At 71.0% G+C, this 55,635-nt stretch carries 55 protein-coding genes and 1 rRNA gene (1 of these 56 only partly in view); 29 read left to right on the top strand and 27 right to left on the bottom strand.

From position 1 onward, the window contains the following. Nucleotides 1-92, top strand: a 5S ribosomal RNA gene (gene rrf, locus ACZ7D7_RS13455); the annotation flags it as partial. A gap of 49 nt (nt 93-141) precedes the next feature. Here rrf and ACZ7D7_RS13460 read toward each other — a convergent pair. From ACZ7D7_RS13460 to ACZ7D7_RS13475, 4 genes are read right to left on the bottom strand one after another with little or no spacing between them, the layout of a single operon-like run. Beyond that, nucleotides 142-816 carry a response regulator gene (locus ACZ7D7_RS13460; RefSeq protein WP_470824268.1) on the bottom strand — a complete coding sequence of 225 codons (675 nt, stop codon included), beginning with the start codon at nt 814-816 and terminating at the stop codon, nt 142-144. Then, nucleotides 813-2,054 (bottom strand): sensor histidine kinase, encoded by a 1,242-nt coding sequence (locus tag ACZ7D7_RS13465; protein ID WP_470824819.1) that lies wholly within the window; start codon nt 2,052-2,054, stop codon nt 813-815. Before ACZ7D7_RS13465 ends, ACZ7D7_RS13460 begins: the two co-directional genes overlap by 4 nt. A gap of 29 nt (nt 2,055-2,083) precedes the next feature. Next, on the bottom strand, nt 2,084-2,869 hold the full coding sequence (locus ACZ7D7_RS13470) for an ABC transporter permease (protein WP_470824269.1): 786 nt from the start codon (nt 2,867-2,869) through the stop codon (nt 2,084-2,086). After that, the gene (locus ACZ7D7_RS13475; RefSeq protein WP_470824270.1) at nt 2,866-3,786 is read right to left on the bottom strand and encodes an ATP-binding cassette domain-containing protein; all 921 of its coding nucleotides are present in this window, start codon (nt 3,784-3,786) and stop codon (nt 2,866-2,868) included. The genes ACZ7D7_RS13470 and ACZ7D7_RS13475 overlap by 4 nt, the downstream gene beginning before the upstream one ends. Before the next feature lie 93 nt (nt 3,787-3,879). Here ACZ7D7_RS13475 and ACZ7D7_RS13480 point away from each other — a divergent pair, with 93 nt between their 5' ends. Further along, a complete protein-coding gene (locus tag ACZ7D7_RS13480) occupies nt 3,880-4,440 on the top strand; it encodes a GNAT family N-acetyltransferase (protein WP_470824271.1) in 561 nt (186 codons plus the stop codon). A gap of 36 nt (nt 4,441-4,476) precedes the next feature. On the opposite strand, the gene ACZ7D7_RS13485 is transcribed toward ACZ7D7_RS13480, so the two are convergent. From ACZ7D7_RS13485 to ACZ7D7_RS13510, 6 genes are all read right to left on the bottom strand, one after another. Beyond that, nucleotides 4,477-6,093 carry a P-loop NTPase family protein gene (locus ACZ7D7_RS13485; RefSeq protein WP_470824272.1) on the bottom strand — a complete coding sequence of 539 codons (1,617 nt, stop codon included), beginning with the start codon at nt 6,091-6,093 and terminating at the stop codon, nt 4,477-4,479. A gap of 82 nt (nt 6,094-6,175) precedes the next feature. Further along, a complete protein-coding gene (locus ACZ7D7_RS13490) occupies nt 6,176-7,588 on the bottom strand; it encodes an ATP-binding protein (protein ID WP_470824273.1) in 1,413 nt (470 codons plus the stop codon). Nucleotides 7,589-7,602: 14 nt separating this feature from the next. After that, on the bottom strand, nt 7,603-9,144 hold the full coding sequence (locus ACZ7D7_RS13495) for an SCO6880 family protein (protein ID WP_470824820.1): 1,542 nt from the start codon (nt 9,142-9,144) through the stop codon (nt 7,603-7,605). Between the two features lie 17 nt (nt 9,145-9,161). Further along, a complete protein-coding gene (locus ACZ7D7_RS13500) occupies nt 9,162-10,469 on the bottom strand; it encodes a hypothetical protein (RefSeq protein WP_470824274.1) in 1,308 nt (435 codons plus the stop codon). Continuing rightward, nucleotides 10,459-11,292, bottom strand: a complete 834-nt coding sequence (locus tag ACZ7D7_RS13505) for a hypothetical protein (protein WP_470824275.1) — start codon at nt 11,290-11,292, stop codon at nt 10,459-10,461. The genes ACZ7D7_RS13500 and ACZ7D7_RS13505 overlap by 11 nt, the downstream gene beginning before the upstream one ends. A 210-nt stretch (nt 11,293-11,502) precedes the next feature. Further along, the gene (locus ACZ7D7_RS13510) at nt 11,503-11,811 is read right to left on the bottom strand and encodes a hypothetical protein (RefSeq protein WP_006136301.1); all 309 of its coding nucleotides are present in this window, start codon (nt 11,809-11,811) and stop codon (nt 11,503-11,505) included. A 370-nt stretch (nt 11,812-12,181) separates the two neighbouring features. Here ACZ7D7_RS13510 and ACZ7D7_RS13515 point away from each other — a divergent pair, with 370 nt between their 5' ends. Both ACZ7D7_RS13515 and ACZ7D7_RS13520 read left to right on the top strand, forming a co-directional pair. Next, nucleotides 12,182-13,189: a C40 family peptidase gene (locus ACZ7D7_RS13515; RefSeq protein WP_470824276.1), complete on the top strand. Its 1,008-nt coding sequence runs from the start codon at nt 12,182-12,184 to the stop codon at nt 13,187-13,189. Nucleotides 13,190-13,421: 232 nt separating this feature from the next. Continuing rightward, a complete protein-coding gene (locus ACZ7D7_RS13520) occupies nt 13,422-14,129 on the top strand; it encodes a phosphatase PAP2 family protein (protein WP_470824277.1) in 708 nt (235 codons plus the stop codon). A 97-nt stretch (nt 14,130-14,226) separates the two neighbouring features. On the opposite strand, the gene ACZ7D7_RS13525 is transcribed toward ACZ7D7_RS13520, so the two are convergent. Next, the gene (locus tag ACZ7D7_RS13525; RefSeq protein ID WP_470824278.1) at nt 14,227-14,397 is read right to left on the bottom strand and encodes a hypothetical protein; all 171 of its coding nucleotides are present in this window, start codon (nt 14,395-14,397) and stop codon (nt 14,227-14,229) included. A 127-nt stretch (nt 14,398-14,524) separates the two neighbouring features. Here ACZ7D7_RS13525 and ACZ7D7_RS13530 point away from each other — a divergent pair, with 127 nt between their 5' ends. Next, complete coding sequence (locus ACZ7D7_RS13530) at nt 14,525-15,364, top strand: SCO4651 family lipoprotein (RefSeq protein WP_470824279.1); 840 nt, start codon at nt 14,525-14,527, stop codon at nt 15,362-15,364. A 110-nt stretch (nt 15,365-15,474) separates the two neighbouring features. Then, nucleotides 15,475-15,654, top strand: coding sequence for a hypothetical protein (locus tag ACZ7D7_RS13535; protein ID WP_470824280.1), 180 nt, complete (start codon nt 15,475-15,477; stop codon nt 15,652-15,654). A 46-nt stretch (nt 15,655-15,700) separates the two neighbouring features. Here the strand turns inward: ACZ7D7_RS13535 and ACZ7D7_RS13540 are convergent, their stop codons facing one another. Further along, a complete protein-coding gene (locus ACZ7D7_RS13540) occupies nt 15,701-16,069 on the bottom strand; it encodes a metal-sensitive transcriptional regulator (protein ID WP_470824281.1) in 369 nt (122 codons plus the stop codon). A 239-nt stretch (nt 16,070-16,308) separates the two neighbouring features. Here ACZ7D7_RS13540 and ACZ7D7_RS13545 point away from each other — a divergent pair, with 239 nt between their 5' ends. Further along, nucleotides 16,309-16,929, top strand: coding sequence for a DUF47 domain-containing protein (locus tag ACZ7D7_RS13545; RefSeq protein ID WP_365961710.1), 621 nt, complete (start codon nt 16,309-16,311; stop codon nt 16,927-16,929). 7 nt (nt 16,930-16,936) lie between these two features. Further along, nucleotides 16,937-17,935: an inorganic phosphate transporter gene (locus tag ACZ7D7_RS13550; RefSeq protein ID WP_470824283.1), complete on the top strand. Its 999-nt coding sequence runs from the start codon at nt 16,937-16,939 to the stop codon at nt 17,933-17,935. 271 nt (nt 17,936-18,206) lie between these two features. On the opposite strand, the gene pstB is transcribed toward ACZ7D7_RS13550, so the two are convergent. From pstB to mshD, 8 genes are all read right to left on the bottom strand, one after another. Next, nucleotides 18,207-18,983 (bottom strand): phosphate ABC transporter ATP-binding protein PstB, encoded by a 777-nt coding sequence (gene pstB, locus ACZ7D7_RS13555; protein WP_470824284.1) that lies wholly within the window; start codon nt 18,981-18,983, stop codon nt 18,207-18,209. A 55-nt stretch (nt 18,984-19,038) separates the two neighbouring features. Next, nucleotides 19,039-20,100 (bottom strand): phosphate ABC transporter permease PstA, encoded by a 1,062-nt coding sequence (gene pstA, locus ACZ7D7_RS13560; RefSeq protein ID WP_470824285.1) that lies wholly within the window; start codon nt 20,098-20,100, stop codon nt 19,039-19,041. Beyond that, nucleotides 20,097-21,101, bottom strand: coding sequence for a phosphate ABC transporter permease subunit PstC (gene pstC, locus ACZ7D7_RS13565; RefSeq protein ID WP_470824286.1), 1,005 nt, complete (start codon nt 21,099-21,101; stop codon nt 20,097-20,099). Before pstC ends, pstA begins: the two co-directional genes overlap by 4 nt. A gap of 98 nt (nt 21,102-21,199) precedes the next feature. Continuing rightward, nucleotides 21,200-22,330 (bottom strand): phosphate ABC transporter substrate-binding protein PstS, encoded by a 1,131-nt coding sequence (gene pstS, locus ACZ7D7_RS13570; RefSeq protein ID WP_470824287.1) that lies wholly within the window; start codon nt 22,328-22,330, stop codon nt 21,200-21,202. 253 nt (nt 22,331-22,583) lie between these two features. After that, complete coding sequence (locus tag ACZ7D7_RS13575; protein WP_470824288.1) at nt 22,584-23,006, bottom strand: NUDIX hydrolase; 423 nt, start codon at nt 23,004-23,006, stop codon at nt 22,584-22,586. 198 nt (nt 23,007-23,204) lie between these two features. Continuing rightward, on the bottom strand, nt 23,205-24,281 hold the full coding sequence (locus ACZ7D7_RS13580; RefSeq protein WP_470824290.1) for a CHAD domain-containing protein: 1,077 nt from the start codon (nt 24,279-24,281) through the stop codon (nt 23,205-23,207). Then, on the bottom strand, nt 24,262-26,628 hold the full coding sequence (locus ACZ7D7_RS13585) for an RNA degradosome polyphosphate kinase (RefSeq protein ID WP_470824291.1): 2,367 nt from the start codon (nt 26,626-26,628) through the stop codon (nt 24,262-24,264). Before ACZ7D7_RS13585 ends, ACZ7D7_RS13580 begins: the two co-directional genes overlap by 20 nt. A 220-nt stretch (nt 26,629-26,848) precedes the next feature. Next, nucleotides 26,849-27,775 (bottom strand): mycothiol synthase, encoded by a 927-nt coding sequence (gene mshD, locus ACZ7D7_RS13590; RefSeq protein WP_470824292.1) that lies wholly within the window; start codon nt 27,773-27,775, stop codon nt 26,849-26,851. Between the two features lie 146 nt (nt 27,776-27,921). Here mshD and ACZ7D7_RS13595 point away from each other — a divergent pair, with 146 nt between their 5' ends. After that, nucleotides 27,922-29,733 (top strand): bifunctional metallophosphatase/5'-nucleotidase, encoded by a 1,812-nt coding sequence (locus ACZ7D7_RS13595; protein WP_470824293.1) that lies wholly within the window; start codon nt 27,922-27,924, stop codon nt 29,731-29,733. Nucleotides 29,734-29,852: 119 nt separating this feature from the next. Then, entirely contained in the window at nt 29,853-31,022 is a 1,170-nt protein-coding gene (locus tag ACZ7D7_RS13600) for an LmeA family phospholipid-binding protein (RefSeq protein WP_470824295.1), read from the top strand. A gap of 62 nt (nt 31,023-31,084) precedes the next feature. Here ACZ7D7_RS13600 and ACZ7D7_RS13605 read toward each other — a convergent pair whose 3' ends face one another. Both ACZ7D7_RS13605 and ACZ7D7_RS13610 read right to left on the bottom strand, forming a co-directional pair. Then, entirely contained in the window at nt 31,085-32,029 is a 945-nt protein-coding gene (locus tag ACZ7D7_RS13605; protein ID WP_470824296.1) for a hypothetical protein, read from the bottom strand. A gap of 41 nt (nt 32,030-32,070) precedes the next feature. Continuing rightward, the gene (locus tag ACZ7D7_RS13610) at nt 32,071-32,352 is read right to left on the bottom strand and encodes a hypothetical protein (protein ID WP_470824297.1); all 282 of its coding nucleotides are present in this window, start codon (nt 32,350-32,352) and stop codon (nt 32,071-32,073) included. Between the two features lie 118 nt (nt 32,353-32,470). Between ACZ7D7_RS13610 and ACZ7D7_RS13615 the strand changes: the two genes are divergently transcribed. The 10 genes from ACZ7D7_RS13615 (at nt 32,471) to ACZ7D7_RS13660 (ending at nt 42,787) form a co-directional block, all read left to right on the top strand. Beyond that, nucleotides 32,471-33,298, top strand: a complete 828-nt coding sequence (locus ACZ7D7_RS13615) for a helix-turn-helix domain-containing protein (protein WP_470824298.1) — start codon at nt 32,471-32,473, stop codon at nt 33,296-33,298. Further along, nucleotides 33,295-33,513 carry a DUF397 domain-containing protein gene (locus ACZ7D7_RS13620; RefSeq protein WP_470824300.1) on the top strand — a complete coding sequence of 73 codons (219 nt, stop codon included), beginning with the start codon at nt 33,295-33,297 and terminating at the stop codon, nt 33,511-33,513. The genes ACZ7D7_RS13615 and ACZ7D7_RS13620 overlap by 4 nt, the downstream gene beginning before the upstream one ends. Further along, nucleotides 33,503-34,348: an immunity 49 family protein gene (locus ACZ7D7_RS13625; protein ID WP_470824301.1), complete on the top strand. Its 846-nt coding sequence runs from the start codon at nt 33,503-33,505 to the stop codon at nt 34,346-34,348. Before ACZ7D7_RS13620 ends, ACZ7D7_RS13625 begins: the two co-directional genes overlap by 11 nt. Nucleotides 34,349-34,593: 245 nt before the next feature. Next, nucleotides 34,594-34,998, top strand: a complete 405-nt coding sequence (locus tag ACZ7D7_RS13630) for a DUF6507 family protein (protein ID WP_470824302.1) — start codon at nt 34,594-34,596, stop codon at nt 34,996-34,998. Further along, entirely contained in the window at nt 34,995-37,466 is a 2,472-nt protein-coding gene (locus ACZ7D7_RS13635) for a hypothetical protein (RefSeq protein WP_470824303.1), read from the top strand. Before ACZ7D7_RS13630 ends, ACZ7D7_RS13635 begins: the two co-directional genes overlap by 4 nt. After that, on the top strand, nt 37,463-38,323 hold the full coding sequence (locus tag ACZ7D7_RS13640) for an immunity 49 family protein (RefSeq protein ID WP_470824305.1): 861 nt from the start codon (nt 37,463-37,465) through the stop codon (nt 38,321-38,323). The genes ACZ7D7_RS13635 and ACZ7D7_RS13640 overlap by 4 nt, the downstream gene beginning before the upstream one ends. Before the next feature lies 1 nt (nt 38,324). After that, on the top strand, nt 38,325-39,761 hold the full coding sequence (locus ACZ7D7_RS13645; protein WP_470824306.1) for a DUF6177 family protein: 1,437 nt from the start codon (nt 38,325-38,327) through the stop codon (nt 39,759-39,761). Nucleotides 39,762-39,840: 79 nt separating this feature from the next. Beyond that, complete coding sequence (locus ACZ7D7_RS13650; protein WP_470824308.1) at nt 39,841-40,128, top strand: hypothetical protein; 288 nt, start codon at nt 39,841-39,843, stop codon at nt 40,126-40,128. Then, nucleotides 40,125-40,523, top strand: coding sequence for a PIN domain-containing protein (locus ACZ7D7_RS13655; protein ID WP_470824309.1), 399 nt, complete (start codon nt 40,125-40,127; stop codon nt 40,521-40,523). Before ACZ7D7_RS13650 ends, ACZ7D7_RS13655 begins: the two co-directional genes overlap by 4 nt. Nucleotides 40,524-40,627: 104 nt before the next feature. After that, nucleotides 40,628-42,787 (top strand): pectinesterase family protein, encoded by a 2,160-nt coding sequence (locus ACZ7D7_RS13660; RefSeq protein WP_470824310.1) that lies wholly within the window; start codon nt 40,628-40,630, stop codon nt 42,785-42,787. Nucleotides 42,788-42,820: 33 nt separating this feature from the next. Here the strand turns inward: ACZ7D7_RS13660 and ACZ7D7_RS13665 are convergent, their stop codons facing one another. The 3 genes from ACZ7D7_RS13665 to ACZ7D7_RS13675 all read right to left on the bottom strand — a co-directional run bounded on the left by ACZ7D7_RS13665 (nt 42,821) and on the right by ACZ7D7_RS13675 (nt 46,049). Then, a complete protein-coding gene (locus ACZ7D7_RS13665; RefSeq protein ID WP_470824311.1) occupies nt 42,821-44,242 on the bottom strand; it encodes a sensor histidine kinase in 1,422 nt (473 codons plus the stop codon). Further along, nucleotides 44,239-44,970: a response regulator transcription factor gene (locus ACZ7D7_RS13670; protein WP_470824312.1), complete on the bottom strand. Its 732-nt coding sequence runs from the start codon at nt 44,968-44,970 to the stop codon at nt 44,239-44,241. Before ACZ7D7_RS13670 ends, ACZ7D7_RS13665 begins: the two co-directional genes overlap by 4 nt. A gap of 77 nt (nt 44,971-45,047) precedes the next feature. After that, entirely contained in the window at nt 45,048-46,049 is a 1,002-nt protein-coding gene (locus ACZ7D7_RS13675; RefSeq protein ID WP_470824314.1) for a S1C family serine protease, read from the bottom strand. A 330-nt stretch (nt 46,050-46,379) separates the two neighbouring features. On the opposite strand from ACZ7D7_RS13675, the gene ACZ7D7_RS13680 reads away from it, so the two are divergent. Then, on the top strand, nt 46,380-48,164 hold the full coding sequence (locus tag ACZ7D7_RS13680) for a trypsin-like serine protease (RefSeq protein ID WP_470824316.1): 1,785 nt from the start codon (nt 46,380-46,382) through the stop codon (nt 48,162-48,164). Between the two features lie 76 nt (nt 48,165-48,240). Here ACZ7D7_RS13680 and ACZ7D7_RS13685 read toward each other — a convergent pair whose 3' ends face one another. Then, on the bottom strand, nt 48,241-49,263 hold the full coding sequence (locus ACZ7D7_RS13685) for a LacI family DNA-binding transcriptional regulator (RefSeq protein WP_470824317.1): 1,023 nt from the start codon (nt 49,261-49,263) through the stop codon (nt 48,241-48,243). An 85-nt stretch (nt 49,264-49,348) separates the two neighbouring features. After that, nucleotides 49,349-50,128 (bottom strand): winged helix-turn-helix transcriptional regulator, encoded by a 780-nt coding sequence (locus ACZ7D7_RS13690; protein ID WP_470824318.1) that lies wholly within the window; start codon nt 50,126-50,128, stop codon nt 49,349-49,351. A 252-nt stretch (nt 50,129-50,380) separates the two neighbouring features. Here ACZ7D7_RS13690 and ACZ7D7_RS13695 point away from each other — a divergent pair, with 252 nt between their 5' ends. The 8 genes from ACZ7D7_RS13695 to ACZ7D7_RS13730 form a co-directional block, all read left to right on the top strand. Next, on the top strand, nt 50,381-51,265 hold the full coding sequence (locus tag ACZ7D7_RS13695) for an alpha/beta hydrolase (RefSeq protein ID WP_470824319.1): 885 nt from the start codon (nt 50,381-50,383) through the stop codon (nt 51,263-51,265). A 38-nt stretch (nt 51,266-51,303) separates the two neighbouring features. Then, nucleotides 51,304-51,558, top strand: a complete 255-nt coding sequence (locus tag ACZ7D7_RS13700; RefSeq protein WP_470824320.1) for a MoaD/ThiS family protein — start codon at nt 51,304-51,306, stop codon at nt 51,556-51,558. A 7-nt stretch (nt 51,559-51,565) separates the two neighbouring features. Continuing rightward, a complete protein-coding gene (locus ACZ7D7_RS13705; protein WP_470824321.1) occupies nt 51,566-52,777 on the top strand; it encodes a hypothetical protein in 1,212 nt (403 codons plus the stop codon). 230 nt (nt 52,778-53,007) lie between these two features. Next, a complete protein-coding gene (locus ACZ7D7_RS13710) occupies nt 53,008-53,745 on the top strand; it encodes an LmeA family phospholipid-binding protein (RefSeq protein WP_470824323.1) in 738 nt (245 codons plus the stop codon). Nucleotides 53,746-53,988: 243 nt separating this feature from the next. After that, the gene (locus tag ACZ7D7_RS13715; protein ID WP_350310325.1) at nt 53,989-54,069 is read left to right on the top strand and encodes a putative leader peptide; all 81 of its coding nucleotides are present in this window, start codon (nt 53,989-53,991) and stop codon (nt 54,067-54,069) included. Nucleotides 54,070-54,199: 130 nt separating this feature from the next. Next, nucleotides 54,200-55,045, top strand: a complete 846-nt coding sequence (locus ACZ7D7_RS13720) for a sulfurtransferase (RefSeq protein WP_470824324.1) — start codon at nt 54,200-54,202, stop codon at nt 55,043-55,045. Nucleotides 55,046-55,086: 41 nt separating this feature from the next. After that, nucleotides 55,087-55,374: a DUF1416 domain-containing protein gene (locus tag ACZ7D7_RS13725; protein WP_003991226.1), complete on the top strand. Its 288-nt coding sequence runs from the start codon at nt 55,087-55,089 to the stop codon at nt 55,372-55,374. Nucleotides 55,375-55,501: 127 nt separating this feature from the next. Beyond that, nucleotides 55,502-55,635, top strand: partial view of a DUF3099 domain-containing protein gene (locus ACZ7D7_RS13730; RefSeq protein ID WP_470824325.1) — the 5' portion only. Its footprint extends 124 nt past the window's final position; the window shows 134 of its 258 coding nt (coding positions 1-134); the start codon lies at nt 55,502-55,504; the stop codon falls past the right edge of the window.

Raw genomic sequence — 55,635 nt, forward strand, 5'->3', positions numbered from 1 at the left:
CGCCCGGTTACATTCCGAACCCGGAAGCTAAGCCTTACAGCGCCGATGGTACTGCAGGGGGGACCCTGTGGGAGAGTAGGACACCGCCGAACAATTATTGGGAAAGGGCCCACACCTCACGGTGTGGGCCCTTTCTGCATTTCAGGACGGGCGCACCAGTTTCGTGTCGTACGCGAGGATCACCGCCTGGATTCTGTCCCGCGAACCCGTCTTTGCCAAAATGCGGCCCACGTGGGTCTTCACGGTCGACTCGGCGAGATGGAGGCGGGCGGCGATCTCCAGGTTCGTCCAGCCCTTTCCGATGACCGTGAGGATTTCCCGTTCGCGTTCGGTCAGGGACGCGAGGCGCGGGTCCTCGGCCGGGGTGCCGGCGGAGTCCGCGGAGCCCGTCGGCAGGTGATGGGCGTAGGCGTCCAGGAGCCGTCGCGTGAGGCTCGGGGCCACCACGGCGTCGCCCGTCGCCACGGCACGTATGCCGGACAGCAGTTCCTCGGGCTGGGCGTCCTTCACGAGGAAGCCGGAGGCCCCGGCCCGCAGGCCCGCGTGGGCGTACTCGTCGAGGTCGAAGGTCGTGAGGATCAGGACGCGGGTGCGGTCGCCGGCCGCGGCGATGCGGCGGGTGGCCTCGATGCCGTCCAGGCCGGGCATGCGGACGTCCATGAGGACCACGTCGGGCCGCAGTTCCGCCGTCATGCGGACCGCTTCGCCGCCGTTGGTGGCCTCGCCGACGACCGTCATGTCGTCCTGGCTCTCCAGGAGCATCCGGAAGCCGAAGCGCTGGAGGGGCTGGTCGTCGGCGATCAGGACCGTGGTCACTGCGGGTGTTCCTCCGGGAGGTGAAGGTGGACGCGCCAGCCCTGTTCCGGGGCGGGGCGGGGGCCGGCCTCAAGTGTGCCGCCGTACAGGGCCGTGCGCTCGCGCATTCCGGGCAGTCCGCGGCCGTCGGTCGTGGTGAGGGACGGGCCGCCGCGGCCGGTGTCGGTGACCGTGACCGTGACGGCGGCGCCGGGGCCGTAGGAGAGGACGATGTCGGCCGTCGCGTCGGGGCCGCCGTGCTTGAGGGTGTTGGTGAGGGCTTCCTGGACGACGCGGTACACCGTGAGCTGCCGGCCCGGGGGGAGGGCGGGGGTGCCGTGGGTGGTGGTCGTGACGGAGAGGCCCGCCGAGCGTACGCCCGAGAGGAGCGCGGCGAGGTCCGTCAGGCCGGGCTGCGGCGACAGGTCTGCCGTGCCGTCCTCGTCCTCGCGCAGCACGTCCAGGAGGCGGCGCAGTTCGCCCATGGCCTGGCGGCTGGTGGTGCCGATGGCGGCGAGGGCCTCGGCGGCCCGCTCGGGGGCCTTCGTGGCCGCGTACTTGCCGCCGTCGGCGAGGCCCGTGATGACGGAGAGGTTGTGGCCGATGATGTCGTGCATCTCGCGGGCGATGCGGGCGCGTTCGGCGGCGGCGGCGAGCTGGGCCTGCTGATCGCGTTCGATCTCCAGGCGGCGGGCGCGGTCCTCCAGGGCCTCGGTGTAGTTCCGGCGGGTGCGGACCGTGATGCCGATCAGGACGGCCACGGCGATCGACATCAGCTGCGATCCGATCTGCTGGTCCCAGGAGCCCTCCCCGTGGCGGGCGACCGACACGACGACCGGCGCCAGCACCAGGGCCGACGCCCACCACAGCGAGCGCAGCCGCAGACTGAGGGCGACGTGGTAGACGACGCACAGTTGGAGCAGCGCGGCCTGGAGCGCGGCGCCCGTCCACGCGTTGACCAGGGCGAACGGCGCCATCGCGAGCAGGACGGCGGCGGGATGGCGGCGCCGCCACAGCAGCGGCACCGACAGGCCGAGGCTGAGGGTGAGCACGAGCCAGCTGGGCACGGTCAGGTCGTGCGCGTTGTGGCGCCAGCCGCCGCCGATGTCGTCGATCAGGGCGGCCGTCACCCAGAACCCGGCGAAGTGCGCGTCCCACAGCAGCGGGTGGCGCCTGTCGAAGGCGCGCACCCGCCGGCTGACGCGCTGTACGTACTCGGTGAGGGGCTCGGCCGCCCGTTCCTGCGTCACGGGCTCCATGGTGGAGTGCGCGGCCCGCCGGGAGAACCTCATACGTCCCGGCGCCTCAGCGTCACCGCGGCCAGGGCGAGGGCGGCCGCCGCCCACAGGGCCATCGCCAGCAGCGCCGCGCCCCACGGCACGGAGCCCGGCAGCGGTTCGGCGGTGGTGAGAGTCTGGAGGGCCGTGCCGGGGAAGTACCGCACCGCGTCGTCGACGATCTCGTACGGCAGCATCGCGAGGACCTCGGGGACGATCATCACCAGTCCGATGAAGGCGCCCGTGGCGATCGGCACGGAGCGGGCCAGCGCGCCGATGCCGAGGGCGAGGACGGTGAGGAGCGCGAGCCCGGCCGCGTTGCCGACGAGGGCGCGCAGGACGCCGGCGTCGCCGAGGGAGGCGGCCTTGTCGGTGCCGGAGAGGAAGGACTGGGCCAGTGGGAAGGTGAGGAGGTTGGTCCACAGGGTGAGCGGGAAGGCGACCGCTGCCAGCACCGCCGCCTTGGACCACAGCACGGGCAGGCGGCGCGGCACGGCCGTCATCGTCGCCCGTATCTGCCCCGTCGAGTACTCGCCGGCGGTCGCCAGGATGCCCAGCACGCCCAGGTTGACCTGCGCGAACTGCATGCCGAGCAGGACCTGGACGACCGTGTCGAGGCCTTCGCCGTCGCCGTCGTAGGCGGCGCTGACGCCCGTGCCCATGGCGACCGTCAGGACGCTCGTCGCGACGAGCGTGATCCACGTCGAGCGCAGGGTCCACAGCTTGTGCCACTCGGAGCGCAGGACACGCGCCCCCGTCACGCGGTACGGGCCTGCCGGGAGGGTCGTCGTGCTCATGCTGCGGCTCCTTCCGGGGTGGCGGTGAACTCCACCTCGTCGCGCGTGAGGTCCATGAAGGCCTCCTCCAGGGACGCGCGGCTGGGGGTGAGTTCGAAGAGGGGGATGCCGTGGTCGGCGGCGGTGCGGCCGATGCGCTCGGCGTCCGCGCCGGCGACCCGGAGCGTCCCGGGCGCCTCGGCGGTGATGTCGGCGCCGGACGCGGTGAGCAGCCGCGCCAGGTCGTCGGCCTCGGGGGTGACGACCCTGACCGTGCCCGCGCCGGACCGCCGTACGAAGTCGGCGACCGTCGTGTCGGCCAGCAGCCGGCCGCGGCCGATGATGACCAGGTGCTCGGCCGTCAGGGCCGTCTCGCTCATCAGGTGGGAGGAGACGAAGACGGTGCGGCCCTCCGCGGCGAGCGACTTCAGCAGCGTGCGGATCCACAGCACGCCCTCCGGGTCGAGGCCGTTGACCGGCTCGTCGAGGACGACGGTGGCCGGGTCGCCGAGCAGGGCCGCCGCGATGCCGAGCCGCTGGCCCATGCCGAGGGAGAAGCCCTTGACGCGGCGGTCGGCGACCTCGGTCAGGCCGGTGAGGCCGAGGACGTGGTCGACGCGGGCCCGCGGAATGCCGTGGGTGAGGGCGAGGGCGCGCAGGTGGTGGCGGGCCGTCCGGCCCGGGTGGACCGAGCGGGCCTCCAGCAGGGCGCCGACCTCGGTGAGGGGCGCGGCATGTCCGGCGCAGGCCCGGCCGCCGACGGTGGCGTGGCCGCGGGTGGGGGCGTCCAGGCCGAGGATCATGCGCATCGTCGTGGACTTGCCGGCGCCGTTCGGGCCGAGGAAGCCGGTGACGGTGCCGGGCCTGACGGTGAACGACAGGTCGGTGACGACGGTCTTGTCGCCGTAGCGCTTGGTGAGTTCGCGAGCCGTAATCATGCTTCGATGCTCGGCCGTGCGGGGCCGCCGGGCGTCGCGCCCGGGCCGTATTCCAGGTGAGCGGGGTGGTACCCCGGTACTACGGTGGCCGACATGAGTGCGACGACCCCCGGGGACTTCGAGATCCGCTCCATCAGGGCCGACGACTGGCGTGCCGTGAAGGAACTGCGGCTGGCCGCGCTGCGCGATCCGGTCGCGCACCTGGCGTTCCTGGAGACGTACGAGCAGGCCGCGGCCAAGGCCGACGCGTTCTGGCGGGACCGGGCGGCCGGGTCGGGCGAGGGCTCGACCGGTGTGCGGCAGTTCGTCGCGGAGCGCTCGGACGGGCACTGGGCCGGGTCGGTCACCGTGATGATGGAGGAAGCCGGGACGACGGACTGGGCCGGGCATCCCGTCGAGCGGCGGCAGGGGCACCTGGTGGGCGTGTTCGTACGGCCCGAGCACCGGGGCGGCGGGCTGACCAAGGCGCTGTTCGACGCGGCGGTGGAGTGGGCGTGGTCGCGCGGCGCCGAGCGGGTGCGGCTCATCGTCCACGAGGACAACGAACGCGCGCAGGGCTTCTACCGCAAGGCGGGCTTCGTGCCGAGCGGTGTCGTGGTGGAGCTGCCGCAGGCCGAGGGGGCCCGGGAGCTGGAGTTCGTCCTCGAGCGGTGAAGGGGCGTCCGCGAGTGGTGAACGGCCCTGCCCGTGCTACACGGGCAGCTCGTGGTGCGGCCAGCGGGCGCGGCCCTGTTCGCGGGAGCGCAGCAGCGCCAGCGTCGGCAGGCCGAGGTCCGCGCCGTCGGTCAGCAGCCGCGGGAGCTGGGGGAGGGGAGCGACGGCCGCCACGTCGTCCAGGACGAGGGTGAATGGTGGGTCGAGCCGACCGGAGGATGACCGTTCGGCCATGCGCCGGCCGTGCTCGACCACGCTTGCCACGAGCGCTGTCAGCAGCGGCATCGCGCCCGGGTTCGTCCTGGGGTCCTCGATGGATTCACCCACCACATAAAGCGTGCCCCCTTCGTGGGCGAAGGAATCCAGGGCGAGGGCATCACTTCGGTGAGGATTGCACGCCTCGCGGACGTTGACGGTGGACAGGGCGCCCAGTGCGCGGCTCGCCAGTTCCTGTGCGATGTCACGGCGTTCGGGATGCGCGGTGAGCGCGGCCTCCAGCTCGCCCGCGGAGCCGGCCGCCGCCTTGGGGCTGGTGCGGAGGACGCGTACGGCGTCCTGCACCTGCGTGCCCTGCGCCCAGCGGTGGACGTGCCGGACGGTGCGGCCGTCGACGGCGGCGGCGTGCAGATGGCAGCGCAGCAGCGTCTCGGCGGTGTCGCTCACGGCCTGGTCGATCTTGGCGGTGGGCCGGACCGGGGCGAGGAGCGCGGCGGCCCTCGCGGCGGCCGTCCGCATGTCCTCGCAGCCCGCCGTGGGCGACCAGTGGAGGCGGGCCGGGGTGTCGCACAGGTGGGTGGGGTCGTAGAGGAGGACCGGGCCCAGTTTGGCGCGGGCGTCCTTGGTGTCCTCCCAGAGGGCGGCGTTCGAGGTGACGACGAGGGCGGCGCCGACCGCGTCGCGTACGGCGGTGGCGGCGGTCGCCCGGCGGGTGTCCCTGGAGGCGACGAGGACCTTGTCCCAGCCGGTGCCGTGCCCGGCGCCGAAAGGAGCGGCGGCCGCAGCCGTCGAAGGGCCGGGGGCGTGCTCGACGGGCGGCGGCGGCACGGGGCCGGGGGCCGCGAGGGCGGGCTCCGGGGCCGTGCGCGGGGTGGGGACCTCGTGCGGGGCGGGCGCCGGCGTCGGCGTTTGCGGCTGCTCGGGTGTCGGCACCTCGTGCCGTACGGGCGCCGGGGCCTCGTCGGTCCGCTCCTGACGGGTCCGCTCCCGACCGGACTTCTCCCGGGGGGCGTCCTCCCGAGGGACGTCCTCCCGAGCGGCCGGCGTCGCCGTGCGCTCCGCGCGCCTGCGCAGCCGTACCGCCTTCCAGCGCGCCAGCGTCCCCACCACGAACACCGTGAGGACGAAGAGCACCATCAGCTCGCCGATGAACAGCCCCCAGAACAGGCCGTACCCCGACAGCCGGCCCGCAGGCGCGTCCGGCCAGGCGCCCGCGATGTCGTGCGGCTCCCCGATCAGGTGGCGCATGGCCAGGGGCGTGCGCGTGAACGTGACGCCGTCGGGCCAGGCGCCGTGGGCGAACAGCCCGGCCAGACCCGTGGCCGTCCACACCAGCAGCGTCATGCCGAGGAGGAACGCGAGGATGCCGACCAGCAGGCCGTCGGGGATGCCGCCCTGGCCGTCCCGTCCCCGGTCCCGGTGATCGTCCGCTCTCACGTCCGTCCTCTCCCTACGCCACCGTCGCCCACGCCGCCACGCATGCCCACGCCATCGCCGCTGCCCACGCCGCCGGGAGCCCTTACGCCACCGTGGATTCGGAGTCGCCGATGTGCTGCTCGACGAAGGCCGCCGCGCGTTCCTCCGCCTCCCGTTCGGCGGCGCGCAGGGCGTCGTCCGTCAGGTGGTCGTCCGACGACTCGGTCATCGCGCGGTCGGTGAAGACCAGCGGGCGTTCCGCCTCGGTGATCAGGTGTTTGACGACCTGGACGTTGCCGTTGACGTCCCAGACGGCGATGCCGGGTGTCAGCGACGGGATGATCTCCACGGCCCAGCGGGGCAGGCCGAGCACCCGGCCGGTGGCCCGTGCCTCGTCGGCCTTCTGGGCGTAGATCGTCCGCGTCGACGCCATCTTCAGGATGGCCGCGGCCTCCTTCGCCGCCGCGCCGTCGACCACGTCGGACAGGTGGTGCACGACGGCGACGAACGACAGGCCGAGCCGGCGCCCGAACTTCAGCAGCCGCTGGAACAGCTGCGCCACGAACGGGCTGTTGATGATGTGCCAGGCCTCCTCGACCAGGAAGATGCGTTTCTTCCGGTCGGGCCGGATCCAGGTGTGCTCCAGCCACACGCCGACGATCGCCATGAGGATGGGCATGGCGATGGAGTTGCGGTCGATGTGGGACAGGTCGAACACGATCAGCGGCGCGTCCAGGTCGATGCCGACCGTCGTCGGGCCGTCGAACATGCCGCGCAGGTCACCGTCCACGAGCCGGTCCAGCACGAGCGCCACGTCCAGGCCCCACGCGCGGACGTCCTCTATGGCGACGTTCATCGCCTCGGCGGACTCCGGCTCGGGGTGGCGCAGTTGCTCGACGATGTCGGTGAGGACGGGCTGGCGGTCGACGATGGTCTCGTTGACGTAGGCGTGCGCGACCTTGAGGGCGAAGCCCGAGCGCTCGTCCAGGCCGTGCCCCAACGCGACCTCGATGATGGTGCGCAGCAGCGCCAGCTGACCCGTCGTCGTGATCGCCGGGTCGAGCGGGTTGAGGCGGATGCCGTGGTCCAGGGCCGCCGTCGGGTCCAGCCGGATCGGCGTTATCCCCAGCTCCTGCGCGATGAGGTTCCACTCGCCGACGCCGTCCTCGCCCTGCGCGTCCAGGACGACGACCTGGCGGTCCTTGAAGCGCAGTTGGCGCAGGACGTAGGTCTTCTCCAGGGCCGACTTGCCGTTGCCGGACTCGCCGAGGACGAGCCAGTGCGGGGCGGGGAGCTGCTGGCCGTACAGCTGGAAGGGGTCGTAGATGTAGCCCTTCCCGGAGTAGACCTCGCGGCCGATGATGACGCCGGAGTCGCCCAGGCCGGGGGCCGCCGTCGGCAGGTAGACCGCCTGGGCCTGACCCGTCGAGGTGCGCACCGGGAGTCTGGTCGTCTCGACCTTCCCGAAGAGGAAGGACGTGAAGGCGTCCGTGAGGACGGACAGCGGATCCCGCATCTGTTCCTCAGCCCCTACCTTCGAATGCCGGTGGCGAACGGAAGAGTGTTCACGAAGGCGCGGTGGTGCTCGCGGTCGCACCACTCCAGCTTCAGGTACGACTTTCCGGCCGATGCCCGGATGGTCCGCTTGTCGCGGGCCAGGGCCTCGGGGGAGCGGGAGGAGACGGTGATGTAGCCGACGAGGTTCACGCCCGCCGCGCCGCTCGCCAGGTCCTCGCCGCGCTGGTCGAGGCGGTTGTGGGCGGCGATGTCCCGCGGGTCGACGGTCCGGTTCATCTTGGCGGCGCGCGACGCCTCGGCCTCGTCGTTCGTCTTCTCCGTCAGCATGCGCTCGATGGCGACCTCGGTGGGCTCCAGGTCCATCGTCACGGCCACGGTCCGGATCACGTCCGGGGTGTGCACCAGCAGCGGCGCGAGGAAGTTGACCCCGACCGGGGTCATCGGCCACTCCTTGACCCAGGCGGTGGCGTGGCACCAGGGGGCGCGGGTGGTGGACTCCCGGGTCTTCGCCTGGAGGTAGGTGGGCTCCATGGCGTCCAGCTCGGCCGGCCAGGCGTTGCGCTTCGACATCGCCTGGATGTGGTCGATCGGGTGGTCCGGGTCGTACATCGAGTGGATGAGGGAGGCCAGCCTGCCCTGCCCGAGCGGCTGGCGGACGCGGATGTCGGCCTCCTGGAGCCGCGAGCAGATGTCGGTCAGCTCGCGCGCCATGACGACCGCGAGACCGGCGTCCCGGTCCAGCTTCCGGCCGCCCAGCGGCCGGGCGGCGCGCGCCATGGCCTGGCCCTCGGCGGCGAGTTCGCGCGTGTAGTGCATGCAGGCGACGAGGTACGCGCGGTGCTGCTCGCTGCTGGTCGACACCATCGACTGGAGCTGGTCGTACGACTGCTGCAGCCAGCCCGGGGCCCGGTCGTCACCGCGCACGGCGACGTCCTTGGCGTGCGCGTCGGGGTCGGCCGGGAGGGTGCGGGCGAGCATCTGGATGCGGGTGACGAAGCCGTCGCCGTTCGCCACGTGCTTCAGCAGCGTGCCGAACCGGTCGACGAGCGCCTCCTGGTCCTCGGAGTCGCGAAGGCCGACGCCGGGGCCCTCGATCTCGATGGCGGCGGTGACGGTCTTGCGGTCCGCGTGCAGCAGTACGGCGATCTCGTCGGGCCCGAACGGCGCGGACAGCCAGGTGATGCGGCCGATGCCGGGCGGCGGGCCGACCTCCACCTCACGGCCGTCGATGCGGGTGCCGGCCTCCATGACGGCGGAACGGTACGTCGCGCCCTGCCGGAGGGTCCGCTTGTAGCTGCGGTTGATCTCGTACCACTTGTAGAACGTGCGGCGCTTGTACGGCACGTAGACCGCCGCGAGCGCGAGCATCGGGAAGCCCATCAGCAGCACGATGCGCAGGGTCAGGACGGGGACGAGGAGCCCGCACATCATGCCGAGGAACGCGCCCGCGATGATCAGGGCGATCTCGCCCGTCTCGCGGTTGCGGCCGACGATGCCGTTCGGCCGGGCGCGGCCGATCAGGTATGTACGGCGGGGCGTGACCGGATGGGACACGTGGGACTCGGCGGTCGTCAACGCCCTTCACCTCCCGTGCGGTTGTTGCGGGTGTTGCTGGCGTGCGGGGTGTTCGCCGGGCTGGCCTGGCGGGGCGCGGGCGCGGCGGAGGGGACGGATCCGCCGCCGTTCGCGCCGCGGGAGCTGTGCGCGGCGACACCGCTGGAGGCCGGGTTGGCCTGGCGGGGTGTGGAGGAGTTCGCCTGGCCGTTGTTGTCGGCGCGGGAACTGTGCGTCTTGATGCCCTGGGCGACGAGGGTCGCCGGGGAGCTGATGACGGCGGCGGCCTTGTTCTCCGCGCCCTGCATCAGGCGGTTGTTGCGGGAGCCGGCGATCTCGTCGCCGAAGCCGGGGACGAAGCGGTAGATCATCGCGGACGCGAAGATCGCGAGCAGGATGATGGCGAGGCCGGAGACGACGGCGGAGAAGGCGTCGGGTCCTTCCTCGGCGGAGAGCGCGCCCGCGAGGCCGAGCACGATGACGATCACGGGCTTGACGAGGATGACCGCGATCATGATGCCGGCCCAGCGGCGGACGTGGCCCCACAGGTTCTTGTCGACGAGCCCGGCGTAGACGACGGTGCCGAGCAGGGCGCCGACGTACAGCAGGGCGGCGCGGATGACGAGTTCCAGCCACAGGACGCCGGCGGCGACGATCGACACCAGCGACACGACGATGAGCATGATCGGGCCGCCGCCGATGTCCTCGCCCTTCTTCAGGGCGGCGGAGAACGTCCCGAAGAACGTGTCCGTCTGGTCGCCGGTCGCCTTGGCCAGCACCTCGGTGACGCCGTCGGTCGCCGACACGATCGTGTAGAGGATCAGGGGCGTGAAGGCGGACGCGAGGACGGTGAGCCACAGGAAGCCGACGGCCTCCGACAGCGCGGTCGTCAGCGGCACGCCGCGCACCGCCCGCTTGGCCACGGCCAGCAGCCACAGCAGCAGCGTGAGGATCGTCGACGCGGCGAACACGACGGCGTACTGCTGGAGGAACGTCGGGTTCGTGAAGTCGACGTTCGCGGTGTCCTCGACGGCGGCGCTGAGCTTGTCGACGGTCCAGGAGGCGGCCTCGGCGCAGCCCTTGGCGAGGGAGGAGAGGGGGTCGGCGGTCCCGGTCGGATCGTTCAGCGAACTCCGCCCGGGCCGATCGCCACCGTCGCTTTGGCAGTAGTCCTTGGCGGGGCCGCGGATGAGATCGCAGGGATCGTCGCTGGCCGTCGGGTCGGGAGTGGGTTCGGCGAAGGCCCGGGTGGCGAACAGGAGCAGGGCGCCCTGGATCGCGGCCACGGAGGCCGCGACTTTGAGGACGGGGCGGTTAGCGCGCATAGGTGAAGCCTCCGTACTCCTCGACGGCCTTCGTCATGTCGTCGGCGGTGGAGGCCCTCTGGTCGCGGCCGACCGGAACGGGTCCGTCCTTCTGCTGGTAGTCGGTGATTTTCCAGTCGTTGTCGACCCACCGCAGTGTGTACGTGGTGGTGTACCAGCTCTCGGTCACCGGGTTCTTCGAACGGTCGCCGGACAGGCCGAAGAGCGAGGTGTACCAGACCTCGACCGTGGTCTCGGTCGAACCTGACGCGGTGACCTTGGTGCCCACCGGAATGACCCGCGAGACGAAGCTCTGGCCGGCCGGTGCCGAGCCGTCCTTGTCGAGGCCGATGTTGGTCAGGAACTTCTCGCTCGCATACGCCTTGTCGAGCTCGGCCTGCCGGGCGGCGGCGACGTCGGGTGCGTAGACGGTGTTGACGATCTCGTGCCGTCTGGCTGTGTTGAACATCTCGGCCGAGCCCAGCGCGACGGAGTAGTTGGCCGCGGCGCTCTGCGCACCCTGCGCGTCGTGGGCGTACCCGGTCGGAATCCCGCCGTTCTTCGACTCCACCGGACGTTGGCCGGAAGGTGCCGTCGCTGCCGCTCGGGGCTTGTCGGCTGCTGTCTCCCGGGGGTCGGAATCGTCTCCTCCGCGGTTCGCGAACGCGATCGCCGCGACGAGGAGGGCGACCACGCCCACGACCGTCACCGTGCCGCGGGACGACGACCGACCGCCCCTCCGCCCGCCCCCGTGGCCGTCGCCGCCCGTGTCGGGCAGCCGGGTGCGGGTCTGGCCCGTGCCGCCGTAACCGCCGGAGGCCTCGTGCTCGTCACCGAGACTCATGCCGCGTACGCCCCCTCGACGTCGAACGGATACACCTCGTGCGGGAATCCCTCGCGGTACGACGGTAGCCGCGCTGGGTCCTGCGCGGGCGCGGTGTGGTGACTCGGCATCAGGGAGACGCAACCTCAGTCGGTGGCACGACGGGCGGGTGGGTCGGAGGGGCAACCGGGCGTGCCCGGGGTGGACTGACCGAACGGTGTGGGCCCGCCGCTACACGGCCATGCCGTACACGATGGTGAACAGCGTGCCGAGTGAGCCGATGATGAACACACCGGTCAGGCCCGCGATGATGAGGCCCTTGCCCTGCTCGGCGCTGAACGTGTCGCGCAGCGCGGTGGCGCCGATGCGCTGTTTGGCGGCGCCCCAGATGGCGATGCCGAGACAGATGAGGATGGCGACCGCCATGACCACTTCGATCATCACCTTGGCCTCGTTGCCCAGGCTGCCGAAGGGGCCCCAGTCCGGAGCGATCCCGCCGATAATGGTGTTGATGTCTCCCTCGTCGGCCGCAAAGAGCATGTAAGTCACCGCCCCTGGTGGGTAGTTCCGCAGTCTCCCCTGCGGTGCGCAGAGGTCAGGCCTCATTGTCGCCGACAAATCCGCCGTCGCATGTCGACTTGGCGTCATTGGTTGGCGGGTTTCGTACGAATACCTTGCCACCGCTCCTCATGGGCCTCGTCCCGGGGTGTGGAGCGGTGTACGAAGAGTCGTATCGTCACTCTGTGTATCACGGCAGGTCACGCCGGGCAATGAGGCCTGAGCGGTAGCCGGGTCGGAAGCCGGCGCGGGCCCGGGGGAGGGATTTCGCCGACTGTGAGTGATCACCCCATGACGGGGTGCTCGCCCCTACACTGGCGTCGGTTACGGACTCGTGTGCGGCGAGGGGCGGTTGACGGTGCGTAAGGCATGGATCGTGGGGATCGCTGCCCTTGGTTCCGCCCTCGCCTTCGTGATGCTCCTCGTCGTCGGCGTCTACGTCGTCGCGGGCAACCTGGGGGCCGCCGCGGGCGGCGCGGGCAAGCAGCTCGCCAAGGGGTCGGTGCCGGCGGCGTACCAGCGGCTCGTGCAGCAGTGGGGGAACCTCTGCCCCGCCATCAACCCCGCCCTGCTCGCCGCCCAGCTCTACCAGGAGAGCGGCTTCAACCCGGGCGCCCAGAGCCCGGCCCAGGCGCAGGGCATCGCGCAGTTCATCCCCGGCACCTGGGCCACGCACGGCATCGACGGCGACGGGGACGGCGACCGTGACGTCTGGGACCCGAATGACGCGATTCCGTCGGCCGCGTCCTACGACTGCGAACTGGCCAAGTACGTCAAGGACGTCCCCGGGAACGCGACCGAGAACATGCTGGCGTCCTACAACGCGGGCGCGTACGCGGTCATCAAGTACGGGGGCGTGCCGCCGTACAAGGAGACCCAGAACTACGTCCGGACGATCACCACGCTGGCCGAGAGCTTCGCCGCGCCCGTCAGCCGCGTCGACCCCTCCGAGCAGGCCGCCGGCGCGATCGCCTACGCCCAGAAGAAGCTCGGCACGCTCTATCTCTGGGGCGGCAACGGCACCGCTGACCAGGGCGGACGCTTCGACTGCTCGGGTCTGACGAAGGCCGCGTACGAGAGTGTCGGCATCACGCTGCCCCGGGTCGCCAACGACCAGTACAACGCCGGTCCGCACCCCGGCCGGGACGAGTTGCTCCCGGGCGATCTGGTGTTCTTCTCGGACGACCTCACCAACTCCCGCGCCATCCGCCACGTGGGCATCTACGTCGGCGGCGGGTACATGATCAACGCGCCCCGCCCGGGTGCCGTCATCCGCTTCGACCCGATCGACACCCCGGACTACTTCGGCGCCACCCGGGTCACCGAAGATGGCGCGAAAGCACTCCCCACCGGGGTGTGAACCGACCGTGAACCCACCCCCTGAGCTGCGGTGATGGGTCTCTCTTCGATAACGTCTGCGTGATCATTCGGTGGAGTGTGGAACGTATTTGCGGGGGCCGTGCGTTCCTGATGACGTATCCGGCACGACCGCGCGGACGCACGTCGGCGGCGGATCCACAGACCACGGGGGTGGCAAGCGGCGCACACAGGGGTGCGCCGGGGAATGAAGACGACGAAGGGGCCGCAGCACCATGGCTGGACTCGCCGCATCCGGGTCGAACCCCGACGTTGAGCTGCTCTACGACATCAACGGCCTGGCCAAGGACGCGCCGACCTGGTTCGACCGGGTCATGCAGTACGTCGGCGAGTACGGGCTGCTGCTCGCGATGGTGCTGCTCGTGCTGTGGTGCTGGTGGACCGTGCGGCGCCGGGGCGGCGAGGACGCGGCGCCGTCCGTCGCGGCGCTCGTGTGGGCCCCGCTCGCGGCCGGTGTCGCCGTCCTGGTGAACGTGCCGATACGCGGGTTCGTGGAGCGGCCCCGTCCGTTCCGTGTGCATCAGGGGCTCGAGGTCCTCCAGCCCGGCAAGACCGACTTCTCGTTCGTCAGCGACCACGCCACGATCACCATGGCCATGGGCGTCGCCCTGTTCGTCGCCAACCGGAAGTTCGGCATCGCCGGCATCGCCCTGGGCCTCCTGGAGGGCTTCTGCCGGGTCTACATGGGGGTGCACTACCCGACGGACGTCGTGGGCGGTTTCGCGCTCGGCACGGCCGTCGCGCTGCTTCTCTCACCGGTCGCCATGGCGCTGCTGACGCCGCTGACCAAGGCGATCGAGCGGTCGCCGCGCGCCGGACGCCTGATCAGCGCCCGCCGGACGCCCGACGGCCACGAGGCGCTCGTCCCGGGCGCCACGGCGGACCGGCGCCCCGGCTCCGAGGAGCGCGACCTCGCCGCCTGACAAGGGCTGGCCCGCCGGTCGTTGAGGAACCGGCGGCGGCCCTGAAGGCCGCGTGCGCCTGCCCGGCGCGGTCGGTCATTCCTGTGCTCCGGCGCGGTCAGCCGTTCGCGTGCCCCTCCGCGTCCGCCCGCGCGAGGCTGCGCGCCCGGCGCGCGGGCCCGCGCCAACCGCAGGAGCAGCGGGCCACACAGAACGGCCCCTGTTCGACCGTCGTGGTCCGGTGCTGTGCCGTGTCCCCGGAAGGTTCGAGCCCGTCCTGCTGCGTCACGCGCTCCACGTTAGCGGTGCCGGGGCACGGCCTCGTGGGCGGGCGCGTGACGGGGCTCCCTACCCGTCGTTAACCGGAACGACGAAGGGCCCGGGACGGACGGCAGCGGCTGGGGGTAGGCAGGGCGATGGCGGGGCGGCGGCACAGGCGGATGGGCGGGGCGTTCGTCACGGTGGGACTCGTGGGCTGTGTCTGCCTCGGCGCCGGCGGCTGCTCGGGCGGTCAGCGGGCGGCGGCCGACGCGCGCGCCGGAGATCCCGTCGAGGTGCTGCACCGGGCGGCGGACCGGCTGGCCGAGGCGGGCAGTTCCCAGGCGCGTACGTCGATGGAGATGGCGACCGGCGGCACCCGGGTCACGATCCGCGGCGAGGGCGTGTACGACTACCGCAAGCAGCTCGGGCGGCTGAAGGTGCTGCTGCCGCAGGACCCGGCCGGTACGAACCCGCAGCGGCCGATCACCGAACTCCTCGCGCCGGGCGCGCTGTTCATGAAGAACCGCGGCGCCGGGGTGCCCGCCGACAAGTGGGTCCGGGTGGACACGGCCACGCTGTCCGACGGGAATCTGGTCACCGGCGGTGCCACGGACCCGTTCGCCGCGGCCGAAGTGCTGCGGGGCACGCGGCGGGCGACGTACGTCGGGGCGACCGAGGTCGCCGGGGCCGAGGTGCGGCACTACCGGGGGACCGCCGACCTCGCGGTGGCCGCGCGGGGTGCCACGACCGCCAACCGGCAGGCGCTCGCCGCGGCGGCGAAAGGGTTCGCCACGGCCGAAGTCCCGTTCGACGCCTACCTCGACGACGAGGGCCGCATCCGCAAGGTCCGCCACCGGTTCAGCTTCGTCAACGACCGTCAGAAAGGGCCGGTCGCGGTCGCTTCCACGACGCTGCTGTTCGACTTCGGCACCCCCGTGCGCGTACGGCTGCCGAAGGGTGAGGACATCTACGCCGGGCGGATCGCCGAGGAGTGAGGAAGGCCACGCGCGTGCCTGACGGGCGTCAAGAACTAGCCCTTCCGTGCCATGCGCGGTGCGTGGGCCGCTCCCTACTCTAGGAAGCCGGTGACGGCAGGGACGAGGTGATGCGCGTGGCTCCGGTCGGCGGTACGGCAGTTCAGGACCACGTGGCCCTCGCCGAGATCGAGCTGTGCGGCGAGCTGATCATCGCGGCCTCGGCGGCGCACGAGGAGCGGCTCAGCCTGGAGAGCATCGACGAGGTGCTGAAGGTGGCCGAGGAGCGGTCCCGCGCCACCGCCGAGTGACCGGAAACCGCCCCGCCCGGGATCCGACCGGAAACCGCCTCGGCGCTCAGGAGCGGAGCAGCCGTCCGATCGCCTTGGTCGCCTCTTCCATCTTCGCGTCGACCTCGGTGCCGCCCTTGAGGGCCGCGTCGGCGACGCAGTGGCGCAGGTGCTCCTCCAGCAGTTGCAGCGCGAAGGACTGCAGGGCCTTGGTGGAGGCGGACACCTGGGTGAGTATGTCGATGCAGTAGACGTCCTCGTCGACCATGCGCTGCAGGCCGCGGATCTGGCCCTCGATGCGGCGCAGCCGCTTGAGGTGCTCGTCCTTCTGCTTGTGGTAGCCGTGCAGCCCGCGGTCGTGGTCGGTCACGACGTCCGTTTCGTCCGTTACTTCCGGCGCGGAGGGCGCACCGGCGCCGGCCTCGGTCGTCGTCATCGCGTCCTCCTGGTGAGCGGATGGCGGACATATACCCCTAGTGGGTATATGGTAGCGAACTTCCTGGGTATAGGCCCTTTGGCCAATGCCCCGTGCGGCGGCCGGTCCGAACCGCCCCTGCCGCCCCCGTGCTCATCACTGTGCCTGATGGGCGACACTGGTGGGCGGCCCGATAGCCGTGGCCGGATGATGCGCCTAGCATCAGCCTGACCGAAACCGATGCATCCCGAGGACCCCACGTGCGCTTTCGTCTGACCCCCAGGGAGACGAGCTTCTACGACATGTTCGCCGCGTCCGCGGACAACATCGTCACCGGCTCGAAACTCCTGATGGAACTGCTCGGGGCGGACGCCTCCGCCCGGGCCGAGATCGCAGAGCGTATGCGGGCCGCCGAACACGCGGGTGACGACGCCACGCACGCGATCTTCCACCAGCTGAACTCCTCGTTCATCACGCCGTTCGACCGTGAGGACATCTACAGCCTCGCATCGTCCCTCGACGACATCATGGACTTCATGGAGGAGGCCGTCGACCTCGTCGTCCTCTACAACGTCGAGGAACTGCCGAAGGGCGTCGACCAGCAGATCGAGGTCCTGGCCCGGGCGGCCGAGCTGACGGCCGAGGCGATGCCGAACCTGCGCACCATGGACAACCTCACCGAGTACTGGATCGAGGTCAACCGTCTGGAGAACCAGGCCGACCAGATCCACCGCAAGCTGCTCGCCCACCTCTTCAACGGCAAGTACGACGCGATCGAGGTGCTGAAGCTCAAGCAGATCGTGGACGTGCTGGAGGAGGCGGCGGACGCCTTCGAGCACGTGGCGAACACGGTGGAGACCATCGCCGTCAAGGAGTCCTGACCCGTACATGGACACCTTCGCTCTGGTCGTGACCATCGGGGTCGCGCTCTTCTTCACGTACACCAACGGCTTCCACGATTCGGCGAACGCGATCGCCACGTCCGTGTCCACGCGCGCGCTGACCCCGCGGGCGGCGCTGGCGATGGCCGCGGTCATGAACCTCGTGGGCGCGTTTCTCGGCTCCGGGGTCGCCAAGACCGTCAGTGAGGGGCTGATCCAGACGCCCGAGGGGTCGACGGGGATGGGCATCCTCTTCGCGGCACTCGTGGGCGCGATCACGTGGAACCTCATCACGTGGTACTTCGGCCTGCCGTCCTCCTCCTCGCACGCGCTGTTCGGCGGCATGGTGGGCGCGGCCCTGGCCGGCGGCACGTCCGTGTACTGGCACGGGGTGCTGGAGAAGATCGTCATCCCGATGTTCATCTCCCCCGTCGTCGGTCTGCTCGTCGGCTACCTGGTCATGACGGCGATCATGTGGATCTTCCGGCGGTCCAACCCGCACAAGGCGAAGCGGGGCTTCCGTATCGCGCAGACGGTGTCCGCCGCCGGCATGGCCCTCGGGCACGGCCTCCAGGACGCGCAGAAGACGATGGGCATCGTGGTGATGGCCCTCGTCATCGCCGACGTCGAGGACTACGGGGATCCGATCCCGGTGTGGGTGAAGATCGCGTGCGCCGTGATGCTGTCGCTCGGTACGTATGCCGGTGGGTGGCGGATCATGCGGACGCTGGGGCGGAAGATCATCGAGCTGGACCCGCCGCAGGGGTTCGCGGCGGAGACGACGGGCGCGGCGATCATGTTCACGACGGCGTTCATCTTCAAGGCGCCGATCTCGACGACGCACGTCATCACGTCGGCGATCATGGGTGTCGGGGCGACGAAGCGGTTGAACGCCGTGCGCTGGGGGGTCGCCAAGAACATCATCCTCGGCTGGTTCATCACGATGCCGGCGGCGGCGTTGGTCGCGGCGGTGTCCTTCTGGATCGTGAACCTGGCGTTCCTGTAACGCGGGGGCGCACGCTGCCCGTGGCGGGAAGGGTGGCGGGGGGTGTCCGCCCGCAGCGGACGGCGCGTCAACGGAGCCGAGCCTCTTGAGACACCTGGCCCGCGCCGTTCCGAGGACGGACACCCGCCGGCGCGGCGTCGACGGACCCCGTCCAACCGTCGGAGACACGCCGCGGGCCCGCCCCCGGGAGCCAGGGGCGGGCCCTTTGCCTCGCGGTGGCACCGCCATGCAGCACCGCGAGGGGTCTCGGCAGACCGGCTGTGCCGTCCGCTCAGCCGAAGCGGCCGGAGATGTAGTCCTCCGTGGCCTGGACCGACGGGTTGGAGAAGATCCGCTCCGTGTCGTCGATCTCGATCAGCTTGCCCGGCTGCCCCACGGCCGCCAGGTTGAAGAACGCCGTCCGGTCGGAGACACGCGCCGCCTGCTGCATGTTGTGCGTCACGATGACGATCGTGAAGCGCTCCTTCAGCTCACCGATCAGGTCCTCGATGGCGAGGGTGGAGATCGGGTCGAGGGCGGAGCAGGGCTCGTCCATGAGCAGGACGTTCGGCTCGACCGCGATCGCCCGCGCGATGCACAGACGCTGCTGCTGGCCGCCGGAGAGGCCCGACCCCGGCTTGTTGAGGCGGTCCTTCACCTCGTTCCAGAGGTTCGCGCCGCGCAGCGACTTCTCGACGACGTCGTCCAGCTCGGACTTCTTGTACTTGCCGTTCAGCCGCAGGCCCGCCGCCACGTTGTCGTAGACCGACATCGTCGGGAACGGGTTCGGCCGCTGGAAGACCATGCCGACCTCGCGCCGCACCGCGACGGGGTCGATCCCGGCGCCGTACAGGTTCTCGTCGTCGAGCATGACCTTGCCCTCGACGCGCCCGCCCGGCGTGACTTCGTGCATGCGGTTCAGGGTCCGCAGGAAGGTGGACTTGCCGCAGCCGGACGGGCCGATGAAGGCCGTCACGGAGCGGGGCTCGATCGTCATCGAGATGTCCTCGATGGCGAGGAACGAGCTGTAGTAGGCGTTGAGGCCGCTGACATCAATGCGCTTGGCCATGGTGAATCACTGCTTCTTTCGAGTCCGAGTCGCTGACTGTTCGTCCGAGGCCGCGTCAGCGACCGGTCTTCGGGGCCTTCCAGCGGGCGATGCCGCGGGCCACGAGGTTGAGGATCATGATGAAGGCGATGAGCGTCAGTGCCGCCGCCCAGGCACGGTCGTAGGCCGCACCCGAGCCACCGCTGTTCGCGTACTGGAGGTAGATGTACATCGGCAGCGAGGCCTGCGGGTCGGAGAAGGGGTTCGCGTTGATGAAGTTGGTACCCCAGACCAGCAACAGTACGGGCGCGGTCTCGCCGGTGATGCGGGCGATGGCGAGCATCACACCGGTGGTGATGCCGCCGATCGACGTCGGCAGGACCACCTTCAGGATGGTGCGCCACTTCGGCACGCCCAGCGCCAGCGACGCCTCGCGCAGCTCGTTCGGGACGAGCTTGAGCATCTCCTCGGTCGAGCGGACGACCACCGGGATCATCAGGATGGACAGGGCGAGCGAGCCGGCGAAGCCGGAGTAGCCCATGCCCAGGATCACGATCCACAGGCTGAGGATGAACAGACCGGCGACGATCGACGGGATGCCCGTCATGACGTCGACGAAGAAGGTGACGGCCTTGGCGAGCTTGCCGCGCCCGTACTCGACGAGGTAGATCGCGGTGAGCACGCCGACCGGGACGGAGATCAGGGTGGCGAGGCCGACCTGCTCCAGGGTGCCGAGCAGCGCGTGGTAGACACCGCCGCCGGGCTCGGTGTCGGCGACGACGCCCATCGAGTGGGTGAGGAAGTAGCCGTCGAGGACCTTCACGCCCTGCTCGACGGTCTCCCAGATCAGCGAGGCCAGCGGCACGACGGCGATGATGAACGCGACCCAGACCAGGCTGGTCGCGATGCGGTCCTTGGCCTGCCGGGTGCCCTCGACGGACGCGGAGATCGCGTACGTGCCGACGACGAAGGCGAGTGCGGCGATCAGGCCCCACTGGATGTTGCTGTGCAGCCCGGCGGCGCTGGAGATGCCGAGGCCGACGCCGACGGAGCCCAGGGCGACCGCCCAGGGGAACCACTTGGGCAGCGTCGCGCCGCGCAGGGAGCTGCGCTTTTCGGTGACGGTTGCGTTGCTCATGCGTTGGCCCCCGAGTACTCCTTGCGGCGGGCGATGATCAGGCGGGCCGCGCCGTTGACCAGCAGGGTGATGACGAAGAGCACCAGACCGGACGCGATCAGGGCATCCCGGCCCATGGTGGTGGCCTCGTTGAACTTGCTGGCGATGTTCTGGGCGAAGGTGCCGCCGCCCGGGTCGAGCAGGCTGGCGGTGATGTCGAAGCTCGGGGAGAGGACCATCGCGACGGCCATCGTCTCGCCGAGGGCGCGGCCGAGGCCGAGCATCGAGGCGGAGATGACGCCGGAGCGGCCGAACGGCAGCACGGACATGCGGATGACCTCCCAGCGCGTGGCGCCGAGAGCCAGGGCCGCCTCCTCGTGCATCTGCGGGACCTGCCGGAAGACCTCGCGGCTCACGTTGGTGATGATCGGCAGGATCATGATCGCGAGCAGGATGCCGACGGTGAACAGCGAGCGGGGCGCGCCGCCGTTCCACTGGAGGACGCCGGTCCAGCCGAGGTACTCGTCCATCCAGCCGTAGAGGCCGTTCAGGTTCGGGACCAGGACGAGGGCGCCCCACAGGCCGTAGACGATGGACGGCACGGCGGCGAGCAGGTCAATGACGTAGCCGATGGTGCCGCCCAGCTTGCGCGGGGCGTAGTGCGTGATGAACAGCGCGATGGCGACGGCGATCGGGACCGCGATGACCATGGCGATGATCGACGACACGATGGTGCCGAAGACCAGGACCGCGATGCCGAACTCGGGCGGGATCCCGCTGGGGTTCCACTCGAAGGTGGTGAAGAAGTTGGCCTCGTCCTTGCCGATGGCGAGGACGGCCCGGTAGGTCAGGAAGGCCGCGATGGCGGCCATGATCACCAGGACCAGGATGCCGGACCCGCGGGAGAGACCGAGGAAGATCCGGTCACCGGGGCGGGTGGCACCGCGCTCGGCGCGCTTCTGCGCGGCGGGGCCGGGCTGTACGGGCGGGGGTGCGGTTGGGTTCTGTGTCGATATGTCCATTGAGTTCTCCGGTCTGCGGAGTCACGCGGTCGCGCGCTCCTGGCGGCGGTGCACCGGACGGTGCGGCCCGGCCCCGGAGGGCCGGACCGCAACTCAGGTCAGCTCAGGCCCGAGATGGTCTCGCGGACCTTGGTGATGATCTCGGTCGGCATCGGGGCGTAGCCGGCGTCGGCCAGCAGGTTCTGGCCGTCCTCGGACGCCATGTAGTTCAGGAAGGACTTGGTGGCGGGCAGGGTGTCCGCCTTGTTGCCCTTGTCGCAGACGATCTCGTACGTGACGAGGACGATCGGGTAGGCACCGTCGGCGGACGGCGTGTAGTCGAGCTCCAGCGCCAGGTCCTTGCCGGTGCCGACGACCTTCGCGGCGCCGATGGCGGCGGTCGCGTTCTCGACCGTGGCCTTGACGGGCTCGGCGGCCTCGGTCTTGATGTCGACCGTCTTGATGCCGTCCTTGGCGTAGGAGAGCTCGAAGTAGCCGATCGCGCCGGAGGTGGCCTTGACCTGCTGCGCCAGGCCGGAGGAGCCGTTGGCCGACTGGCCGCCCGCGCCCTTCCACGCCTTCTCGGGCTCGTACTTCCAGTCCTTCGGCGCGGCGGCCTTCAGGTACTTGGTGAAGTTGTCCGTGGTGCCGGACTCGTCGGAGCGGTGGAAGGCCTGGATCTGCAGGTCGGGAAGCTTCGCCTCGGGGTTCAGCTTCGCGATCGCCGGGTCGTTCCACTTCTTGATCTTGCTGTCGAAGATCTTGGCGAGCGTGGCGGCGTCCAGGTTGAGCGCGTCGACGCCCGGGACGTTGAAGCCGACCGCGATCGGGCCGCCGACCATCGGCAGGTCGATGCCCTGGCCGCCCTTGCAGACCTTCTTGGAGGCCGTGATCTCCTCCGGGTCCAGCGCGGAGTCCGAACCGGCGAAGGCGGTCTGGCCCTGGGTGAACGCGGTGATGCCGGCGCCCGAACCGTCAGGACGGTAGTTGACCTGCACGTCCTTGCAGCTGGCCGTGTACTGCTTGATCCAGGCGTCGATCGCGTTCTTCTGGGCGGAGGAGCCGGAGGCCTGGAGCTGGCCCTTGGCGTCGCCGCAGTCGATGTTGCCGGCCTGAGTGGTTTCCGAGGAACCGCCACCGCCGGTGTTGCCGCCGGTGTCGTCGGAGCCGCACGCCGTGAGGGCCAGGGCGCCGGAGACGGCGAGAGCACCGAGAGCGAGGGCCCGCCGGTTCTTGCGCTGAAGCTTCACTTGAGGGAGTTCCTTCCAGGAGCCGCCGTCCTGATTCGGCGGCGTGCGAAGTCTGTTTGATGCGGACGCGTGGGCGAGGGATTACGCGGCACGGCTCGCATCGGCTAAGGCCGAAATTAGGCAGAACAGGTGAAGCCGCCGATGGCCGTAAATGAACGCGGGGTGAACCCCTGTGGTCGGTGCGGTGAGGTAACGGAACGCTTACGTCGAGGACACGGAGTGATTCCGCTCTCCGGGGCCCACGCGACAGGCCCTAGCCCAGCCGCAGGGCTTCCAGCAGCGCGTCGACGAGGTCCCGGTCGTGGGGCTGCGTGAGGCGCGTCTTCGCAGGTCCGGGTGCCAGCCACAGGACGCGGTCGACCTCGTCGGACGGCAGGAAGGAACCGGCGACGGCCTCGGCCGCCCAGTAGCGCACCTGCTTGGGCCGCCCGTTCGCCAGATACCGCACCGTGGGCAGCGCCGCGCCCGGCGCGGCGACGTGCCCCGTCTCCTCCTCGACCTCCCGCAGTGCGCCGGCGAGCGGATCCTCGTCGCGCTTCAGCTTTCCCTTGGGGTGCGACCAGTCGTCGTATTTCGGCCGGTGCACGAGGCAGATCTCCAGCGCGCCGTCCAGTGGGGAGCGGCGCCACAGGACGCAGCCGGCCGCCTGAACGGTGCCGTTGTCGGAATCGCTCACCGAGCGCTCACCGCCTTCGGGATTGCTGTCGTCCTCCGCCGCCTTCCGGCGACCGCCTGATTCCGGCCACGGCCGGTCGGCCCGGTTGCGTCCGGCCGGCATGGTTACGCCTGGCCGGTCCGGCCACGCCCGGTCGGCCCTGCCACGCCCGGCCGGCCCGGTTGCGTCCCGCCGGCCCGGCCACGCCCGGCGGTCCCGCTACGGCGTGCCCACCGCCGCCTTCTCCCAGCAGCGCTGGAACGCGTACCGCGCCGCCTCCACCTCGTGCCGCTGATCGGCGTGGAGCACGCCGAGCGCGTACGCCGTCGCCGGGGCGATCCGCGGCGTGCGGGCCGCCTGCGCCGCGGCCGCCGCCGCCTCCGAGGCGTCGCGGTGCCGGTCCAGGGCCTGCCCGGCGGTCAGCAGCCGCACGTCCACGGGCGCCTCCTCGCCGTACTCGCCGTGCAGCACCTCGCGCGCGTACCGGTGCAGGCGCAGCAGCAGACGGACCTGGTGCCAGGGCGCGTCCTGCGGGTGCGGGGCCGTGTCCGGGGACAGGCCGTGGATCAGCGCCTCCGAGTTGTACGGGCTGCCCGCGGTGACCAGCGGCAGCGCCGCGACCGCCGCGGCCAGCCGCTCCTCGGCCGCCTCGGCCGCCGGACCCAGCTCCGCGGTCGCCCCCGTCTTCGCGAGCGGGACCTCGCTGGCCAGGACGGCGACCTTGTCGGCGACCGCGTGGAAGCGGCTGCTGCCGAGGGCCTGGAGGGCGGTGGAGTGGGCGCGGGTCCGGGCCAGGGTCAGCTGGCGTTCGAGGAGGGCGCCCGCCTTGGCGGCGCCGACCGTGAGGTTGCTGCGTTCGGTGCCGGCCGACGGGTGTCGCGGGCCGGCGCCGCCGGGTCCCGCCGCCGCGGGCCCCTGCGCCGGCAGCACGGCCGCTCCCGACAGGCGGTGCAGGGCCTGCAGCAGCCGTTCGAGGCGGGACGCGTACGCGTGCTCCAGGGCCAGCGTGCCCGACACCCAGGCCAGTTCCGGGCGCATCGTCTCCGCCCAGTCGGCGTCGAGGAGCGCCTGGAAGGTGTGCAGGCTGCCGCTGATCCGGCGGGCCGAGCGGCGCAGCGCCCGGGCCGCGTCGACGGAACCCTCCGAGCCGCCCGCCGCGGCCGACCCCCCGCTCTCCCGGTGCAGGCGCAGCGCGCGCAGGAACTCCGTGGCCTGGCAGCGCAGGTAGCCCGCGAGGGCGTCCCCGGTCACCGGCGGGGCCGGGGGTTCCGTCGGGTCAAGGTGTTGCTTTGCCACGCCGGCGCCTCCGGGCGTCTATGAGCATCTCCTGGATGTTGCGCAGCGGCACGCCGTCCGCGTCCGTCGCGTGCCGGGTCCAGTCGCCGTCCGGGCCGAGGTGCCACGACGCGGTCGTGTCGGACATCCCGGTCTCCAGCAGGCGGCTGAGGGCCGCCCGGTGCGCGGGGTCGGTGACCCGGACCAGTGCCTCGATACGGCGGTCGAGGTTGCGGTGCATCATGTCGGCGCTGCCGAGCCACACCTCCGGCTCGCCGCCGTTGCCGAAGGCGAAGACGCGGGAGTGCTCCAGGAAGCGGCCGAGCACGGAACGGACCCTGATGTTCTCCGACAGGCCCGCGACGCCCGGGCGCAGCGCGCAGATGCCGCGCACCCACACGTCCACCGGCACGCCCGCCTGGGACGCGCGGTACAGGGCGTCGATGATGGCCTCGTCGACCATCGAGTTGACCTTGACGCGGACGTACGCGGGGCGTCCGGCACGGTGGTGCTGGACCTCCTTGTTGATCCGCGAGATCAGTCCGTCGCGCAGGGACTTGGGGGCGACCAGCAGCCGGCGGTACGTCTCGCGGCGCGAGTAGCCCGACAGCCGGTTGAACAGGTCGGACAGGTCCGCGCCGACCTGCGGGTCGGCGGTGAGCAGGCCGAGGTCCTCGTAGAGGCGGGCCGTCTTCGGGTGGTAGTTGCCGGTGCCGACGTGGCTGTAGCGCCGCAGCGTCTCGCCCTCCTGGCGGACCACCAGGGACAGCTTGCAGTGCGTCTTCAGGCCGACGAGGCCGTAGACGACGTGGCAGCCGGCCTCCTCCAGCTTGCGCGCCCACTTGATGTTGGCGTGCTCGTCGAAACGGGCCTTGATCTCGACCAGGACGAGGACCTGCTTGCCGGACTCGGCGGCGTCGATGAGCGCGTCGACTATCGGGGAGTCGCCCGAGGTCCGGTACAGGGTCTGCTTGATCGCCAGCACGTCCGGGTCGCCGGCCGCCTGCTCCAGGAAGGCCTGAACGGACGTCGAGAACGAGTCGTAGGGGTGGTGCAGCAGCACGTCACGGCTGCGCAGCGCGGCGAAGATGTCCGGCGCGGACGCCGACTCGACCTCGGCGAGGTCCCGGTGGGTGCCGGCGATGAACTTGGGGTACTTCAGCTCCGGCCGGTCGAGGCTGTGGATGCGGAAGAGACCCGTGAGGTCCAGGGGGCCCGGCAGCGGGTACACCTCGGCCTCGCTGATCTTCAGCTCCCGCACCAGCAGGTCCAGCACCTCGCGGTCGATGGACTCCTCGACCTCCAGGCGCACCGGCGGCCCGAAGCGGCGCCGCATGAGCTCCTTCTCCAGGGCCTGGAGCAGGTTCTCCGCGTCGTCCTCCTCGACCTCCAGGTCCTCGTTCCGGGTGAGGCGGAAGGCGTGGTGCTCCAGCACCTCCATGCCCGGGAACAGCTCCTCCAGGTGAGCCGCGATGACGTCCTCGATGGGGACGTACCGGCCCGGGGAGGCCTCCAGGAAGCGGGACAGCAGCGGTGGCACCTTCACGCGCGCGAAGTGCCGGTGCCCGGTGACGGGGTTGCGGACGACGACCGCGAGGTTCAGCGACAGGCCCGAGATGTACGGGAAGGGGTGCGCGGGGTCGACGGCCAGCGGCGTCAGCACGGGGAAGATCTGGTGCCGGAACAGCGTGAACAGCCGCGCCTGCTCCTTCTCCGCCAGCTCGTTCCAGCGGACCAGGTGGATGCCCTCCTCGGCGAGGGCGGGGGCCACGTCCTCGTGGAAGCACGCGGCGTGCCGGGCCATGATCTCCCGCGAGCGGGCCCAGATCATCTCCAGGACCTCGCGCGGCTGGAGGCCGGAGGCGGAGCGGGTGGCCACACCCGTGGCGATACGGCGCTTCAGGCCCGCCACCCGGACCATGAAGAACTCGTCCAGGTTGCTGGCGAAGATCGCGAGGAAGTTGGCGCGCTCCAGCAGGGGCGTGTTCGGGTCCTCGGCGAGTTCGAGGACGCGCTCGTTGAACGCGAGCCAACTGCGCTCCCGGTCCAGGAACCGGCCCGTCGGCAGCGGGACACCGTCCGACGGCGACTCCTCGTAGCCGTCGAGGTCGGCGTCGATGTCGGGTTCCAGGTCGGAGACCGTGGCCGCCACGGTGTGCGGGCGGTGCGCGGCTATGGAGCCCACGGAGGGCTGCGCGTGCTGGACCTGTGCCTGGGTGTTCGGCTGGCTCATGGACCCATTGTTCCGCGCGTGGGGCGTCACGGGCGCGTCGGAACGCGCGCGTGGGAGCGCGGCGGCGATCCGGAGGTCCCCGTTTCGCGCGTTCCCCTCGGGAGGCGGCGAAGGCTCTGGCACGGCGGGCGTCATTCGCCGAGCCTCGCAAGTCCGTCTGAATCGATGGTTACGGCGACATGACGTGCGGGATAGCGGGGGGCGGCTCGCGGGGGTCCTGTGACGTGGGGGAGAGGTGGTGGAACAGGGGGCCGGGCCCCTCCCCAGGGTCTCTGGTTGAAGGGTGTGTGGAGAAGGTGTGGAGCCCCCCCCCGGGGGGCCAGCCGTCGGTCCCCCGGCGCGCGGTCGTCCTCCGTCACGTCTCCGTGCGGTACATGAGGTCCGTCTCGTACGTCGTGAATCCGAGTCGCTCATACACGGACACGGCGGCCTTGTTGTCGGCGTCGACGTACAACATGGCCGTGGGCAGGCCCTGGGCCGCGAGGTGGCGCAGGCCGATCGTGGTGAGGGACTTGCCGAGGCCGGTGCCCTGGGCCGCGGGGCTCACGCCGAGGACGTACACCTCGCCGAGCCGTTCCTGCGCGTGCACCTTCGTCCAGTGGAAGCCGACCAGCTCGCCGCCCCGTTCGGCGAGGAAGAACCCAGCGGGGTCGAACCACGGTTCGGCCTTGCGGTCGTCCAGGTCGCGTTGGGTGAGGGAGCCCTGCTCGGGGTGGTGGGCGAAGGCGGCGGCGTTCAGCGCGAGCCAGGCGGCGTCGTCCTGACCGGGGACGAAGGTGCGGACGGTGACGCCCTCGGGCAGTGCCGGCTCGGGCGCGTCGAACCCGGCCAGCGGGCGGCGCATTTGACGCAGTTCGCGGAACAGGGTGAGGCCGAGGACCTGCGAGAGGTGCCGGGCGGCGGAGTGGCCGCCGTGCGCCCAGACCCGCAGCCGCTTGCCGGAGGCGGCGAGGAGCGCCGAGCCGAGCGCGCGACCGTGACCCCGGCCGCGGTGCGAGGGGTGGACGACGAGTTCGGCGGCGGGCGGCTCCACCGGGTCGGTGTCCTCCAGCTGGGCGTACCCGACGAGCTCGTCGCCGGACAGGGCCAGCAGGTGGGCGACGCCCTCGCGTTCGCCGCCGCGCAGCTGGAGCCGTCCCTGCTCGGACACCGCCTGCTGGCCGTCGTGCCGGGCGGCTTCGGCGAGGAGGGCGAGGACGGCGTCGGTCTGCTCCGGGGAGAGCGCGGCGCAGGTCTCGATCGAGCGGGCGCCGCCGGGCTGTGCGATGTCGTCGCTGGTCATGCGTACGAGGGTAAGGGCAGGCGTGCCCGAAGTGTCGGCAAAGAAGCAACCAGGATGTAACCACGAAGGACCTGTCGCGCTACGCGCGTTGACCTTAGGCTGCGCCGGACGGGGCCCACATTCCCAGCACATCCACAGGGGGGCGTATGCCAACCACATCTCAGGCGCACTCGCGCCGCAGACGCCGTACGTACCGTCTGATCGCGGCGGCGGCCGGCCTCGCCACGGCCGGCGCGCTGGCCGCGGCGCTGCCCGGCTCGGCGAGCGCGGACGACAGCGGGCGGGCGAGCAGCCAGCAGACCGGCCGCTACCAGGACGTACAGCTGCTGTCCTTCAACGACCTGCACGGCAACCTGGAGCCGCCGTCCGGTTCCTCCGGCCGGGTCACCGAACTCCAGGCCGACGGCACGACGAAGACGGTCGACGCGGGCGGCGTGGAGTACCTCGCCACGCACCTGCGCGGTGCGCGCCAGGGCAACCCGTACTCCATCACCGCCGCCGGTGGCGACATGGTCGGCGCCTCGCCGCTGATCTCGGGCCTGTTCCACGACGAGCCCACCATCGAGGCGCTGAACAAGCTCGACCTCGACGTGACGTCCGTCGGCAACCACGAGTTCGACGAGGGTGCCCGTGAGCTGGCGCGCCTCCAGCGGGGCGGCTGCCACCCCACCGAGGGCTGCTACACGGACGAGGGGTTCGCGGGCGCCGACTTCCCGTACCTCGCGGCGAACGTCCTCGACGAGAAGACCGGCAAGCCGATCCTCAAGCCGTACTGGGTGTGGAAGAAGAAGGACGTCAAGGTCGGCTTCATCGGTGTGACGCTGGAGGCCACCCCGGCCATCGTGTCCGCCGAGGGCGTCAAGGGCCTCACGTTCAAGGACGAGGTCGAGACGATCAACAAGTACGCCAAGGAGCTGCAGAAGCAGGGCGTGAAGTCGATCGTGGCGCTCATCCACGAGGGCGGCTTCCCGGCCTCCTCCGCGTACAACTACGACTGCGACTCGCCGGGTGCCGGCGACGGGGTCTCCGGCCCGATCGTCGACATCGCGAAGAACATCACGCCGCAGGTCGACGCGCTGGTCACCGGCCACACGCACAGCCCGTACGTGTGCACCATCAACGACCCGGCGGGCAAGCCCCGCATGGTCACCTCGGCCGCGTCCTTCGGGCGTCTCTACACCGACACGACGCTGACGTACGACCGGTGGACGGGTGACATCGCCCGTACCGCGGTGAAGTCGGCGAACCACGTGGTCACCCGGGACGTCCCCAAGGCGCCCGACATGACCGAGCTGATCAGCAAGTGGAACGCGCTCGCCGCCCCGATCGGCAACCGCGCCATCGGGTACATTTCGGGCGACATCGGCAACACCGGTACGGAGTCCCCGCTCGGCGACCTGATCGCGGACGCGCAGCTCGCCCACGGCAAGGAACTCGACCCGGAGACCGACCTGGCGCTGATGAACCCGGGCGGCATCCGCGCGCCCCTCACCTACGCGGCCAAGGCCGGTGAGGGCGACGGTGTGGTGACGTACGCGGAGGGCTTCACGGTGCAGCCGTTCGCGAACACGGTGAACCTCCAGGACTTCACGGGCGCGCAGCTGATCCAGGTGCTCAAGGAGCAGGTGAGCGGCGCGAACGAGGCGTCCCCGAAGATCCTCCAGGTCTCGTCGGGCCTCACCTACACGCTGGACCTGACGAAGACGGGCGCGGACCGTGTCGTCACCGACTCCATCAAGCTGGGCGGGGCGCCGATCGACCCGGCGGCCACGTACCGCGTCGCGACGAACAGCTTCCTCGCGGGCGGCGGCGACGGCTTTGCCACGCTGGGCCAGGGCACGAACGACCTCGTGGGCCTGGACGACCTGGCCGCGCTGGAGAAGTACCTGATGGCGAACTCCTCGGCGTCGAACCCGATCGCGCCGCCGGCGGCGAACCGCATCACGATCGTGAAGTGAGGCGGGTGCGCGAGCCGTTGAAGCGGTGGAAGTAGACCGTTGAAACGGTTTGCGTGAGGTAAGTCGCATACCTCGGGTAGAGGTTGCGGGTGGGGGCGGTACGCGGGTCGGATTGATCGATGCGTACCCCCCACCACACAGTGACGCATCATCCACTGGGCACTCCCGACGACCTCGGGACCGCCCCGCACCCGGACACCGAGGAGGACGACGAGCCCTGGAGCCCGCCCAACCACCGTCGCGGCAGCCGTCGCAGGCGGCGCGGGCTCCTCGCGGGACTGCCGTTCGCGGCGAAGGCGGTGGTGGGCCTGATGGTCCTCACCGCCTTCCTCACTCTCGCCGACCGATGGGCCCTGCTCTACGCCGAACACCGGGCCGCGGACGCCCTCAAGGACCGCCTCCACCTGTCAGCGGCCCCCGAGGTCGACATCTCCGGCTTCCCCTTCCTCACCCAGGTCGCCGACGAACGGCTGGACTCCCTGCGGGTCACCGTCCCGGACGTGGCCGCGGACCGGGTCTCCCTGGCGACGGTCTCGGCGACGGCCCACGACGTACGGCTGGACACCGACGGCCCGACCCGCGTCCGCGGCGCGGGCATACCCGAACTGACCGGCGACGTCCTGCTGTCCTTCGACGACCTGAACCGCGAACTGGGCGCGTCCCAGGTCACGTTCACGGCCGACGGGCCCGACCGGGTCGTCGCCCGCGGCACGCTGCCCGTCGCCGGACAGTCACTGCGGCTGCGCGCCGAGGCGAGCATCCGGCGGGACGGCGAGCGGGGCATCGCCACGCGGGTCGGCGGCATGCGCCTGGACATCGGCGACCTCGCGACGTACCGCCCGGGCGGCGGCCCCACCGAGGGACTGCACCTGAAGGCGGGCGCGGCGCAGCAGATCGCCCGCGGCAAGCGCACGGCCCGCGCCCTTCTGTCGGTCCCGGCGCTGGTACGGCGGCTCGGGGTGTCCGACGCGACGATCCGCGCGGCCCTGCGCGACGACTCCGAGCTGGCGAAACTCACCGGCTCTCCGCGCTTCGTCCGCCAGGCGCTGAGGCTCAACCTCCTGGACCTGGCGGCCGACCACCCCGAACTCCTCGCCAAGGTGGGCCTGACCGCCGGCCTCCTCACCGGCCTGACCCACCTCACCCGCCCCGTCCTGGCCGACCGCCTCTCCCTCGGCTTCACCCTCCCGGAACCGCCGAGCGGTGACCTGCGGTTGCGGGACGTACGGGTGGAGCGGGACGGGGTCAGGGTGCGGGTGACGGGAACCGACGTGCACGTCGGGACGTGAACCCCGCCGACGGCACGCCGACGGCACGCCGACGGTCGGCTGACGGTCGGCCGACGACCGGTTCAGTTGAGACTGCCCTCGAAACCGCTGTAGATCTCGGTGGCCTCGCAGAAGGCGACACCGAGGTGTTCGGCGGTGCCGAGGGCCTCGTCCAGCTTGCGCAGATCGACGTCGTCGCACTCCAGACGCGCCCGCTCCTGGGCCAGATGGGCCCGCGCCTTGGGCACGTCGGGCGCGGGCACGAACCCGCCCACCGAGTAGTTGGCGACGATGGTGTCCGGCAGGACGGGCCAGTCGAGCGCGGGGAACTGCTCACGCAGCAGCCCGGTCAGGGCCCCGGCGTCGGTGAACCCCTCGTCCGGCACCCCGGCGTCGGAGCACAGCCGGGTCGGCCAGGTGTAACCGCGCGACATCCAGCCGGGCAGCAGGGCGGCCGCGAAAGTGAGCAGGTTGAACGGCACTTCCTGGGCGAGGAGCTGCGCGGCGTCGAACTCCCGGTCGCCCCGGGGATGCTGCACGGTCCGCCGACCGGCCCGCACGGCGAGCGCGGCACCGCGCAGAATCCGCAGCGCCTGGGTGAGGTTGGCGGCGAGCTCGGCGTCGTCCGGCAGCCGCCCACCGGAGTCGGGCACGACCCGCCCGGCCAACGAGGCATCGATCCGCCCGATCATCTCGGCCGCGATCGCGTCCACGGCGTCGAGGTCCTCGGCGGCCAGATACCGCTGCATGCCCTCGACGACGTCGCCGACCCCGTCACCCACGATGAAGAACGGCCGCCCCCACACATGCAGCCAGGCGTCGAACCCGCTGTCACCGGCATCGCCGCGCAGCGCCTCCTGCACCCCGAGCGCCCACGCCTTGGCCCGAAACCGCGTCTTCCGTATCGCGACGGCCCGCCGCGCCAGATCATCGATGCCGTCGTCACCCCCGTGCCCCGCGAGATACGGCAGCAGCCGCGTCTCGACCAGGCGCATGTCGACGGGGTGATAGCTCGTGTCAAAACCCATGACGGCAGCCTACGAACCACCACTGACACGGGCAGGCGCCGTCACGGTGACGACACACGGTCCCCACGACTGACGGCGACCCGCAACACGTCCTCCAGCGACTCCACGGTCCGGGTGAGCGCGAACCGCAGGGCCCGCTCACCGGCCGCCCGGTCGGCGAGCACGGCACGGGCGCCCCCGAGCACGCCCTGACCCGATCGGATGTGCGCCTCCTCAATGTCGTCGGCGAGCCGAGAGATCACCCCACGGTCACCGTCGGACTTGAGGTAACAGGGCTTGCCGTCCGGGGTGGTCCACGGCAGAAGACGAAGGGGACTGCTCACGAGGGCTCCTCACTGGGGGTGACTGATGACTGTTCGCGCCCTGATCGTCACGCCCCGTGCCTACGCTGCGGAAGGGGGTTCGCGTTGACTGCGCCCCGGGGCAACGAGGAGGGCGGACGTGGACAAACCGGTCGACGGCGCGAGGGAGTCGGGACGCGCGGTACTGGGCCGCACGCTGCGGTACCTGAGGGAGAAGGCGGGCAAGTCCCTGGGCCAACTGGCCGAGGACACCGGTTACGACAAGAGCTACCTGTGCCGGCTGGAGTCGGGGGAGCGGTTGTCCAAGGTGACGGTGATGGAGGATTTGGACAGCTATTACGGAGCGGATGACCTGCTGGTCGGGCTGTGGAGGCTGGCGCGGTACGACGCGTTCAAGGACAAGTACCGGGAGTACATGCGGCTCGAGACCGCAGCCCGGGTCATGCGTGTCTACACGCCGGACGTGCCAGGGCTGCTGCAGACGGAGGACTTCGCCCGCGAGGTGTTGTCCGGCCCGCAGGCAACGGACCTGGACACCGAGGCGGTTGAGGAGCAGGTGGCCGCGCGCATGGGGCGACAGTTGCTGCTTTGCCGAGACCCGCGTCCCAACGTCCGCTTCATCATTGACGAACTCGCCTTCCGGCGCCCGTCGGCCACAGCCGAGACCTGGATCGGACAACTGCGCCACATCGAGAGCGTCGCGGATTGGCCTCATGTCGTCGTCCAAGTGCTGCCGTTCTCGGCGGGCGTTCACCAACTCATGGGCAAGGGGTCGCTGACCCTTCTGTGGCAGGCGGACGGAAGTGCCGTGGCCTACACCGAGGGGGACAGCAGCGGTCTCCTGATGGACGATCCGGCGGACGCACTTCGGTACAGCTTGTCCTACGATCGGCTTCGGGATCTGGCACTGACCCCGTCCGACTCGCTGACGTTCATCAGGGACGTACTGGAGGAGCAGCCGTCATGAAGCACACCACCGACCTCAGCGGTGCGGCATGGCGAAAGTCGAGCTACAGCGATGGCGGGGCCAACAACTGCGTGGAAGTAGCCGTAGGCCATCCCACCGTCGTCCCCGTCCGTGACAGCAAACTGACGGACGGTCCGGTGATCGTATTCGGCGCGGCGGCCTGGGGCTCGTTCCTGACGTCGACGTGGGAAAACCCTGGTTACAGTGCGCGTTGAGCGGCACGCGATCACGCCGGATGCCGAAGCGCGGCAGTTGTCGGCCGATCTACAGAAGAGTCTCCTCAGGGGTATCGACCGTCTTGAGCGATCAACCGCGGTGATTGATTCGACGTTCAATACCGCCCTTTTGCATCTCCGTGTGCGGTCCCTTGTCGATCCGTCGGCGGCCAAGGTGGAGACCTGGGATGCGGCCGTCAACGCCATGCAGATGGGTTCGGCGTTCTTCGCGGCGACGGGAGCGAGTGAAGGCACCGTCGAGTGCCACATCAATCGCAAGGTCCGCACCATCCCCGAGATCGGCACGCTTCCGACTGCCAATGCGGGTGCGTGGCTCTCTGCGTTCTGGTTGGCGGTGATCTGCCGGGAGCCTGACCGGATGACGCAGTTGTGCGAGATTCCGGTGGACAGGCTGCGGGTGACCGAGGGGATCGTCGACGAGTACATCTACCTCTGGGTCGACACCCTCCAGACCTACTGGCTCCGGCGCCCCGGCCTCGTCGAGAAGCTCACCGCCACTCTCAACGCCTCTCACCCCGACGTGGCCACGGTCGCCCCGCGTGACCTTCTCGACGGAGTTCTGTATCCGCCGATCAACCTCTTCTACCGCTTCGTCCGCTGGGACGTGGAGGGGTTCAGCCCGGCCCTGGAGGAGGCGTTGCACCTGTATCAGGCTTACTGGACAGCGACGGAGGAGCGTCGCTCCGACGTTGACGGTGCTCTGCCCCTCGGCCCCCTCGCCATCGCCTGCTGGGCCTACGACGACAAGTTTCCGATCAACGTCGAGTCCGAGTACCTCCCCAAGCACCTTCTCCAGCACGACTGGCTCGGCTAGCGCCCCACCGTCGTCCCCGTCCGCGTCAGCAAACTGACCGACGGCTCGGTGCCGGCATGCGGCGTGGCGACTTGAACTTCGTTCCTGACGTCGGGCGCCGTGACGTCGTAAGGCTGTCCTGGCAGGCGCGGAATCCAGCCAAGTAGCCCCGCCCACATTGCAGTCGCAACCTTTTGTGCGACAGAATGATCGACATTTCGTGCGCCAAGTGGCGTACATGAGGCTGAAGTTCACCGGGGGATCGTGTGACGGGGTGGGACATCTCTGTGTCCGGCGTCGAGTTCGTGGCGTCGCTCGTGGCGGACGCGATGGACGAGATGGCGAAGGACGTCAAGTCGTACGGCAGGAACATGGAGAGCGCGGTCGCGTCGGCCGGGACCGTCAGTGGGCCGACATGCGGGGTGACGACGCCGACCGGCCCGGTCGGGGCGGCGCTCACCACGTTCGTGCACAGCACCACCAAGGACGTGCTGTTCCTGAACGCCCGCGCCGCCAAGTCGGTCAACGGCGCGCGTGAGGCCATGGGTTGCTACCTCCAGGGGAATCTGGAGATGGCCGCCCACGCCCAGGAAGCCGCCCTGAAGGTGCCGAAGATCGACATGCCCGGCCAGGGCGGGGGCGACGGCGGGGCGAAGGGCGACGCGAAGTGATCGTCCCCGCGGGCATACCGCAGTTCACGGGCGACTTCGAGCAGTTGGAGCGGGACGTCACCGGGCTGCGCAAGAACGCCATCGGCATCCGGAACAACGGCTCGGACATCCACTCCCGCTTCCAAATGATGGAGGCCTTCTACATCGCGCCCGAGGCCGACGCCCTGTTCGCCACCACCCAGCCGGTCATGGACAAGGCCGAGACCTTCGCGACCAAGCTGGAGACGGTGGCCGATGCCCTCGACACCTACGCCGCCGAGGGGGCTCCGCTGGCCAAGCGGCTGGCGGAACTCCAGGAGGAGGCCAAGGCGTTCGCGGCCTCTGTCGAGGGCGACGACGACTGGACCGAGGACGAGGACAGGGTCAGGCGGAACGAGGAGCTGATCGACGAGGTCACGGCCACTCACCTCGCCTTCCAGGAGGCGGAACGCCGCGCCGCCAACAAGATCTCGGCACTCGTGGGCGGCCCGCAATTCGTGGCGGACCACGGCAGCGGCTTCCACCGGCGCAACACCATCACGTACGGCGTCGACAAGAAGCTCCTGGAAGGCGCCGAGGACCTGCCCTGGGGCAGCGTCGACGAGCAGAGCTACGAGGCCTGGACCGCGGGCTGGTTCGGGCACGGGATCAAGAGCGCGCTGTGGGACGGCGTCTACAAGGACGGTATCGAGGCCGGGGTCGTCGGCCTGTGGACGCTGGTCGGCGGCAAGGGTGGCGACGCCGCCGGTGATGCGTGGGGCGGGCTGCTGGATGTCGTGACGGGCATCGGCCTCTACACGGCGACGCCCTACGACGCCCTCATGGACCGGGTCGTCGGCCCGGACAAGGAGAGCGCGGACGAGGTCAGGGCGAAGCGGGCGGCGAAGGAGTTCGGCAAGGGCCTGCTCGCCTGGGACCAGTGGGAGGAGAACCCCGCCCGGGCGGCGGGCACGGTCGGTTTCAACCTCCTCACCCTAGGGGCCGGCCCGCTGATGAAGGCCGGCATGGCGGGCGAGGCGGGCCTGATGTCGAAGAGCGCCACCGCCCTGGGCAAGGCCGGCGTGTACCTCGACCCGATCGCCGTCACCGCGATGGCCACGGGCAAGGCCGTCGGCAAGATACCGACCCTGTCCGAACTCACCTCCCGGCTCACGGCGACCTCTGCGGCCGCGGCCGACGCGCAACGGGTCCACAGCGTCATCGAACTGGACGACGGCTCCCGCGTCGTCGTCGAGAACGGCGAGTTCATCGCGTACGACAAGCACGGCCAGGTCGTGAACTCCAGCGCGCCGCCGGAACGGCCAGGGGCGGAGTCGTCGGCCGCTGACACCACGGCCCACGCACGCGACCGGGAACTCGCCACGGTCGGTGGAGGGCCCCGCGCCGGGGAGTCCACGGTGGGCGGTCCTGGCGGCGGCGGTGGTACGGCGGCTGGTCACGGGGTCGGCGACGGGGCACATCCGGGTGGGGGCAGCGGCGACTCCGGCGGCGGGGGTGCCGGTGCGGGTGCGGGTGCCGCGGACGGCGCCGGCGGGATGGCGGAGAAGGTCGCCGCCGCGCAGCGGGAGGCGGTCCGGCGCCCGGAGTTCATGCGGGACGGGCCCAACCCGTATGGGCCCAGGGGCACCCTGACCCGCGAACAGATCGAGCAGATCCAGGTCTATCGGGCCAATCATGATCCCGACTATCTGAGTCGGCACTACCGGAGAGACGGTACGCGCAAGGATCTCTCCTTCCATGACGAGAGCGGCTTCACACCTCCCCAGCTCACGCGTTTCTCGGACGACGCTCCCTGGATTCGGGCCAAGGATGTTCCGGATCCGCCTGCGCCGCGTTTTCTCGACGGCTCATATCGACAAATGGACGCAGACAGTGTGTCCGACGCCGGTCGTCGGCAGATCCTGGACGACTCCGCTGAGCGGCGCCATCACGCGATTCAAAGAGGCGACCAGGTGGCCACATGGAGGACGGAGGCCGAGCGGATCCATGATGTGCAGGGGACTCCTGAGTCGGCGGTCGGCCTGGAAGAAGCCACAAAGGCTTACAAGGCTGCCCACAAGGAGATGATTGACGCTGCTGAGCAATTCGGTGAGGATGCGGCGCGGCATCATTTCATCGCCGAGCATTACCCCGGCTTCACGGACGAACCGCTTCTGGGCCCGAAGAACGGCAATGATCAGTTCGACCAGGTCTGGACCCACGAGGATGGGCGGGTCGTGGTGGTCGAGGCCAAGAGCAGTGTGAACACGGATTTGGGTAGACGTACGCTGCCCGACGGTACGCAGGTCTCGCAGGGGAGTCGTGAATACTTCGATGACATCATGGAGCAGATGAGGCATCGGGGCGAGTGGGACCTGGTCAGCCGCATGGAAGAAGCGCTGGATACAGGAAAGTTGGAGTACGTCCTGGTCAAGGGCGAGAAAAACGCAGGGGCATACAATGGCCTCCGGTATCGACGATTTGACATCAGTAAGGGGACTCTTACGTGACCGTGTACTTTCCTCGGCATGAGCTGAATCGACCCGAGCCGGAGCGCTATGCGGAGCAGTTCCATGAGTATCTGGTCAAGCGAATCGACAAGCTTGAGACATCAAGCGCCGTTATTGATGGCACGTTTCAGGCGTCTGTCATGTACCTCAGGGCCCGCTGCCTGGTCGATCCGCCGGCGGCCAAGGCCGAGACCTGGGACGCCGCCGTCAACGCCATGCAGATGGGTTCGGCGTTCTTCGCGGCGACGGGAGTGAGCGAAGGCACCGTCGAGTGCCGCATCAATCGCAAGGTCCGCACCATCCCTGCGATCGGCACGCTTCCGACTGCCAACGCGGGTGCGTGGTTGTCCGCGTTCTGGTTGGCGGTGATCTGCCGGGAGCCTGACCGGATGACGCAGTTGTGTGAGATTCCGGTGGACAGGCTTCGGGTGACCGAGGGGATCGTCGACGAGTACATCTACCTGTGGGTCGACACCCTCCAGACCTACTGGCTCCAGCGTCCCGGCCTCGTCGAGAAGCTCACCGCGACCTTCGACGCCTCCCACCCCGACGTGGCCACGGTAGCCCCGCGTGATCTCCTCGATAACGTTCTGTATCCGCCGATCAACCTCTTCTATCGCCTTATTCGCAGGGACGTGGAGGGCTTCAGCCCGGCCCTGGAGGAGGCGCTGCACCTGCACCGCGCCTATTGGACGGCGACGGAGGAGCGTAGCTCCCACATCGACGGTGCACTCCCTCTCGGCCCTCTCGCCATCGCCTGCTGGGCCTACGACGGCAAGTTCCCCATCAACGTCGAGTCCGAGTACCTCCCCAAGCACCTCCTCCAGCACGACTGGCTCGGCGAGTACCCCACCTGACATGACCAAGGACGTCATAGCCCTCACGCCCAGGATGCCCGACCTCCGGACCTTGCTCGCGGGGCTCTACGCCGGCGGGCCGGAGGTCGGTGTGGGGGCGACCGCCGACGGCGCCGTCGTGCAGCTGTGCGGCGCCGACGGGCGGCCCCTCGTGTCCGTCGAGGCGCCCGTTCTCGTGCAGGTGCCCGGTGAGACGGCGCGGTTGCTGGGCAACGGGCACGGGCAGGACGAGCCTGTGTGGTGGACCGAGGCCCGCGCCTCCACCGCCGTCGAGGAGGCCGGGCGGCTCGCCGGGTCGTTCGCCGGGCGGCTCGCCACCGTGCTCGGTGGCACCGTATGGCCGGCGCACGCCGCGAGCACCGAGGTGGTCTCGCCGGCTGGCGACGTGGCCGCCGTCCCCGTCCCGGCCACCGCGCACCCCGCCGTGGACGTCCTCACCGACGCCGCGGTCGTCGTCATCCAGGACCGCCCCCTCGTCCCCATGACGTCCTGGCTCTCCGACGCCCTCCGCCTCGCCGCCGACACGGGCCGGGCCCTGCAGATCGTCACGCCGCCCGGCGCCCGCCTCACCCTCCCCACCCGCGCAGCCCTGCGCGGGCTGCCCAACAGGTGGGTCGTCAAGGATCCCGAGTGCGGGTACTACGACGGTCTCTCCGGGGCCGTGCTCCATTGGCAGGGCGGTGTATTCAGCCCCGTGCGGGACGCGCAGGGAAACGGCACCCTCGCCGACGCCTATGGCCGCGCAGCCCGTCCGACCCGCGAGCGGCAGCTTCTGCTCACCCTCCGAACCCGCCACGCCCCGACCACCGGCCTCACCCTCGGCCGAGCCCTCGAAGCCGTCTTCCGGCATCTCACCGGCGAGCCGCCCGCCGGGTGGAGCACGGCCGAGCCCGTCAATCTGCCCTGGTCCACACGGCAGTTGACCGACCTCGCTCGCTCGCGCGCACCGCGCCCCACCTGGCTCGTCGCCGTCGGCCGCGCCGACCGCACCGCGCTGGCCACCCTGCGCGTGACGCGCACGCCGGGCGGTGTGGAGGAGGACATGTCCGTGGCCGTCGGGTATGGGGCCGACGAGGAACCACCCCTCGACGCCGTCGAGCCGCTGGCCGCCGAACTCGACGCCGAGCACGGCCTGGTCAACCTCCTCACCACCCTGCGGGCCGCCCGCCGCGACCTGACCGTCCCCGCCTGCGTCGAGGCCCCGCCGTATCCCGTCTCGTTGACCGTGGGCCACGGCGAGGTCCGGCGTATCGGCATCGACGGCACCCCAGCCGGCCCGCCGGACGCCCCCTCAGCTGTCAGACTCGGCCGCCCCACCGAGCCCGCCCTCCACTACCGGCTGGGGGACGGCACGCAGAGCACGGCGTGGGCCGGGCTCCGTGCGCTGGTCGCCCAGTGGGGCCCCGAGGGGGAGTCCGGGGCTTCAGCGGCGCCGTAGGTGACGAGCCGGCTCGTCGAGCAGCGCGATCCCTCCACTGCCGGTCTCCTCGATCCCGTAGCGGCGCTATGGTGGGACCATGGCTGAACACACGACGATTCAGGTGCCCCGGGACACCCGTGACCACCTCGCGAAGGTCGCGAAGGAGCGGGGCATGACGCTGGGGCAGCTGGTCGAGGAACTGGCAGCCCAGCAGCTCACCGCCGACCAGATCGCGGAACGGGTCGCCGCTACACGGAAAGTGCTGCGTGAGCGTATGGGCTGCACGTTGACCGACGAGGAGTTCGACCAGGCGCCGGACGTCCGGGCCAACATCTACGCGATGGCCGCCGAGAAGATGCACGAGGGGCGAGGCAGGGCCGCGTGATCCTTCTCGACACGGGCGCGGTCGTGGCGCTCGCGCGGGGGCACCGCGCCCTGCACCTCCTCGCCGACAACGTGGCACGTACGCCGGGCGACTGGTTGCACATCCCCGCCCTGTGTCTGATGCATGCGGAGTCGACGGAGAAAGGCATCGCGAGCGACGTACTCGCCCTTCCGGGCATCATGGTCGACCCACTGAGCCAGACGGCGGCGGCGGCCGTCGGAAGCATGATCAGGGACGGGTGGGGCGGACCGGACACGTGCCACGCGCTCTACGTCGCCACGCCCCATCTGGAGACGGGCGGAATGTCGATCATCCTGACCAGCCGGGAGGACGACTACCCTCCCGGGTTCCTCACGGTGGACATCGACTCTCCGGGCATGCTCGGCTTCCACTGACGCCGATTCCGCACGACGCCAGTCAATGAGTCGCGGCAACCTTTCCGCCCCGGGCGGCAACCGGCCAACGGTTGGTATCCCCCCCCCACGGAACGGAGTTCCGCATGACTCAGGCCCGCAGCAAGGCTCGTGCACGGCATCGCAGAGGCAGGACGGCGCTGGCGGTCGCGGTGCCGGTGGTCCTGGCGGCCGCCGGGACCCTCGCGTACGGCGCGGATCTCGGCGCGTTCGGCGACGGCGCCCAGCAGCGAGCCTCCGCAGCGACGGCTGCCACGACGGCCGCCAAGACGGCCACCGGCGCTGCCCCCGCACCGGCCTGGGCATCGGCCACTGCCGACGGCTTCGCCTCCGTCAGCTCGCTCGGGCAGAACGGCACGTACGGCGGTCGCGACGGCCGGACCGTCACGGTGCGCACGCAGGCGGAGCTGGAGAAGTACGCGACGGCGGCCGAGCCGTACGTCATCGTCGTGGCCGGAGCCATCGACGTCGCGCCCGTCGGCAAGGAGATCAAGGTCGCCTCCGACAAGACGATCGTCGGGGCCGGGACCGCCGGTCACATCGTCGGGGGAGGTTTCTTCCTCGGGCCCGGCGTGCACAACGTGATCATTCGGAACCTCACGATCCGGGACACGTACCAGGGCGTGTGGAACGACAAGGACCACGACTTCGACGCCATCCAGATGGACGGCGCCCACCACGTCTGGATCGACCACAACGACCTGCGGCGCATGGCGGACGGCCTGATCGACGTCCGCAAGGACAGCACGAACGTGACCGTGTCCTGGAACAAGCTCAGCCAGGACAACAAGGCCTTCGGCATCGGCTGGACCGAGAACGTCAAGACGGACATCACGATCCACCACAACTGGATCCGCGAGACCGAGCAGCGCAACCCGTCCACGGACAACGCCGCGCACGCGCACCTCTACAACAACTTCCTGGAGGACGTGGCCGGCACGGACATCACGTCGTCCTACGGCAACTACTCCCGCGGCGCGACGAAGATGGTCCTGGAGAACAGCTACTTCCAGGGCGTCAACAACCCCGTCATCAAGGACGCGACCGCGGCGATCGTGCAGCGCGGAAACGTGTTCAAGGGCACGTCCGGGCGGAACGAGAGCGGCGGCACCGCCTTCGATCCCCAGGCCTTCTACTCGTACGCCCTCGATCCGGCGGCGGACGTGCCCGCGCTGCTGAAGTCCGGTGCCGGCCCCCGCCCGACGATCGGCACGACCGCCCCCACCACCTCCGCCCCCGCCACCTCCGCCCCCGCCACCTCCACCCCCGCCACGAAGGCCGCCGCCGCGACCACCCTCACCGTGGCCAAGGACGGCTCCGGCCAGTACAGGACCGTGCAGGCCGCCGTGAACGCCGTGCCCGCCGGGAACACCTCCCGCGTCGTCATCACCGTGAAGCCGGGCACGTACCGCGAGACGGTGAAGGTCCCCTCCAACAAGCCGCACGTCACCATCCAGGGCACCGGCGCCAGCCGCAAGGACACGGTGATCGTCTACAACAACGCGTCGGGGACGCCGAAGCCGGACGGTTCGGGCACGTACGGCACGTCGGGCAGCGCCACGGTCGCCGTCGAGGCGGACGACTTCCAGGCCCGCAACCTGACCATCTCCAACGACTTCGACGAGGCCGCGAACCAGCACCTGTCCGGCCACCAGGCGGTGGCGCTGCGCACGGCCGCCGACAAGGTCTTCCTCGACGGCATCATCACGACCGGCGACCAGGACACGCTGCTGCTGGACACGGCCGCGAAGGACCGGCTGGGCCGGGTCTACATGAGCAACTCGTACGTCGTCGGCAACGTCGACTTCGTCTTCGGGCGGGCCACGGCGGTCATCGACAGGTCCGTCCTCACCCTGAAGAAGCGCTGGAACGGCACGTCGGCGGGCTACATCACGGCGCCCAGCACGGCGGCCAACCGCAAGGGCTTCCTCATCAGCCGCTCGACGGTCAACGGCGACGTGTCCCCGTCCAGCTTCTACCTGGGCCGGCCCTGGCACGCGGGCGGCGACGCGACCCTCGACCCGCAGACCACGGTCCGCGACACCACCCTGAGCGCGGCGATCAAGTCCACGCCGTGGACCGACATGAGCGGCTTCTCCTGGAAGGACGACCGCTTCGCCGAGTACCGCAACTCCGGCCCCGGCGCGGGCGCCCCGTCCTCCGACCGGCCCCACCTGACCGACGCCCAGGCGGCCGACCAGGAAGTCGCCGACTGGCTGGCGGGCTGGACGCCCTCGGCGTCCTGACGCCGTAACGCCCGCTCTGGTGCTGCGGCCTCCCTACGGCAACTCCGGCGGCGGCACCGGCGCCCCCGGCAACCGGATCGTCGCCACCGTGCCGCCGCCCTCCGCCGGGGACAGCCGTACCTCGCCGCCCGCCTGCTGCACCGTCCGCGCCACGATCGACAGGCCGAGGCCCGAACCGGGCAGGGCGCGGGCGCTCGGGGAGCGCCAGAAGCGGTCGAAGACGTGGGGGAGTTCGTCGGGCGGGATGCCGGGGCCGTGGTCGCGGACGGTCAGGACGCCGGCCGTGAGCAGCACCTCGACGGTCCCGCCCTCCGGGCTGAACTTCACCGCGTTGTCCAGCACGTTGACCACGGCCCGCTCCAGCGCCGACGGCTCCGCCCGGACGTACCACGGCTCGACGTCCGCCGTGATCGTCAGCTCGGGGCCGCGCAGCCGCGCCCGGCGCAGCGCGTGCTCGACCGTCTCGTGGAACGCCAGCACCTGCGCCCCGCCGACGTGCTGACCGGTGTCGGGGCGCGACAGCTCCTGGAGGTCCCCGATCAGCGCCGCCAGCTCCGTCATCTGCGCCTTCACGGACGCGAGCAGTGCCTTGCGGTCCGCCTCCGGGAGGGGCCGGCCGGTCTCCTCGCTGCGGCTGAGCAGTTCGATGTTCGTCCGCAGGGAGGTCAGCGGGGTGCGCAACTCGTGCCCGGCGTCGGCGATGAGCTGCTGCTGGAGGTCGCGGGACGACGCGAGGGAGGCGGTCATCGAGTTGAACGACCGGGACAGCCGGGCCACTTCGTCGTCGTTGTCGTCCTCCACGGGGATGCGGATGCCGAGGTCCTCGGTGCGGGCGACCTCCTCCACGGCCTCGGTGAGCTCGTCCACCGGCCGCAGCCCCGCCCGTGCGACGGCCAGCCCGGCCGCCCCGGCGCCGACGACGCCGATGCCGGACACCACGAGCAGCAGCAGGGCCAGTTCGTCGAGGGTGTTCTCGGTGTCCTCCAGCGGCAGCCCGATCAGCAGGGCGACGCCGTCGGCCAGCGGGACCGTCATCGTGCGCACCGGGTTGCCCTCGGTGTCCTTGGCGTTGCGGAACCGCAGCGCGTTGTCCGGGTTCTCGGCCGCGTCGACGTCGGCGGAGGCGACCTTCACCGCGCCCGCGGAGCCCTCGAAGAGGCAGTACTCGCCGTCGGACGTGACCAGTTGGAGGTAGGGCCGGTATCGCGGGCCGGGCTGCAGCGTGCCGTCGGGCACCTGCGTGCAGTTGTCCAGCGTGGACTGCACCTGCGGGACGGACACCCGGACGTTGCCGTAGCGCAGGTTGTCGTCGATCTCGCCGTACAGCTTGCCCTGCACGATGAACCAGCACGTCACCGAGACGGCCGCCACCGCGAACGCCACGGCCGCCGCCACCAGCAGCGACAGTCTCGCCCGCAGGGGCAGCGCGCGGAACCGGCGCACCAGCCGGGTCACTCGGCGCCGCCCTGCCGCAGGACGTAGCCCACACCCCGCACCGTGTGCACGAGCCGCGGTTCGCCGCCCGCCTCCGTCTTGCGGCGCAGGTACATCACGTACACGTCCAGGGAGTTGGACGACGGCTCGAAGTCGAAGCCCCACACCGCCTTGAGGATCTGCTCCCGGGTGAGGACCTGGCGCGGATGCGCCATGAACATCTCCAGCAGCGTGAACTCGGTGCGCGTCAGTTCCACCGGCCGCCCGCCCCGCGTGACCTCCCGGGTCGCGAGGTTCATGCGCAGGTCGGCGAAGGTGAGCGCGTCGTCGTCCTGGGCGGCGTCCGCGACGGCCGCGGCGTAGGAGCTGCGCCGCAGCAGGGCGCGGATCCGGGCGAACAGCTCGTCCAGCTCGAACGGCTTGACCAGGTAGTCGTCGGCGCCCGCGTCGAGCCCGGTCACCCGGTCGCCGACCGTGTCGCGGGCGGTCAGCATCAGGATCGGCGTCGTGTCGCCGGCGCCGCGGATCCGGCGGGCGGCGGTCAGCCCGTCCATGCGGGGCATCTGGATGTCGAGGACCACCAGGTCGGGCCGGTAGGCGGCGGCCTTCTCCAGAGCGTCGGCGCCGTCGACGGCGACCTCGGTGTCGTACCCCTCGAAGGCGAGGCTGCGCCGGAGGGCCTCGCGGACCGCCGGCTCGTCGTCGACGATCAGGATGCGCTGGGTGTGCTCGCCTTCGGCGGAGGTCATGGGCTCGGGTTCCTCGGAATGCGGTGGGACACGGGCGGGACGCCTTCAGCGTCGCACGTTTCGCCGGACCGGCGGGGTCAGCGGGTCGCGCCCGCGCGCAGCTCGGCCAGGTCCGCCTTGACGGTGTCGATCGGGACGGCGAAGCCGAGGCCGACGCTGCCCGTCTGCCCCGACGAGCTCTGCGCGGCGGAGGAGTACATCGCGGAGTTGATCCCGATGACGTTGCCGTTCATGTCGATGAGGGCGCCGCCGGAGTTCCCGGGGTTGAGGGAGGCGTCCGTCTGGATCGCCTTGTACGTCGTCGTGGCCGACCCGGTGTCGCCGTTGAACTCCCGCCCGTCGAACTCGAACGGCCAGTCGCCGCCGCCCCGCTGCTGTTGCCGTCCCTCCTCCGTGGAGACGGTGACGTCGCGGTCGAGGGCGGAGACGATGCCGCTGGTGACGGTGCCGGTCAGGCCCTCGGGCGAGCCGATCGCCACGACCTCGTCGCCGACCCGCACCCCGGCGGAGTCGCCGAGCGTCGCCGCCTTGAGGCCGGACGCCTCCTTCAGCTTGATCAGCGCGAGGTCCTTGCCGCTGTCCGTGCCGACGACCTCGGCGTCGTACTCCTTGCCGTCGTGCGTCGTCACCTTGATCGAGGAGGCGCCGGACACCACGTGGTCGTTGGTGACGATCTCGCCGTCCCCGGTGATGATCACGCCGGAGCCGGTGGAGGACCCGGCGTTCGACCGCGCGTCGACTTCCACGATGCTCGGGCCGACCGCCTCGGCGACCCCGGCGACCGTGCCCTTGTCGGCCGCCGGCACGACGCCGGTGCTGGTGGAACTCGACGCGACCGCCTCGGCGCCGGCCAGTTCCTGGATCCCGTACGCGGTGCCGCCACCGACGGCCGCCGCGACGATCGCCACGGCGGCGAGCAGCGACACCGACCCCCGGGCCCGCCGCTTCCGCGACGCGGGCGGCGCGGAGGGCGCGGGCGGCTGCGTCGGCGGCTGCGCGGGCGGAGGCGGCCACTGCTGGTTCTGGAACTCACCGGACGGGTCCTCGTACTCGCCGCTGCGGCGGAAGCTCTCGGTCATGCCGTCGAGCTTCCGCCGCGTCGATGAGAGGTTCCTGAGGCCCGCCTGAGAAGCCCGGCAGAACCTCGTATGCCCGGCATAAGGCCGGAAGGCAGAAGCCGGAAGGCAGAAGCCGGAAGGCAGAAGCCGGAAGGCAGAAGCCGGAAGCGCGCCGTACGAAACCGGAACCACCCCGACCGGGAACGCGAGGTTGCCACCGCGTGATCCCCCGGCGCCGCCCGGACGAAGACTTCGCGGACCGCCGTGAAGCAGGTGTGAAGACGGCGCGGAGCCGCAATCTTGGTTGGCTCAAGGTCACTTCGACCTCTCACACCTCTTCAGGAGCCCTGAGTGATACGTGCCCTGCGCAGCCGCTGGAGACGCCCCGCCCTGGCGCTTCCCGCGACTGCTCTTGCGCTCGCCCTGAGCTGCGCCGGCCTCTTCGCCGCACCGATCGCGACCGCCGCGCCCGCGACCGCCCCGGCCGCCGCGGACGAGCCCGGACTTCCCGGACCGCCCGGCGCCGGCCTCACCGCCCGCGCCTCCGCCCCGCGCCCCACCGCCGACGCCGGCGAACTGCGCGACCGCGTGCGCGCGGCGGCGAAGGACCAGGCCACCGAGACGACGACGCCCGCGAAGACGCCGTTCATCATCGGCGGCGGCGAGACGACGATCAGTGCCGCGCCCTGGATGGTCCAGCTCGCCTACTACGACGACCTCACCGGCGAGGGCTCCTTCTGCGGCGGCACCCTCGTCGCGCCCTCCAAGGTCCTCACCGCGGCCCACTGCGTCGCCGGTCTCGACTGGGAGACCAACGGCGCCGTCCTCGCCGGGACGACCGACCTGTACGGCACGAGCGGCACCGTCGCCGGCGTCTGGTCGCAGTGGAACCACCCCCGCTACAACGACGCGACCATCCAGCACGACGTCGCGGTCATCACCCTCGACCGCCCCCTGCCGGGGCCGTGGCTGCGGCTGGCCGCCTCCGACGACAGCGCCCTGTACAAGCCGGGCACCAGCGCCAAGGCCTACGGCTGGGGCCTGACCTCGGGCGCGGACGGCGCCGACCTCTCGGCGCGGCTGAAGACCGCGACGCTGCCGCTGGTCTCCGACAGCACCTGCGACAGCGCCATGCGGACCGTCCTCGGTGAGGACTTCTTCATCGCGGGCTCGATGGTCTGCGCCGGAACCCCGGCCACCGGCACCGACGAGGGCACCACGAGCCCCTGCAACGGCGACTCCGGCGGTCCCCTGGTCGCCGGCGGCAAGATCGTCGGCATCGTGTCCTGGGGCGTCGCCGGCTGCACCGCGCGCGGCGCCTACCCGGTGTTCACCAAGGTCTCGTCGTACACCTGGGCCGCCCAGCCCCGCGTCGACGACAGCGACCTGTCCTACGACGGCCGCGCCGACCTGCTGGCCCGGACGCCGTCCGGCGGGCTGTTCGAGCAGGACAGCCGGGGCACCTCGCTGGCCCGGCGGGCCTACGTGGGCAGCGGCTGGCAGTACGCCTCCTGGGCCCTCCAGGCCGACCTGGACCGCGACTGGTTCCAGGACCTGATCATGCGGGACAAGACCGACGGGAAGCTGTACCGCCGGTACCTGGACCACACCACGCAGGAGTGGACCTGGATGCGGATCAGCAGCGTCTGGGGCGGCTACAAGTCGTACGCGGTCCCCGGCGACATGACCGGCGACTCCCGCCCCGACCTGGTCGCGGTGGACGCCGACGGCTCGGTCTACCTGTACCCGGGCAAGGGCACCGGCGAGTTCTACGGCAAGGTCAAGGTCGTCGACCGCGCCTGGAAGGGCGTGAAGATCTTCGGCCGGGGCGACCTGTCCGGCGACGGCAAGGCCGACCTGCTGGTGCGCAACGGCTCCGGCGTCCTGTACCTGTACCGGGGCACCCAGCGCGAGCACACCCCGTGGTCGACCCGCGTCCAGGCCCGCACCGGCTGGAACTTCACGTCCTACGTGGCCAACGGCGACGTGACGGGCGACGGCATCGCCGACGTCATGGCCCGCGACTCGGGCGGCACGCTGTGGCTCTACCGCGGCACGAACAAGGCGTCGAGCAGCCTGTTCTCGTCCCGCGTCAGCCTGGGCACCGGCTTCAACCAGTACAACCTGCTGTTCTGATCTCGCGGGCACGCGCGACGACGGCCCGGTCCCGCACCCGCGGGGCCGGGCCGTCCGGTCGTGCGGAGGAGGCGCTTCAGGCGCAGCCGCAGGAGCGGCGGACCACCAGGCGGGACGGGAACACCTTCAGGCGTTCGCGGCGCGAGCCCGCCACGCGCAGGCCGTCGTCCAGGACGAGGTCCACGGCGGCCCGCGCCATCGCGGAGCGGTCGGAGGCGACCGTCGTCAGCGGCGGGTCGGTCAGCGCGGCTTCCTTGATGTCGTCGAAGCCGGCCACCGCCAGCTCGCCGGGAACGTCGATGCGCAGCTCGCGGGCCGCGCGCAGCAGGCCGATGGCCTGGTCGTCGGTGGAGCAGAAGATGGCGGGCGGGCGCCTCGGGCCCGCGAGGATCTCCAGGCCGATCCGGTAGGCGTCGTAGCGGTTGTACGGCGCCTCGAACAGCCGGCCCTCGGTGGATATCCCGGCCTCGGCCATCGCGCGCCGCCAGCCCTCGACGTGGTCGGAGACGGGGTCGCCGACGGCCGGGGTCTCGGCGGTGCCGCCGACACAGGCCACGTAGTCGTAGCCGTGTTCCAGGAGGTGGCGGACGGCGAGCTGGGCGCCGCCCAGGTCGTCGGTGGTGACGGCGACGTCGTCGATGGCCTCGGGCCGCTCGTGCAGCAGGACGACCCGGGCGTCCCAGGCGTCGATCTCGGCGGCGGCCTGGTCGTTGAGCGCGTGGCTGACGAGGATCAGGCCGGAGACCCGCATGCCGAGGAAGGCCCGCAGATAGTGGACCTCGCGCTCGGCGACGTAGTCGGTGTTGCCGACCAGGACCATCTTTCCGCGCTCGGCCGCGGCCCATTCGACCGCGTGCGCCATCTCCCCGAAGAAGGGCTGGCGCGCGTCGGGAATGATCAGGCCTATGAGGTCGGTGCGCCGCGAGGCCATCGCCTGGGCGACCCGGTCGGGGCGGTACCCCAGCTCCTTGATCGCCGCGAGGACACGCTCGCGCGTTGCCGGGGCGACCGGCCGGGGTCCGTTGTTGATGACGTAACTGACGACGGCGGTGGAAGTCCCCGCGAGCCGTGCCACATCATCCCGAGTCACCTTGGCCACGCGCGGAGTCTACGCGGATGGACCCGCCGTGGGCAGGGCGGAAGAGGGCCGCTTTCGGCTCCCCGGCGCCCCGCCCGGGCGGTTCCTACGCGTCCGCCGGGGCCTCGGCGGTGACCGGAGAGGCCGCTTCGCCGGTGATGTCGGGCTTTGACCGCTCTGCCGTGGCCTTGGCCTCCTCGGCGGCGCGGTCGGCCTTCTCGGGCGTAACGAATCGATAACCGACGTTCCGGACGGTTCCGATCAGCGACTCGTGCTCGGGGCCGAGCTTCGCCCGCAGCCGCCGTACGTGCACGTCGACCGTCCGGGTGCCGCCGAAGTAGTCGTAGCCCCAGACCTCCTGGAGCAGCTGGGCGCGCGTGAAGACGCGGCCGGGGTGCTGCGCGAGGTACTTGAGGAGCTCGAACTCCTTGAAGGTCAGGTCCAGGACCCGGCCCTTGAGCTTGGCGCTGTACGTCGCCTCGTCCACCGAGAGGTCGCCGTTGCGGATCTCCATCGGGGAGTCGTCGTTGACGATCTGCTGCCGGCCCATCGCCAGTCGCAGCCGTGCCTCGACCTCGGCCGGCCCGGCGGTGTCCAGCAGGACGTCGTCGATGCCCCAGTCGGCGGTGACGGCCGCGAGGCCGCCCTCCGTGACGACGAGGACCAGCGGGCAGCCGGGGCCCGTGGAGCGCAGCAGCTGGCACAGGCTGCGGACCTGCGGGAGGTCGCGGCGGCCGTCGACGAGGATGACGTCGGCGCCGGGGGTGTCGACGAGGGCGGGTCCCTCCGCCGGGGCGACGCGGACGTTGTGCAGCAGCAGGCCGAGGGCGGGAAGCACCTCCGTCGACGGCTGGAGGGCATTGGTCAGGAGCAGCAGAGAGCTCATCGCGCTCCACCTGCCCGGGTCGTCCTGCGTTCGTGCACGGTTCGCTCGCCCATAACGTCTGGTTCCTCCTCGGTCCCTGCGAGGACGTTTTCGGCACTGCTTCGTACTGTGCGGTTCCCGCGCCCCTGGGATCCGCCATGCGTCCGACGCCCGTACACCCGCGGTTTCCCGCTTCGTATACAACGCTTCCGAAAGCACAAAAGGACCCGGGGGCTACGCTGCCCGAGTCCTCTGCCCAGCAGAATAGCCGACATGACCCTTTCTCCGGCAGGTCGTGTGGTCCGTTCCACGGCGCGTCCGCATCCCGAGACGGGTGGCGGCGCCCGTTTGCGGACCTTTCTGTGCACGTCGGACGGGGTGCGCATCGATTCCGTATACGACCCGGGAACGGTCGTATACGACTCGAGAACACCCGTACGGGACCCTGGCGAGCCTTCTTCCTCCGACCGCCCCGCCCTCGTCGTCGCGCACGGCTTCACCGGGGACGCGGACCGGCCGCACGTGCGCCGCGTCGCGGCGGCGTTCGCGCGGTACGGGGCCGTGGTGACGTTCTCCTTCCGCGGTCACGGGGCGTCCGGCGGGCGGTCCACGGTCGGCGACCGGGAGGTGCTGGACCTCGCGGCGGCGGTCGCCTGGGCGCGCGAGCTCGGGCACGAGCGGGTGGTCACCGTCGGGTTCTCGATGGGCGGCTCGGTGGTGCTGCGGCAGGCGGCGCTGTACGGCCGGTCCGGCGGGCTGCACCCGGACGCGGTGGTGTCCGTGAGCGCGCCCGCCCGCTGGTACTACCGGGGCACCGCCCCCATGCGGCGCCTGCACTGGCTGGTCCAGCGGCCCGCGGGGCGGCTGGTGTCCCGCTACGGCCTGCGCACCCGCATCCACCACCGGGACTGGGACCCGGTCCCGCTGTCGCCGGTCGAGGCGGTGCCGCGGATCGCGCCGACGCCGCTGCTCGTGGTGCACGGCGAGCGGGACGGCTACTTCCCCGTCGACCACCCCCGGACGCTGGCCGCCGCGGCCGGCGACCACGGCGAACTCTGGCTGGAACCGGGCATGGGCCACGCCGAGCACGCGGCCGACGAGGCCCTGCTGCACCGCATCGGCGACTGGGCCGCCGCCCGGGCCGGCGAGGCGGGCTAGCCTTTCGCTGTCCGTCACCGAATCGATTGAGGATCCAGATGGCAGAGGTCACGGTGCGCTACTGGGCCGCCGCGAAGGCCGCCGCCGGGGTGGCCGAGGAGCCGTACGACGCCGCCACGCTCGCCGAGGCGCTCGACGCGGTGCGCGAGCGGCACCCCGGTGAACTGACGCGCGTGCTGCTGCGTTGCTCGTTCCTCGTCGACGGTGACCCCGTGGGCACCCGCGCGCATGAGACGGTACGGCTGGCCGACGGCGGCACGGTCGAAGTGCTCCCGCCGTTCGCAGGAGGATGAGCGACCGATGACGAACCAGCCGTACGAGGGCCCCTACGGGGGCTACGACCCGCACGGGCAGCACCAGCACCCGCAACACCAGCACCCGCAGCAGCAGTACGCGCAGGAGCCGTACACGCAGCAGTGGCAGGGCCGGACGTGGGACCCGCAGCCGCAGCCGCAGCCGCCGGCCTCCGCGGAGGAGACGGCGTACCTGCCGCAGCAGGACGCGTACGGACAGGGGCGGCACGAGCAGGCCCACGGCGTTCAGGGTCCGCATCAGCCTCAGCCCCAGCCGCAGGCCGCGTACGGGCAGGGGCACGCGCACGCCCACGGGGTCCCGCACGCCCACGGGGTCCAGCCCCAGCCGCAGGCCGCGTACGCGCAGCCGTACCCACGGCCGGCGGCGACGGAGCCCGTGTCCTCGCCCGCGACCCCGGCCGGTGGGGAGCCGGCGTTCGGCGCCGCCACCCTCGGCGGGAACACCCGCGTGACGGACGCCCAGCGGGCCCGCGCCGAGGGCCGCTCGCCGATCATCGACCCGGGCATGCAGCCCGCGGCGCTCACGGCGGTGCTGGGCCTGCTGCTGGCCGGCACCGCGGCGATCGGCACGTACGCCCTGCTGGTCCCGCTGGTGCTGCTCCAGGCGGTGACGGCGGCGGGCTGGTTCCGGCTGAACGGCATGTGGCCCGCCCGGCAGGGCATCGCGCTGGGCTTCGCGGGCGCGCTGGCCGCGGACGCGGCGCTGCTGCTGTCGGACCGCGCCCCGTCGGCGATCCTCGGCACGCTGGGCGTGTGGGTGCTGCTGGCGCTGGTGCTCCAGCTCCGCTCGCACGCGGACCCGGACGAGCGGATGTACGGCCTGATGGCGACGGTCGCCGCCGCGGCGCTGGCCATCGTGGCCGGCGGCTGGCTCGCGGCCGACGCGGACGCGGTGTCGGTCGGCGCGGTCGGGGTGGCCGTGGCCGTCCTGGCCCGGGCGCTGCCGCTGCCGACCCCCGCGTCGGTGGTCGTGGCCCTGCTCGCGGCGGCGGGAGCGGGCATCGCGGTGGGCGGCCTGACGGGCCTCGGCGCGTCCGGCGCGCTGCTGGGCGGGGGCGCGGCGGTCTGCGCCCTGATCGGCCACCGCGTCGCGGCCTACGACTACCCGTCCCGCTTCGTCCACTTCACAGCGGGCGTGGCCCTCCCCCTCGCGGCGGCGGCCCCGGCGGTGTACGTCCTGGGCCGGGCCCTGACCTGACCCGACCGGCGGCCACTGCGGGGTGCCCCCACGGGCCGCCGGCTCCGGCGAACGGCTGAAGGGACCCGCACGCACCGGCGACGGCCCGTGCGTGCGGGTCCTGTCACAGGTGATCGACAATTCCCCTGCCCCGGCCCCCGGCAGGGCTACGCTCGGCGTTCGACGGCCACCGGTCGTCACGACCGATCGTCGTCGATGACCGCCGGACCCGGGCCAGGTGGGGGACACACATGCGCGCACTGCGAATACTGCTGATCGTCGTCGTGATCCTCGGCGGGCTGTTCGTCATCGTCGACCGCGTCGCGGTGACCCTCGCCGAGGGCGAGGCGGCGGACAAGCTGCGGACCACCGAGAACCTCGCCGACACCCCGGACGTGTCCATCAAGGGCTTCCCGTTCCTCACCCAGCTCGCCGGCGGCGAGTTCGACGAGGTGGAGGTCGGCATCGAGAACTACGAGGCCGCCACCGGCAGCGGCGACGAGAAGATCCGCATCGCCGACCTCACCGCCCGCATGAAGGGCGTCGAGTTCTCCGGCGACTACAGCGCCGCGACCGCCGCCACCGCGACCGGCACCGCCACCATCGCGTACGACGAACTGCTGAAGACCGCCAAGTCCGAGCCGACCCGCGTCGCCCCGGGCGTCACCGCGAAGGTCGTGGGCCTCTCCGACGGCGGCAACGGCAAGATCAAGGTCGCGGTGGAGGCCACGCTGTTCGGCACCAAGCTCCCCGAACCGGTCTACGTGCTCAGCACCGTCAAGGTCGAGGGCGACTCCGTGCGCGTCGACGCCGACGCCCTGCCCAGGCTCGGCAGCGTCGAACTCCCGGAGTCCCGGGTCCGCTCGATCACGGACTTCGAGCAGCGCATCGACGAGCTGCCCGGCGGCATCGAGCTCGACAAGGTCGAGGCCGCGGAGAACGGCGTCGAGATCTCGGTGAAGGGTTCGAACGTCAAGCTCGCCGGGTAGCCCGTCCTCGCCGGGCAGCCCGTCGTGCGGCGGGCCGTCCTTCGCCCGGCCACCCACGCGACGTGCGCTGTCCGGTACGCGAGACGCCCCCGTCCGCCCCTCAGCTGTGACGGGCGCCGCATCGGGCCGCAGGCCTTGCGGGCACGGCCTTGAGAGGGCCCATGTCCCGCCATTCGGACGATCGCGTCTCATTATGCGACACGCCGGTGACATGCCCGCCCCACCGTCCCTACGATCGACGTCATGAAGCGACAGGCGGACCTCACGAAGCGGCGGGCAGTAGACCTGTGCCGCGTTGCCGCCATGCTCTGTCGCACCTTCTGAGCGGAAGCTCCGACTTCCGCGTCACCCCGCCCCGGACAGGGGCACCCGTGCGCCGTTCCCTGCCCGAGCGCCCGAGCGCGCACCCTCTCACTCGCACGCCCCGCCGCACCTGCCCCGGAGGAGAAAGAGCATGAGCCGCAGCGACGTCCTGGTCGATGCCGACTGGCTCCAGGAGCACCTGGACGACCCGAACATCGTCATCGTCGAGGTCGACGAGGACACGTCCGCGTACGACAAGAACCACATCAAGAACGCGGTGCGCATCGACTGGACCCAGGACCTCCAGGACCCGGTCCGCCGTGACTTCATCGACCAGGCCGGCTTCGAGAAGCTCCTGTCGGAGAAGGGCATCGCCAACGACCACACCGTGGTCCTCTACGGCGGCAACAACAACTGGTTCGCCTCGTACGCCTACTGGTACTTCAAGCTCTACGGCCACGAGAGCGTCAAGCTCCTCGACGGCGGCCGCAAGAAGTGGGAGCTGGACGCCCGCGAGCTGGTCGCCGGCGACGAGGTCCCCGAGCGCCCGAAGACCGAGTACAAGGCCAAGCCGCAGGACACCTCCATCCGCGCCTTCCGTGACGACGTCGTCGCCGCGATCGGCTCGCAGAACCTGGTCGACGTCCGGTCGCCCGACGAGTTCTCCGGCAAGCTGCTCGCCCCGGCCCACCTGCCGCAGGAGCAGTCGCAGCGCCCGGGCCACGTCCCGAGCGCCCGCAACATCCCGTGGTCGAAGAACGCCAACGACGACGGCACGTTCAAGTCGGACGAGGAGCTCAAGGCCCTCTACGCCGAGGAGAGCGTGGACCTGGCCAAGGACACCATCGCCTACTGCCGCATCGGCGAGCGCTCCGCCCTGACCTGGTTCGTGCTGCACGAGCTGCTCGGCGTGGAGAACGTCAAGAACTACGACGGCTCCTGGACCGAGTACGGCTCCCTCGTCGGCGTGCCGATCGAGCTCGGCGCCAACAAGTAACCGACCCGACCGACCTTTCCAGACCCCCTCAGGAGTACGACATGTGCGGTGCGAAGGCCGGCGGCCCGGACGCCTCGACGATCAAGCCCGGTGAGACCACGATCCAGGGTCAGGTGACCAAGGACGGCGAGCCCGTGGTGGGCTACGTCCGTCTGCTGGACTCGACCGGCGAGTTCACGGCCGAGGTGCCCACCTCGGCGACCGGACAGTTCCGCTTCTACGCGGCCGAGGGCACCTGGACCGTCCGCGCCCTCGTGCCCGGCGCCACCGCCGACCGCACGGTCGTCGCCCAGCAGGGCGGCCTGGCCGAGGTCGCCATCGCGGTCTGACCCACCCGGGACCCGAGAGGGCCGCACCCCCGCCCCGGGGTGCGGCCCTCTGGTGCGTCCGGCGGTCCGGCGTCAGCCGTTCAAGGTCAGTCGTCAGTCGTCAGGCGTCCGGATCTACGCTGGAGACATGTACGCACGGCGGCGTCACGTGTACTTCGCCATGATGGGGACCTGCCTCACGCTCTTCGTCCTGGCCTGGGGCGTCGTGCGCCTCTGGTCGATGCCGGTGGCCGTCGGCATGTGCCTGGTCGCCATGGTCAT

Source organism: Streptomyces sp. NPDC037054, assembly GCF_055606745.1.

What these genes read in the sequence shown, in the direction of transcription:
- ACZ7D7_RS13465 (WP_470824819.1), bottom strand. Translation starts at nt 2,054, where the DNA reads ATGGAGCCCGTGACGCAGGAACGGGCGGCCGAGCCCCTCACCGAGTAC.
- ACZ7D7_RS13470 (WP_470824269.1), bottom strand. Translation starts at nt 2,869, where the DNA reads ATGAGCACGACGACCCTCCCGGCAGGCCCGTACCGCGTGACGGGGGCG.
- ACZ7D7_RS13475 (WP_470824270.1), bottom strand. Translation starts at nt 3,786, where the DNA reads ATGATTACGGCTCGCGAACTCACCAAGCGCTACGGCGACAAGACCGTC.
- ACZ7D7_RS13480 (WP_470824271.1), top strand. Translation starts at nt 3,880, where the DNA reads ATGAGTGCGACGACCCCCGGGGACTTCGAGATCCGCTCCATCAGGGCC.
- ACZ7D7_RS13490 (WP_470824273.1), bottom strand. Translation starts at nt 7,588, where the DNA reads ATGCGGGATCCGCTGTCCGTCCTCACGGACGCCTTCACGTCCTTCCTC.
- ACZ7D7_RS13500 (WP_470824274.1), bottom strand. Translation starts at nt 10,469, where the DNA reads ATGCGCGCTAACCGCCCCGTCCTCAAAGTCGCGGCCTCCGTGGCCGCG.
- ACZ7D7_RS13505 (WP_470824275.1), bottom strand. Translation starts at nt 11,292, where the DNA reads ATGAGTCTCGGTGACGAGCACGAGGCCTCCGGCGGTTACGGCGGCACG.
- ACZ7D7_RS13510 (WP_006136301.1), bottom strand. Translation starts at nt 11,811, where the DNA reads ATGCTCTTTGCGGCCGACGAGGGAGACATCAACACCATTATCGGCGGG.
- ACZ7D7_RS13520 (WP_470824277.1), top strand. Translation starts at nt 13,422, where the DNA reads ATGGCTGGACTCGCCGCATCCGGGTCGAACCCCGACGTTGAGCTGCTC.
- ACZ7D7_RS13530 (WP_470824279.1), top strand. Translation starts at nt 14,525, where the DNA reads ATGGCGGGGCGGCGGCACAGGCGGATGGGCGGGGCGTTCGTCACGGTG.
- ACZ7D7_RS13535 (WP_470824280.1), top strand. Translation starts at nt 15,475, where the DNA reads ATGCGCGTGGCTCCGGTCGGCGGTACGGCAGTTCAGGACCACGTGGCC.
- ACZ7D7_RS13540 (WP_470824281.1), bottom strand. Translation starts at nt 16,069, where the DNA reads ATGACGACGACCGAGGCCGGCGCCGGTGCGCCCTCCGCGCCGGAAGTA.
- ACZ7D7_RS13550 (WP_470824283.1), top strand. Translation starts at nt 16,937, where the DNA reads ATGGACACCTTCGCTCTGGTCGTGACCATCGGGGTCGCGCTCTTCTTC.
- pstB (WP_470824284.1), bottom strand. Translation starts at nt 18,983, where the DNA reads ATGGCCAAGCGCATTGATGTCAGCGGCCTCAACGCCTACTACAGCTCG.
- pstA (WP_470824285.1), bottom strand. Translation starts at nt 20,100, where the DNA reads ATGAGCAACGCAACCGTCACCGAAAAGCGCAGCTCCCTGCGCGGCGCG.
- pstC (WP_470824286.1), bottom strand. Translation starts at nt 21,101, where the DNA reads ATGGACATATCGACACAGAACCCAACCGCACCCCCGCCCGTACAGCCC.
- ACZ7D7_RS13585 (WP_470824291.1), bottom strand. Translation starts at nt 26,628, where the DNA reads ATGACGCCCGCCGTGCCAGAGCCTTCGCCGCCTCCCGAGGGGAACGCG.
- mshD (WP_470824292.1), bottom strand. Translation starts at nt 27,775, where the DNA reads ATGACCAGCGACGACATCGCACAGCCCGGCGGCGCCCGCTCGATCGAG.
- ACZ7D7_RS13595 (WP_470824293.1), top strand. Translation starts at nt 27,922, where the DNA reads ATGCCAACCACATCTCAGGCGCACTCGCGCCGCAGACGCCGTACGTAC.
- ACZ7D7_RS13600 (WP_470824295.1), top strand. Translation starts at nt 29,853, where the DNA reads ATGCGTACCCCCCACCACACAGTGACGCATCATCCACTGGGCACTCCC.
- ACZ7D7_RS13605 (WP_470824296.1), bottom strand. Translation starts at nt 32,029, where the DNA reads ATGGGTTTTGACACGAGCTATCACCCCGTCGACATGCGCCTGGTCGAG.
- ACZ7D7_RS13620 (WP_470824300.1), top strand. Translation starts at nt 33,295, where the DNA reads ATGAAGCACACCACCGACCTCAGCGGTGCGGCATGGCGAAAGTCGAGC.
- ACZ7D7_RS13645 (WP_470824306.1), top strand. Translation starts at nt 38,325, where the DNA reads ATGACCAAGGACGTCATAGCCCTCACGCCCAGGATGCCCGACCTCCGG.
- ACZ7D7_RS13650 (WP_470824308.1), top strand. Translation starts at nt 39,841, where the DNA reads ATGGCTGAACACACGACGATTCAGGTGCCCCGGGACACCCGTGACCAC.
- ACZ7D7_RS13660 (WP_470824310.1), top strand. Translation starts at nt 40,628, where the DNA reads ATGACTCAGGCCCGCAGCAAGGCTCGTGCACGGCATCGCAGAGGCAGG.
- ACZ7D7_RS13670 (WP_470824312.1), bottom strand. Translation starts at nt 44,970, where the DNA reads ATGACCTCCGCCGAAGGCGAGCACACCCAGCGCATCCTGATCGTCGAC.
- ACZ7D7_RS13675 (WP_470824314.1), bottom strand. Translation starts at nt 46,049, where the DNA reads ATGACCGAGAGCTTCCGCCGCAGCGGCGAGTACGAGGACCCGTCCGGT.
- ACZ7D7_RS13690 (WP_470824318.1), bottom strand. Translation starts at nt 50,128, where the DNA reads ATGAGCTCTCTGCTGCTCCTGACCAATGCCCTCCAGCCGTCGACGGAG.
- ACZ7D7_RS13695 (WP_470824319.1), top strand. Translation starts at nt 50,381, where the DNA reads ATGACCCTTTCTCCGGCAGGTCGTGTGGTCCGTTCCACGGCGCGTCCG.
- ACZ7D7_RS13700 (WP_470824320.1), top strand. Translation starts at nt 51,304, where the DNA reads ATGGCAGAGGTCACGGTGCGCTACTGGGCCGCCGCGAAGGCCGCCGCC.
- ACZ7D7_RS13705 (WP_470824321.1), top strand. Translation starts at nt 51,566, where the DNA reads ATGACGAACCAGCCGTACGAGGGCCCCTACGGGGGCTACGACCCGCAC.
- ACZ7D7_RS13710 (WP_470824323.1), top strand. Translation starts at nt 53,008, where the DNA reads ATGCGCGCACTGCGAATACTGCTGATCGTCGTCGTGATCCTCGGCGGG.
- ACZ7D7_RS13715 (WP_350310325.1), top strand. Translation starts at nt 53,989, where the DNA reads ATGAAGCGACAGGCGGACCTCACGAAGCGGCGGGCAGTAGACCTGTGC.
- ACZ7D7_RS13720 (WP_470824324.1), top strand. Translation starts at nt 54,200, where the DNA reads ATGAGCCGCAGCGACGTCCTGGTCGATGCCGACTGGCTCCAGGAGCAC.
- ACZ7D7_RS13725 (WP_003991226.1), top strand. Translation starts at nt 55,087, where the DNA reads ATGTGCGGTGCGAAGGCCGGCGGCCCGGACGCCTCGACGATCAAGCCC.